General features: G+C 59.7%; 63 protein-coding genes and 1 tRNA gene (2 of these 64 cut by a window edge). 48 read left to right on the forward strand and 16 right to left on the reverse strand.

Features of this window, described 5'->3' with window-relative positions; genetic code table 11:
• The 19 genes from ACMXYJ_RS14155 to ACMXYJ_RS14245 all read left to right on the forward strand — a co-directional run.
• Positions 1-736, forward strand: the 3' portion of a protein-coding gene (locus tag ACMXYJ_RS14155) for a DUF4055 domain-containing protein (RefSeq protein WP_415760316.1). 725 nt of this gene lie to the left of the window's left edge; only the last 736 of its 1461 coding nucleotides appear in the window; its start codon lies beyond the left edge, outside the window; it ends in the stop codon at positions 734-736.
• Complete coding sequence (locus ACMXYJ_RS14160; protein WP_415760317.1) at positions 711-1802, forward strand: minor capsid protein; 1092 nt, start codon at positions 711-713, stop codon at positions 1800-1802. Before ACMXYJ_RS14155 ends, ACMXYJ_RS14160 begins: the two co-directional genes overlap by 26 nt.
• A gap of 137 nt (positions 1803-1939) precedes the next feature.
• Positions 1940-2092, forward strand: coding sequence for a hypothetical protein (locus tag ACMXYJ_RS14165; protein ID WP_415760318.1), 153 nt, complete (start codon positions 1940-1942; stop codon positions 2090-2092).
• Between the two features lie 147 nt (positions 2093-2239).
• Positions 2240-2959 (forward strand): hypothetical protein, encoded by a 720-nt coding sequence (locus tag ACMXYJ_RS14170; protein ID WP_415760319.1) that lies wholly within the window; start codon positions 2240-2242, stop codon positions 2957-2959.
• A gap of 11 nt (positions 2960-2970) precedes the next feature.
• Positions 2971-3918: a major capsid protein gene (locus tag ACMXYJ_RS14175; RefSeq protein ID WP_201187155.1), complete on the forward strand. Its 948-nt coding sequence runs from the start codon at positions 2971-2973 to the stop codon at positions 3916-3918.
• Between the two features lie 49 nt (positions 3919-3967).
• A complete protein-coding gene (locus ACMXYJ_RS14180) occupies positions 3968-4540 on the forward strand; it encodes a hypothetical protein (protein WP_415760320.1) in 573 nt (190 codons plus the stop codon).
• A gap of 61 nt (positions 4541-4601) precedes the next feature.
• Positions 4602-5105, forward strand: a complete 504-nt coding sequence (locus ACMXYJ_RS14185; RefSeq protein ID WP_415760321.1) for a DnaT-like ssDNA-binding protein — start codon at positions 4602-4604, stop codon at positions 5103-5105.
• A gap of 60 nt (positions 5106-5165) precedes the next feature.
• Positions 5166-5522 carry a helix-turn-helix domain-containing protein gene (locus ACMXYJ_RS14190; protein ID WP_415760322.1) on the forward strand — a complete coding sequence of 119 codons (357 nt, stop codon included), beginning with the start codon at positions 5166-5168 and terminating at the stop codon, positions 5520-5522.
• Positions 5523-5573: 51 nt separating this feature from the next.
• The gene (locus ACMXYJ_RS14195) at positions 5574-5936 is read left to right on the forward strand and encodes a hypothetical protein (protein ID WP_415760323.1); all 363 of its coding nucleotides are present in this window, start codon (positions 5574-5576) and stop codon (positions 5934-5936) included.
• Positions 5933-6529, forward strand: a complete 597-nt coding sequence (locus ACMXYJ_RS14200; protein ID WP_415760324.1) for a hypothetical protein — start codon at positions 5933-5935, stop codon at positions 6527-6529. The genes ACMXYJ_RS14195 and ACMXYJ_RS14200 overlap by 4 nt, the downstream gene beginning before the upstream one ends.
• Positions 6530-6719: 190 nt before the next feature.
• A complete protein-coding gene (locus tag ACMXYJ_RS14205; RefSeq protein ID WP_415760325.1) occupies positions 6720-7136 on the forward strand; it encodes a phage tail terminator-like protein in 417 nt (138 codons plus the stop codon).
• 414 nt (positions 7137-7550) lie between these two features.
• Complete coding sequence (locus tag ACMXYJ_RS14210; RefSeq protein WP_415760326.1) at positions 7551-8204, forward strand: phage tail protein; 654 nt, start codon at positions 7551-7553, stop codon at positions 8202-8204.
• Between the two features lie 3 nt (positions 8205-8207).
• Positions 8208-8597, forward strand: a complete 390-nt coding sequence (locus tag ACMXYJ_RS14215) for a phage tail assembly chaperone (RefSeq protein ID WP_415760327.1) — start codon at positions 8208-8210, stop codon at positions 8595-8597.
• A 17-nt stretch (positions 8598-8614) separates the two neighbouring features.
• Positions 8615-8908, forward strand: coding sequence for a DUF1799 domain-containing protein (locus ACMXYJ_RS14220; protein WP_415760328.1), 294 nt, complete (start codon positions 8615-8617; stop codon positions 8906-8908).
• A 10-nt stretch (positions 8909-8918) separates the two neighbouring features.
• On the forward strand, positions 8919-12371 hold the full coding sequence (locus tag ACMXYJ_RS14225; protein ID WP_415760329.1) for a phage tail tape measure protein: 3453 nt from the start codon (positions 8919-8921) through the stop codon (positions 12369-12371).
• Positions 12372-12374: 3 nt separating this feature from the next.
• Complete coding sequence (locus tag ACMXYJ_RS14230; protein ID WP_415760330.1) at positions 12375-12716, forward strand: phage tail protein; 342 nt, start codon at positions 12375-12377, stop codon at positions 12714-12716.
• Between the two features lie 11 nt (positions 12717-12727).
• The gene (locus tag ACMXYJ_RS14235; protein ID WP_415760331.1) at positions 12728-13480 is read left to right on the forward strand and encodes a phage minor tail protein L; all 753 of its coding nucleotides are present in this window, start codon (positions 12728-12730) and stop codon (positions 13478-13480) included.
• Positions 13481-13482: 2 nt separating this feature from the next.
• The gene (locus tag ACMXYJ_RS14240; RefSeq protein ID WP_415760332.1) at positions 13483-14247 is read left to right on the forward strand and encodes a C40 family peptidase; all 765 of its coding nucleotides are present in this window, start codon (positions 13483-13485) and stop codon (positions 14245-14247) included.
• A gap of 25 nt (positions 14248-14272) precedes the next feature.
• On the forward strand, positions 14273-14521 hold the full coding sequence (locus tag ACMXYJ_RS14245; protein WP_415760333.1) for a hypothetical protein: 249 nt from the start codon (positions 14273-14275) through the stop codon (positions 14519-14521).
• Here the strand turns inward: ACMXYJ_RS14245 and ACMXYJ_RS14250 are convergent.
• Both ACMXYJ_RS14250 and ACMXYJ_RS14255 read right to left on the reverse strand, forming a co-directional pair.
• Complete coding sequence (locus ACMXYJ_RS14250; protein ID WP_415760334.1) at positions 14507-14722, reverse strand: hypothetical protein; 216 nt, start codon at positions 14720-14722, stop codon at positions 14507-14509. The two genes, ACMXYJ_RS14245 and ACMXYJ_RS14250, sit on opposite strands and share 15 nt — an antisense overlap.
• A gap of 82 nt (positions 14723-14804) precedes the next feature.
• Positions 14805-15125 carry a hypothetical protein gene (locus tag ACMXYJ_RS14255; RefSeq protein ID WP_415760335.1) on the reverse strand — a complete coding sequence of 107 codons (321 nt, stop codon included), beginning with the start codon at positions 15123-15125 and terminating at the stop codon, positions 14805-14807.
• A 543-nt stretch (positions 15126-15668) separates the two neighbouring features.
• Between ACMXYJ_RS14255 and ACMXYJ_RS14260 the strand changes: the two genes are divergently transcribed.
• Positions 15669-16232: a hypothetical protein gene (locus ACMXYJ_RS14260; RefSeq protein ID WP_415760336.1), complete on the forward strand. Its 564-nt coding sequence runs from the start codon at positions 15669-15671 to the stop codon at positions 16230-16232.
• Between the two features lie 195 nt (positions 16233-16427).
• Here ACMXYJ_RS14260 and ACMXYJ_RS14265 read toward each other — a convergent pair whose 3' ends face one another.
• Positions 16428-16925 carry a hypothetical protein gene (locus ACMXYJ_RS14265; protein ID WP_415760337.1) on the reverse strand — a complete coding sequence of 166 codons (498 nt, stop codon included), beginning with the start codon at positions 16923-16925 and terminating at the stop codon, positions 16428-16430.
• 106 nt (positions 16926-17031) lie between these two features.
• On the opposite strand from ACMXYJ_RS14265, the gene ACMXYJ_RS14270 reads away from it, so the two are divergent.
• The 8 genes from ACMXYJ_RS14270 to ACMXYJ_RS14305 are packed head-to-tail and all read left to right on the forward strand — an operon-like array spanning position 17032 to position 24367.
• Entirely contained in the window at positions 17032-17460 is a 429-nt protein-coding gene (locus ACMXYJ_RS14270; RefSeq protein WP_415760338.1) for a hypothetical protein, read from the forward strand.
• 54 nt (positions 17461-17514) lie between these two features.
• The gene (locus tag ACMXYJ_RS14275) at positions 17515-18108 is read left to right on the forward strand and encodes a tail assembly protein (protein ID WP_415760339.1); all 594 of its coding nucleotides are present in this window, start codon (positions 17515-17517) and stop codon (positions 18106-18108) included.
• 58 nt (positions 18109-18166) lie between these two features.
• A complete protein-coding gene (locus ACMXYJ_RS14280; RefSeq protein ID WP_415760340.1) occupies positions 18167-21730 on the forward strand; it encodes a host specificity protein J in 3564 nt (1187 codons plus the stop codon).
• Between the two features lie 15 nt (positions 21731-21745).
• Entirely contained in the window at positions 21746-22051 is a 306-nt protein-coding gene (locus ACMXYJ_RS14285) for a hypothetical protein (protein ID WP_415760723.1), read from the forward strand.
• Positions 22051-22731: a hypothetical protein gene (locus ACMXYJ_RS14290; RefSeq protein WP_415760341.1), complete on the forward strand. Its 681-nt coding sequence runs from the start codon at positions 22051-22053 to the stop codon at positions 22729-22731. The genes ACMXYJ_RS14285 and ACMXYJ_RS14290 overlap by 1 nt, the downstream gene beginning before the upstream one ends.
• Before the next feature lie 24 nt (positions 22732-22755).
• On the forward strand, positions 22756-23718 hold the full coding sequence (locus tag ACMXYJ_RS14295) for a hypothetical protein (RefSeq protein WP_415760342.1): 963 nt from the start codon (positions 22756-22758) through the stop codon (positions 23716-23718).
• On the forward strand, positions 23718-24089 hold the full coding sequence (locus ACMXYJ_RS14300) for a hypothetical protein (protein ID WP_415760343.1): 372 nt from the start codon (positions 23718-23720) through the stop codon (positions 24087-24089). Before ACMXYJ_RS14295 ends, ACMXYJ_RS14300 begins: the two co-directional genes overlap by 1 nt.
• Positions 24086-24367 carry a tail fiber assembly protein gene (locus tag ACMXYJ_RS14305; RefSeq protein ID WP_415760344.1) on the forward strand — a complete coding sequence of 94 codons (282 nt, stop codon included), beginning with the start codon at positions 24086-24088 and terminating at the stop codon, positions 24365-24367. Before ACMXYJ_RS14300 ends, ACMXYJ_RS14305 begins: the two co-directional genes overlap by 4 nt.
• 122 nt (positions 24368-24489) lie before the next feature.
• Here ACMXYJ_RS14305 and ACMXYJ_RS14310 read toward each other — a convergent pair whose 3' ends face one another.
• Complete coding sequence (locus ACMXYJ_RS14310; protein WP_415760345.1) at positions 24490-24708, reverse strand: hypothetical protein; 219 nt, start codon at positions 24706-24708, stop codon at positions 24490-24492.
• 80 nt (positions 24709-24788) lie between these two features.
• Here ACMXYJ_RS14310 and ACMXYJ_RS14315 point away from each other — a divergent pair, with 80 nt between their 5' ends.
• Entirely contained in the window at positions 24789-25214 is a 426-nt protein-coding gene (locus ACMXYJ_RS14315) for a cell wall hydrolase (RefSeq protein ID WP_415760346.1), read from the forward strand.
• A 117-nt stretch (positions 25215-25331) separates the two neighbouring features.
• On the opposite strand, the gene ACMXYJ_RS14320 is transcribed toward ACMXYJ_RS14315, so the two are convergent.
• The 3 genes from ACMXYJ_RS14320 to ACMXYJ_RS14330 all read right to left on the reverse strand — a co-directional run bounded on the left by ACMXYJ_RS14320 (position 25332) and on the right by ACMXYJ_RS14330 (position 26579).
• Entirely contained in the window at positions 25332-25595 is a 264-nt protein-coding gene (locus tag ACMXYJ_RS14320; RefSeq protein ID WP_415760347.1) for a hypothetical protein, read from the reverse strand.
• A gap of 481 nt (positions 25596-26076) precedes the next feature.
• Positions 26077-26286: a hypothetical protein gene (locus ACMXYJ_RS14325; RefSeq protein WP_056740692.1), complete on the reverse strand. Its 210-nt coding sequence runs from the start codon at positions 26284-26286 to the stop codon at positions 26077-26079.
• Positions 26287-26491: 205 nt separating this feature from the next.
• Positions 26492-26579: transfer RNA gene (locus tag ACMXYJ_RS14330), tRNA-Ser, on the reverse strand.
• Positions 26580-26701: 122 nt separating this feature from the next.
• On the opposite strand from ACMXYJ_RS14330, the gene ACMXYJ_RS14335 reads away from it, so the two are divergent.
• Positions 26702-27373, forward strand: a complete 672-nt coding sequence (locus ACMXYJ_RS14335) for a Bax inhibitor-1/YccA family protein (protein ID WP_017339210.1) — start codon at positions 26702-26704, stop codon at positions 27371-27373.
• A 64-nt stretch (positions 27374-27437) separates the two neighbouring features.
• Here the strand turns inward: ACMXYJ_RS14335 and ACMXYJ_RS14340 are convergent, their stop codons facing one another.
• Positions 27438-27875: an Lrp/AsnC family transcriptional regulator gene (locus tag ACMXYJ_RS14340; protein WP_056740694.1), complete on the reverse strand. Its 438-nt coding sequence runs from the start codon at positions 27873-27875 to the stop codon at positions 27438-27440.
• A gap of 135 nt (positions 27876-28010) precedes the next feature.
• Here ACMXYJ_RS14340 and ACMXYJ_RS14345 point away from each other — a divergent pair, with 135 nt between their 5' ends.
• Positions 28011-28907, forward strand: a complete 897-nt coding sequence (locus ACMXYJ_RS14345; protein ID WP_415760348.1) for a DMT family transporter — start codon at positions 28011-28013, stop codon at positions 28905-28907.
• A gap of 14 nt (positions 28908-28921) precedes the next feature.
• Here ACMXYJ_RS14345 and ACMXYJ_RS14350 read toward each other — a convergent pair whose 3' ends face one another.
• Complete coding sequence (locus tag ACMXYJ_RS14350; protein WP_415760349.1) at positions 28922-29962, reverse strand: FUSC family protein; 1041 nt, start codon at positions 29960-29962, stop codon at positions 28922-28924.
• Between the two features lie 47 nt (positions 29963-30009).
• On the reverse strand, positions 30010-31635 hold the full coding sequence (locus tag ACMXYJ_RS14355; protein ID WP_056740696.1) for an NADP-dependent glyceraldehyde-3-phosphate dehydrogenase: 1626 nt from the start codon (positions 31633-31635) through the stop codon (positions 30010-30012).
• A gap of 244 nt (positions 31636-31879) precedes the next feature.
• On the opposite strand from ACMXYJ_RS14355, the gene ACMXYJ_RS14360 reads away from it, so the two are divergent.
• The 17 genes from ACMXYJ_RS14360 (at position 31880) to ACMXYJ_RS14440 (ending at position 49225) form a co-directional block, all read left to right on the forward strand.
• Positions 31880-32767 carry a Dyp-type peroxidase gene (locus tag ACMXYJ_RS14360; protein WP_415760350.1) on the forward strand — a complete coding sequence of 296 codons (888 nt, stop codon included), beginning with the start codon at positions 31880-31882 and terminating at the stop codon, positions 32765-32767.
• Positions 32768-32783: 16 nt separating this feature from the next.
• Positions 32784-33749, forward strand: a complete 966-nt coding sequence (locus ACMXYJ_RS14365) for a Gfo/Idh/MocA family protein (RefSeq protein ID WP_415760351.1) — start codon at positions 32784-32786, stop codon at positions 33747-33749.
• A gap of 88 nt (positions 33750-33837) precedes the next feature.
• Positions 33838-34590, forward strand: coding sequence for a GntR family transcriptional regulator (locus tag ACMXYJ_RS14370; protein ID WP_415760352.1), 753 nt, complete (start codon positions 33838-33840; stop codon positions 34588-34590).
• A gap of 11 nt (positions 34591-34601) precedes the next feature.
• The gene (locus tag ACMXYJ_RS14375) at positions 34602-36332 is read left to right on the forward strand and encodes a fumarate reductase/succinate dehydrogenase flavoprotein subunit (protein ID WP_415760353.1); all 1731 of its coding nucleotides are present in this window, start codon (positions 34602-34604) and stop codon (positions 36330-36332) included.
• A 25-nt stretch (positions 36333-36357) separates the two neighbouring features.
• Complete coding sequence (locus ACMXYJ_RS14380) at positions 36358-36603, forward strand: 4Fe-4S dicluster domain-containing protein (protein WP_007946457.1); 246 nt, start codon at positions 36358-36360, stop codon at positions 36601-36603.
• 301 nt (positions 36604-36904) lie between these two features.
• Positions 36905-38311 (forward strand): ABC transporter substrate-binding protein, encoded by a 1407-nt coding sequence (locus ACMXYJ_RS14385; RefSeq protein WP_415760355.1) that lies wholly within the window; start codon positions 36905-36907, stop codon positions 38309-38311.
• A gap of 137 nt (positions 38312-38448) precedes the next feature.
• Positions 38449-39231, forward strand: coding sequence for an ABC transporter permease (locus ACMXYJ_RS14390; protein ID WP_415760356.1), 783 nt, complete (start codon positions 38449-38451; stop codon positions 39229-39231).
• Positions 39231-40079, forward strand: coding sequence for an ABC transporter ATP-binding protein (locus ACMXYJ_RS14395; protein WP_415760357.1), 849 nt, complete (start codon positions 39231-39233; stop codon positions 40077-40079). The genes ACMXYJ_RS14390 and ACMXYJ_RS14395 overlap by 1 nt, the downstream gene beginning before the upstream one ends.
• On the forward strand, positions 40076-41038 hold the full coding sequence (locus tag ACMXYJ_RS14400; protein ID WP_415760358.1) for a HEAT repeat domain-containing protein: 963 nt from the start codon (positions 40076-40078) through the stop codon (positions 41036-41038). The genes ACMXYJ_RS14395 and ACMXYJ_RS14400 overlap by 4 nt, the downstream gene beginning before the upstream one ends.
• Positions 41035-41310, forward strand: a complete 276-nt coding sequence (locus ACMXYJ_RS14405) for a DUF971 domain-containing protein (protein ID WP_415760359.1) — start codon at positions 41035-41037, stop codon at positions 41308-41310. Before ACMXYJ_RS14400 ends, ACMXYJ_RS14405 begins: the two co-directional genes overlap by 4 nt.
• 137 nt (positions 41311-41447) lie before the next feature.
• Positions 41448-42065 (forward strand): transcriptional repressor LexA, encoded by a 618-nt coding sequence (lexA, locus tag ACMXYJ_RS14410; protein WP_415760360.1) that lies wholly within the window; start codon positions 41448-41450, stop codon positions 42063-42065.
• A complete protein-coding gene (gene imuA, locus ACMXYJ_RS14415) occupies positions 42065-42682 on the forward strand; it encodes a translesion DNA synthesis-associated protein ImuA (protein WP_033061610.1) in 618 nt (205 codons plus the stop codon). Before lexA ends, imuA begins: the two co-directional genes overlap by 1 nt.
• Before the next feature lie 7 nt (positions 42683-42689).
• Positions 42690-44105, forward strand: coding sequence for a Y-family DNA polymerase (locus tag ACMXYJ_RS14420; protein ID WP_415760361.1), 1416 nt, complete (start codon positions 42690-42692; stop codon positions 44103-44105).
• Positions 44081-47179 (forward strand): error-prone DNA polymerase, encoded by a 3099-nt coding sequence (locus tag ACMXYJ_RS14425; protein ID WP_415760362.1) that lies wholly within the window; start codon positions 44081-44083, stop codon positions 47177-47179. Before ACMXYJ_RS14420 ends, ACMXYJ_RS14425 begins: the two co-directional genes overlap by 25 nt.
• 310 nt (positions 47180-47489) lie before the next feature.
• On the forward strand, positions 47490-48164 hold the full coding sequence (locus ACMXYJ_RS14430; RefSeq protein WP_415760724.1) for a CsgG/HfaB family protein: 675 nt from the start codon (positions 47490-47492) through the stop codon (positions 48162-48164).
• 60 nt (positions 48165-48224) lie between these two features.
• Positions 48225-48569, forward strand: a complete 345-nt coding sequence (locus tag ACMXYJ_RS14435; RefSeq protein WP_371925536.1) for a DUF4810 domain-containing protein — start codon at positions 48225-48227, stop codon at positions 48567-48569.
• Entirely contained in the window at positions 48566-49225 is a 660-nt protein-coding gene (locus tag ACMXYJ_RS14440) for a DUF799 domain-containing protein (protein WP_347806245.1), read from the forward strand. Before ACMXYJ_RS14435 ends, ACMXYJ_RS14440 begins: the two co-directional genes overlap by 4 nt.
• Before the next feature lie 117 nt (positions 49226-49342).
• Here the strand turns inward: ACMXYJ_RS14440 and ACMXYJ_RS14445 are convergent, their stop codons facing one another.
• The 6 genes from ACMXYJ_RS14445 to ACMXYJ_RS14470 all read right to left on the reverse strand — a co-directional run.
• A complete protein-coding gene (locus ACMXYJ_RS14445) occupies positions 49343-50005 on the reverse strand; it encodes a flavin reductase family protein (protein WP_008155003.1) in 663 nt (220 codons plus the stop codon).
• A 12-nt stretch (positions 50006-50017) separates the two neighbouring features.
• Positions 50018-51505: an amidohydrolase family protein gene (locus ACMXYJ_RS14450; RefSeq protein ID WP_415760363.1), complete on the reverse strand. Its 1488-nt coding sequence runs from the start codon at positions 51503-51505 to the stop codon at positions 50018-50020.
• A complete protein-coding gene (locus ACMXYJ_RS14455; RefSeq protein WP_415760364.1) occupies positions 51502-52698 on the reverse strand; it encodes an amidohydrolase family protein in 1197 nt (398 codons plus the stop codon). The genes ACMXYJ_RS14450 and ACMXYJ_RS14455 overlap by 4 nt, the downstream gene beginning before the upstream one ends.
• Before the next feature lie 135 nt (positions 52699-52833).
• Entirely contained in the window at positions 52834-53886 is a 1053-nt protein-coding gene (locus tag ACMXYJ_RS14460; RefSeq protein WP_415760365.1) for an extracellular solute-binding protein, read from the reverse strand.
• Positions 53887-53923: 37 nt separating this feature from the next.
• The gene (locus ACMXYJ_RS14465) at positions 53924-54712 is read right to left on the reverse strand and encodes an ABC transporter permease (protein ID WP_008154998.1); all 789 of its coding nucleotides are present in this window, start codon (positions 54710-54712) and stop codon (positions 53924-53926) included.
• Positions 54709-54751: the 3' end of an ABC transporter permease gene (locus ACMXYJ_RS14470; protein WP_415760366.1), read on the reverse strand. 875 nt of this gene lie beyond the right edge of the window; only the last 43 of its 918 coding nucleotides appear in the window; the start codon falls outside the window, past its right edge; the stop codon is at positions 54709-54711. The genes ACMXYJ_RS14465 and ACMXYJ_RS14470 overlap by 4 nt, the downstream gene beginning before the upstream one ends.

A 54751-nucleotide genomic window follows, 5' to 3' on the forward strand; every position in this document is an offset into this window, starting at 1 on the left:
GTTTCAGTTCCTGGGCAGCGAGAACAACGACACCAGCATCGACGATTCGCCGCTGTACGACATGGCGGAAGTCAACATCGGCCATTACCGGAATAGCGCGGACTATGAGGAGGCGGCCTACCTGGTGGGTCAGCCTCAGCCATGGATGGCCGGCCTTGATGAGCAGTGGCGCGATCACATGGAGAAGGGTGGCATCTTCCTCGGCTCCCGTGCGCCTTGGCTGCTTCCAGTCAGCGGCACATGCGGCGTCTGGCAGGCTCAGCCGAACACCGTTGCCAAAGAGGCAATGGACGGCAAGAAAGAGGACATGGTGTCGCTCGGCGCCCGATTGATCGAGCGAGGCAGTGCGGTGAAGACCGCGACCCAGGCCGACAACGACAGCGCCGCCGAACACAGCGTGCTGTCTTTGGTCGTGAGCAACGTCAGCGAGGCGTACAGCCAGTGCTTGGTCTGGATGGCTGAGTTCGTGAACGCTCCCGGCGAAACCCTCTACAAGCTCAATCAGGACTTCAGCCAGATCACCCTGGACGCAACGATCCTTTCCGCACTGTTCAACGCAGTGCAGGGCGGCAAGCTGCCGGCGGGCGACTTCTGGCAGTACCTGCGTGATCGTGGGGTTATCGATCCCGAGAAGACCGACGACCAGATCCGTGACGAACTGGAAACCGAGAACCCCGGGCCTGATCTGGATGACGACGAGGTAGTCCTGAATGGCCGCAAACCAAGCGATCCTTGATGCCACGATTCGGCACGCGGTCTTCCTCGAACAGTTAAAGTCGGGGGAGGTCGCCAAGTTCGGGCCTTTCCTGAAGGAGATTGACCGCTCGATCCGTGAGCGGCTGACCCGGACCGACCTGACGGTTTACACCATTGTCAGGCTGGAACGGTTGCTGAGTGAGGTCGACAGCCTGCTGCTGGGTATCTTCAACCGGTACAGCGATAAGCTGAATCTCGACCTCATCGACATTGCGAACTACGAGGCTGAGTTCGAGGCGACCAGCCTGACCCGGGCGGCACCGGCGGGCGTCTCGTTTGATGCTGCTGTGCCTGGCGCTACTGCAATCAGGGCTGCCATCCTCGGCAACCCGCTCAGCGTGCGCGGCGCTGACGGCGGGAAGCTGCTCAAGACCTTCATTGATGGCTTCACCGCCGCCGAGCGACAGCGCCTCACTGGCGCGATCCGGCAGGGCTTCTTCGAAGGCCAGACCAACTTCCAGATCATCAAGAACATCCGCGGGACCAAGGCGCTTCAGTACAACGACGGCATCCTGGCCACGACCAACCGCAACGCCGGCGCCGTGGTGCGAACGGCGGTGCAACACGTCGCCACCCAGGCGCGTATGGAGACGCTGAAAGAGAACTCCGACGTCGTGCAGGCGGTGGAATGGGTCAGCACCCTGGATACGAAGACGACCAGCCAGTGCCGGACGCTCGACAAGCAGCGGTTCAAGTTGACCGAGGGGCCGCGGCCACCGATTCACATTAACTGCCGCTCAACGATTGTCGCGGTGACCCGCTTCAGCGCGCTATTCGCCAAGGACGCCACGCGGGCATCCATCGGCGACCGTGGCGCTCAGCAGGTGAGGGCCGACCTCAGCTATTACGACTGGCTCGAGCAGCAGCCGACCGCGTTTCAGGACAGGGCCATTGGGCCGGTCCGCGCCAAGCTTTTCCGAGAGGGAGGGTTGAGCGTTGAGCGCTTCTCCGAGCTCCAGCTTGATCGCAATTTCAAACCGCTGACGCTTGTGCAGATGAAAGCTCTTGAACCTTTGGCGTTCGAGCGGGCAGGAATCAATCAGTAGGAGAAGGACGGCAAGCCTATGACGGGAATGAGACGCTGCTTTGCGTCCGTCCTCGGCTCACGAGTGAACGCGTTAAGCTTTGAGTAGATGAGCAGCCCTTCCTTGAGTTAGTCTCTCCACTTAACTCAGGAGGGCGTATGGACGACCAAGATTTAGATATGGATGACGAAATGGAAGTTGATCGGCCCTGCGCTAATGACGATGGGGCAGTTGGCTCGGTAGAGCGCCTCACGGATGGTGGCAGGAAGTGGTACTGCACGGATTGCGACTTAGAAGGGCGCTACAACTGACATCGATTTAGATCAGAAAAGTACAAGCATAGAGCCCTGGCATCCGCCGGGGTTTTTTATGCGCGCGATTTACACCGGCCTCGTCAATGACGGGGCTTTTTTATGTCTGCGGGCAGGGCCTGCAAATCGTCTCTGGGAGACAAACAAATGGGCTTGAAGTATCTGCTGGACACTTTGGATGGTGTCGACGACGCCGTTAAATCGCTCTACACCGAGAAGGACGGCAAGTTCGTGCTCGGCATTGAAGGTCTGCCACAACCCGAAGACGTAAGTGGCTTGAAATCCAAGGTTCAGGAACTGCTGGACGAGAAGAAGGCCGCCGACAAGGCGCGCAGGGACGCCGAAGACCAGGCGCGCCTGGAGCGCGAAGAGAATGCCCGGAAGTCCGGCAACGTCGAAGAGCTCGAAAAGTCCTGGTCCGAAAAGTACACCCGTCGTGAAGCTGAGTTGAACGGCATGCTGGAACAGGAACGTGGAACGCTGGGCACACAGATCCGGGATCTGACTGTCGGCCGTACCGCTACTGATATCGCGTCTGCCCTGGCAATCCCGGGCAGTGCAGAAGCCCTATTGCCTCACATCGAGCGCCGTCTGAGTGTCGAACAGCGCGACGGGAAGCCTGTGGTTGTCGTGCTCGATAAGCAGGGAAAGCTCTCCGCATCCACGCTGGACGAGCTGAAAGCAGAATTTGCAAACAACACGGCGTTCGCGCCGTTGATTGCGGGTAGCAAAGCATCTGGCGGCGGGGCCGGGGGTGCTGGAAATGGCGGTGGGGCCGCTCTGAAACGCTCTGAAATGACGTCTGTGGCCAAGCGTGAGCTCATCACCGCCAACGGCCAGGACGCGTACCTGAAATTGCCTAAATAATGGAGTAACCCATGGCGACTACCGTCAACTCGGACATGATTGTTTACAACGATCTTGCCCAAACCGCTTACCTGGAGCGCATCCAGGACGTAATGGACATCTTCAACGGCTCGTCCAATGGCGCCATCATCCTCGACAACGAGCTGATCGAGGGCGACCTGCGCAAGCGCGCTTTCTACAAGCTCGGCGGCTCGATCGCTCACCGTGATGTGAACTCGGTTGCCACCATTGCCGGCCAGAAGATCGGTTCCGGCGAGATGGTCGGCGTGAAGGTTCCGTTCAAATACGGTCCTTATGAAACCACCGAAGAGGCGTTCAAGCGCCGTGCGCGCTCGCCGGAAGAGTTTTCCGAGTTGGTCGGCCAGGATTATGCCGACGCGGTACTCGAGGGCTACATCCAATACGCCATGGCCGCCCTGAAGGCTTCCATCGGCGCGAACGCCAACATGGTTGCCACAGCCAGCTTCGCCACCGACGGCAAGAAGGCGCTGACCAAAGGCATGCGCAAGTTCGGTGACCGCTTCGGCCGCATCGCGCTGTGGACCATGGACTCGGCGACTTACTTCGACATGGTCGACCAGGCGATCACAGAGAAGGTCTACGAAGAAGCAGGTGTGGTCATCTACGGCGGTCAGCCGGGTACGATGGGCAAACCGGTTTTGGTGTCCGACACCATCCCGGCCGAGACCATTTTCGGGTTGCAGGCCGGTGCAGTGAAGATCACTGAGTCTCAGGCCCCGGGCTTCCGCTCCTACAACATCGACAACCAGGAAAACTTGGCGATGGGGTTCCGCGCCGAAGGCACCTTCAACATGGACCTGCTCGGCTACAGCTGGAAAGACTCGACTGGTGGGATCAACCCCAACCTGGCCGCTATTGGTGCCGGTGCCAACTGGTCCAAGTACGCGACCAGCGACAAGGTCACGGCCGGCGTCCTGATCGATCTGTCCGCGCCTTAATCGGCTCACTCATCGCGGGCGGCCTGGAATGGTCGCCTTGGAGATGTTCATGGAACTCATCTATTCCACCCAAAGCTCCGGCTTTGATCCGGAAAAGCGCTATCGCAACCCAGAGCACTTCGAGCGACCAGAAGCGGGCGTGACTGGTGTTGTTGTGGTTGGCGACTGGCCGAACGTGGTTGATGCCTACGAGAATGTCGGCGTCGAAGTGGCGCTGAAGGAAGTCGAGCAACGCCTTGTGCTGGTTGCGGGTGCTGGTAATAACCAGGCTGAACTGGAAGAGCTGATCGGCAAGCTTCGCATCGAAAGCAATACGGTCCGGACTGTGATCGACGGTCTGGAATCCGGCGAGATTGAAAAGCCGGAAGCCGGCGAGCTCGCAATCCGCCTGTTTCATTCGCTCGACGCTATCCGTCTTCAGATGGTTGAGCTGGCTGGTGCACGCGATGATCTCGCAGTGGAAAACGAGGCGCTGCGCAATGAACTCGCCGAGTTGAATGCGGGCGAAGGCGTAGAGGTCGAAGCCCTGAAGGCTAAGCTTGATGTGGCAGGCGTTTCGTACCGTGCGAACGCCTCGAAAGAATCCTTGGAAAAGCTCGTCTCCGAACTGCCCAAGGCGTGATACTGCTGGCTACCGGTAAAGCGGTGGCCAATATCTGAAACTCATTCCAGCGAGTTGATCCATGACACTCATCATCGAGGACGGCACCGGCAAGCCAGACGCCGAAAGCTACGCGAGCGCCGCGGACCTGGTCATGTACGCCGGCAAGTTCGGCGTGACTATCCCAGCGGACGTTGCTGCGCAAGAAGCACTGCTTCGCCGGTCCGCCTTGGCGATGGATGGCAAGACCTGGAAGGGTCGCAAGACAGACAGCGATCAGGCTCTGGCCTGGCCGCGCCGAGGGGTTGAGTTGGATTGTCAGATCAAACCTGACAACTACCTGCCGGCTCGCATCCAGTACGGCCAGATGGCCTTGGCTGCCGAGATTCACACCGATGACATCGACCCCGTCGACAAGCGCAAAGGCGCTGTGACGCTGGAGCGTGTCGAAGGTGCGGTGACTCGCGAGTACGCCACTATTTCCAACACCAGCGGACGACTGTTGCCGGCGGCGCCGGATAGGCCGAGTGCTACACAATTCGCAGATTACTTGCTGAGGCGTGGGTTGTTCGCTATTCGTGCATGATCTTAAAAGATCATCTGGCGACATAAATAATACTTGAGCGCTACTTATTGGTGATGCATTATGCTCGCACAAACCAACGAGAGATCTCCCATGCTACCTAATCCTAAACACAAAAATTTTCCTGAAGCTCTTCGTAATGCTCGCAAAGCAGCTGGCATGACCCAAGCGGAGTTATCCATTGCCGCTGACATCTCAAACGTAATGGCTGGTCGTTACGAGCGTGGTATGCACAGCCCAGAAATGAGCACTTGGGCGAAATTGAATAAAGCCCTTTTTCCTCAAGTAAATGAAAGCGAATTAGAGGCAATTATTCAGGATGATTTCACCGAGATTGCTCTTGGCGAGGCATCTGTCGAGGAAATTATCGAAGAGCTGAAAAAGCGCGGTTTCGCCAAGGTGACACTCGCCAGCGAATGAAGTTTTCGATCAATCGAGCCCGCCTAGTGCGGGCTTTTTAATGAGGTGTTCATGGCCTTTTATGAAGATATGGCTGTGATGGCTCTTGAACTGATTGCCGAGTTCGGCCAACCGGTCACCCTTCGCGAGATCACCACACCAGAGTACGACCCGGACAACCCGGGCGGCGGTGACGTGATGATCGAGCAAACCGCCCAAGGCATCCTGCTCGACTTCACCGGCCTCGAATTCCAGAACGACACGCTGATCGTGCGCGGCGACAAGAAGCTAAAGGTCGCGGCGCTGGGCATGGCCTGGAAGCCGAAGCCGCTGGTTCAGGTTGATGTGCAAGGTAGGACCTGGACGGTGATCAATTTCAAAGAGATCAATCCCGCCGGCACTCCGCTGCTGTACGAGCTGCAGGTGCGCTCATGAGTCGCGCCGGCGCCGGTCAGTCCGGCAGTTTCGCGCTTAGCCTCGCCGAGTTCTCGGCTCAGGCGACGGAAGCGATCGACGCCAGTCTGCGCGAGATCATCATCGAAGTCGGCAACAGCGTTATCCGCATGTCGCCGGTGGGCAACCCCGAGATCTGGGCGCAGAACGCCGTCGCGAGCCAGTACAACAAGGCTGTAGACGATCACAACAGCGGCCTGCGCAGCGATCCTGCCAACCTGACGAAAGCGGGACGGCTCAAGCCTGGCCGTAAGCTGCACGACGGCATGGATATCGCCGCGCCGAGTGGCTACGTCGGCGGCCGGTTCCGCGGCAACTGGATGTTCAGCATTGGCGCCCCGGACAGCACGACGACCGAAGAGGTGGATCCGAGCGGAGCCAAATCAACGGCGCGAATCGTTGCCGGCGCACTTGAATTCAAAGCGGGCGACACCTGCTACATCACCAATAGCCTTGGGTACGCGATACCGCTGGAGTTCGGGCATTCGACCCAGGCGCCGGGTGGCATGGTCCGCATCACCGTGGCTCGCTTCCAGCAGATCGTCCAGGAGGCTATCAGGAACAACCAGATATGAAATTCGAAGACGTTCCGGTCCGGCCGGTGATGCGTTACGCGCTGTGCGAGTGCGGAAGAAGGCTGACGCAAGAAGAGGGTGCAGTGATTTGGCTGTTGAGCCCGCCTCTGTACCCGCACGAGTGCAAAGCATGCGGAGAACGACAAAGCCTGTGCGTGGTTTCCCTTGCGCTGACTTATGAGGAGGCCTGATGTCCCACAACATCATCGCCTCGATCTATGAGGTCAAGCTGATCAACTGGGCGAAAGCCTTGCCGGTGCCATTGAAGGTCGTCGTTGAGAACGAGGCCTATACACCTGTGAGCGGCGCGACCTACCTGAAAGCATTCACGTTGCCAGCGGACACCGCGAGCAACACGCTTGGCGGTGACCACAAGCTGTACACCGGCGTGTTTCAGGTCAGCATTGTGACGCCGTCGGGTAAGTACCGCAGTGCTGCAGGAACGCTGGCCGACCAGATCGCCGCGCTGTTCCCTCTGTACGAGCGGAACACCAAGGGAGCGCTAACAGTCGTGACGATGAGCCCGGTCGATCCTGGCCCCGGCATTCCGGACGACACCACCTTCATCGTGCCTGTGTCATTTCTATACCGAGCCGACACTCAGTGAGCAAAAGCTAAACGGTTCGGCGCCGATTGCGGAGCCACTTGATTGAGTACCAAGGAATTGCGACTACCAAAACTATCAGGGATGTGACGGGCAAGGCTCCTATCCAAAGGCCTACAAACACCGCGATATCCGCTGCCCAGCTTCCAAATTTCAATTGGGTGCCAGCGCCATAAGCTGACAGAGCTGCAAGCACTATTGTGATTATTGTTAACCTTTTGGCGATGCGGATCACTTCCTGCTTCATTGTTGCTCCGGGTCCATTCTTGGACATAGCTGAAGTAGCGATGCTAGCAACATGCCACTCCTCGGTCTATGTGGCCAAGGAAGTGATTCCACGCTCGAAACCGCCCGTTGGGCAAACCCAGAACCCGCCATTGAGCGGGTTTTGTCATTTCTGCACAGAGGAAAAACACCATGGGCTTCAGACTCCCCAACGGCGCCACTCTTGAAATCGCTGCTACGTATGGCCCAGCCATCCCGGTGACGGCGCTGAGCAACGCAAACCCAGCCGTGGCCACCGCTGTCGCGCACGGCTTGGCCGATGGCGACATCATCGCTGTAGCCTCGGGCTGGACTCGCCTGAATGATCGAGCCGCTCGCGTCGCTGCAAGCCTTTCCGGCACTTTCACCCTGGAAAACATCAACACCACCAACGTCCAGCCTTACCCGGCCGGCTCCGGCGTCGGCTCCGTGCGCGAGGTGACCGGTTTCGTCGAAATCTCGCAGATCACCGACCTGACTTCCAGCGGCGGTGACCAGCAGTTCCTGACCTTCGGCTTCCTGGCTGACGATGACGACCGCCAGATCCCGACCACCAAGAACCCGATCAGCATGGCGGTCTCCGTGGCCGACGATCCTTCCCTGGCGTATGTGGCGGTGTGTGAAGGGGCTGACGAGGACAAGGTGACTCGCGTCCTGCGTCTCAACCTGCCGAATGGCGACAGCATCCTCTACAACGCCTATGTGTCGATCACTTCGACCCCGGCGCTATCCCGCAACAACCTGATGACCCGCGTTATCAGCTTGTCCCTGGCTGGCCGCCCAACCCGTTATTCGGCGGTGGTTTAACCCATGGCCAAGTTCAAGATCGCCCAGAACCCAACCTTTAAGGCTGATGTAGACATTCCGCGCGTGGGCGGTACCACGATCAAGGTGCCGTTCGAGTTCAAGTATCGGGACCGCAAGGAGCTCGCAGCACTGTTCGCGGGCTGGCAGGAAAAGACCAAGGAGGATCAGGAGGCGTTCGTCGCCAAGGGCGACGAGCTTTCTCTGGTCGACATCACTGCCTCCCACATCGACCGCCAGATCGAACAGGTACGCGAATTGGTCACCGGTTGGGGCTTCGACGACAAGTTGAGTGTCGAGACGATCCGAGCTCTGGTGGAAACCTCCGCCGGCGCCGGTGAGGCAATCGTCGAGACTTACCAAAAGGCCTTCTCCTCGGTCCGCCTGGGAAACTAAGCAAGGTCGCTCGCCTTATGTATGAGCGGGGGCCGTCAGAAGAGGAACTGGCGGCTTTCGGCATGTCGCTGGCGGACATTCCTGAAGAAGAGTGCGAGGTTCTGGCCGAAAACTGGCCGGCCTTCGTCCTCTTCAACGCCATGTCCACACAGTGGCGCACCGGCATGGGCGGGGCATCCGGCCTTGACTACACGGCACTTCGAGACGTCTCGGAATTCGTCGGCACAAGCAGAAAACAACTCAGAGAGATTTTCCCCGACCTTCAGGTAATGGAGGTCGAGGCCTTGCTCGTCATGAGCGAATCGAAGTAACGGAGCACTCATGTCGGGCACAATCGCGCAATTAGGCATCGAGGTAAATTCGGGCGATGCCGTCCAGGCTGCCACGGATCTGGAGCGCCTGGCCCAGGCTGGCGTCAAGGCTGAGAAAGCGGCTGATGGCGTTGCTGCTGGCTTCGACAAGGCCGCCACTGCTACTGCCGGTCTGGCAGCGGCAGAGGGCAAACTGTCCGAGTCGACTGAGGACGCGATGAAGCGCCTGACGGCCATGGCCAAGGCGTCGCTCGATTCGAGCGATTACTACCAAACCCTCACCACCAGCGTAAATACCAACTCTGCGGCACTGGAGAATTCAAGTTCCTCGGTCAACAGTCTGGCCGCTCTTCAGCGACGTTTGCAGGCTGAGTCTGACGCGCTGGTCGGCTCGACAGATCGTCAGGCTGAGGCCGCGAAGAAAGCCGCAGCCGCCACCGGTGTTCAAGCTGAGGGCCTGCAAGCACTGCTCGGCAAGATCAATCCGGCCGTGGCCGCGCTCGACAAGCTCGACCAGCAGCAAGAGCAGTTGCAGAAGTACAAGGCAGCCGGCCTGATCGATGCCGACACCTTTCGCGAGTACTCGACCCGCATTGACGCCTCCCGGCAGAAGCTGGGCGACTTCGATGAAGGCCTTCGCAAAACCGGAGCCACCTCGAAGCAGACCGAGCAGGCACTGCGTCAGCTCCCGTCGCAGTTCACTGACATCTTCACCAGCCTGGCCGGTGGTCAGAACCCTTTGCTCGTACTGCTCCAGCAGGGTGGGCAGATCAAAGACTCGTTCGGCGGAGTAGGCGCCACCTTTGATGTCCTGAAAGACAAGTTCCGCTCGCTGTTCAGCGGCGGCGCTGGCGCGGCGGTGCTGGGTGAGTCGCTCGCGGGCATCGCCAGCAATGCCAAGGACGTAGCAGAGAACACCGGGAAAGCGGGCGAAAGCTTGTCTGACCTGGCCGAAAGTTCGAACACTGCGGCGGAAGCGGCCGAGAACGCACAGAAGGCGTACGGCGCACTACCTCCGAGTGTGACCGGCGCATCCATGAGCATCATGGGCATGGTCGCAGCAGTGGCGGCTGCCGCAGCCGCAATTGGTGTCCTGATCTACGGATATAGCCAGGGCAGCAAAGAAACAGACGAGTACAGCAAGGCCCTCATTCTGACCGGCAATGCCGCCGGAACATCGGCTGACCAACTGGCCAATCTGGCTCAGCAGGTCAGCGCTACGAATGGCACGACCGGAGAGGCTGCGGCCTCGCTAACCAAGCTGGCCGCGAGCGGCGTCATTGCCGGCGGCAGCTTCAAGGAAATCGCCGACGCCGCCGCAGCGATGGAGGACGCTACCGGTAAGTCGGTGGACGCGACCATCGCCGAGTTCATCAAGATCGCCAAGGACCCGGTAGCGGCAGCGAAAGAGCTCAACGGCCAGTACCAGTTCCTGACGGCGTCTGTGTACTCGCAGATCGTTGCGCTCAAGGAGCAGGGCGATACGGTTGGTGCTGCCGATCTCTTCACTAAAACGTATGCGGACACCATTCAGGAGCGGTCCGGCCAAGTCACGCAGAATCTCGGCTTGTGGGAAAAAGCTTGGAAAGGCGTAAAGGACTCTGCGAGCGGTGCGCTTGATTCAATTCTGGATGTAGGAAGGGTGCAGTCTATTGACGCCCAGATCGCCAACCTTGAGAAGATCGTTGGTAACCGCAAAGACAGTTTCCTGACTTCACTGTTTCCCGACGATTTGGGAGCGTCGAGCAGCTCGACCAAGTTTATCGAGCAGCAGTTGCTGGATCTCAAAAAACAAAAGGTCGCACTTGCTGATAATGCAGCGATCGAAGCAGACAGGGCAAAAGTACAGAAGGAAGGCATCGAGGCCGAGCAGCGCCTTAAGAAACTCAGCGACTCGAACCTCACGAACGCCGAGAAGCGCGACAAGCTGACCAAGGCCTATTTGCGCGATGTCGAGGTTCTTAAGAAAGCAAACCCTGATGATCCGAAGGTTCAGGCCGACTATGTCGCCAAGACGCTTCAGAACATCAAGGACAAGAACAAGGACCCTAAAGCTGCATCGGCTGGAGCTGTCGATCTCACTGGCTACAACGCTGCTCAAAATGCACTCAAGGAAATCCAGGCCGACTACTCGAACACCCAGAAACAACTGGATGCCGCGCAGAAGGCTGGGCTGATCTCGCAACAGGAATACCTCCTTAAGCGCGAAGCCTTGATCGGCAACGAGCGGGACGAGGTTACTGCTGCTTACGAAGCGGAAATTGTCGCTCTTGAGGCCGCAAAGGGTAAGGCGACCACCACGGGCGAGCAGCGAATTCAGCTCGACCAGAAGATCGCCGATGCGCGCACCGACATGCTCAAGGCGCAGAAAACTGCGGACAGTGAGCTGGAAGTGCTGGCCACGAACGAACTGGGACGACTGAAGAAGCAGGAACTGGCCGTTCAGACCTACACCAGCGCACTACAGCAGCAAGTCGACACGCTGCGCCAGCAAGGACAGCGCGCCGCAGCAGGGTTGGGTCAAGGTGATCGGCAACGCGGCATGACCGATCAGCAAAATGCCATCGACGACCGCTTCAACTCGCAGAAACTCGACCTGGCCAGCCAGTACGGTGATGGATCGCGGGGCATGAGCCTCGACGAGTACAGCCAAAAACTGACCGCGCTGAAAACCACCCAACAGGAGCTGCACGACACTGTGCAATCCAACTATGACGAGATGACCGCCGCCCAGGGCAACTGGAGCGCGGGCGCATCGTCGGCGTGGCAGAACTACCTGGAGTCGGCGCGGGATGTCGCCGGGCAGACGAAAAGCTTGTTCAGCAACGCCTTCAGCTCGATGGAAGACGCAATCGTCAACTTCGCCATGACTGGGAAGGCCTCGTTCGGTGATTTCGCGAAATCGATCCTGGCAGACATGGCGCGGATTGCTACTCGGCAAGCCAGTTCGGCGCTGCTGGGCAGCTTAGTCGGTGCCGCCACGAGTTACTTCACCGGCAGCGGTAGCGGTAACGGGCTGGCTTCCGGCTCTGCCGGTGCCGCTTCGTCAGCCGCAGGGGCATCGCAGGCCGGATACACCAGCGTCGACTTCTCTGGTTACCGAGCAGCCGGCGGGCCTGTCTCCCCCAACTCTCTGTACGAAGTCAATGAGCTGGGGCCGGAGCTGTACAACGAGGGTGGCCGGTCCTTCCTCATGACTGGCGCGAATGGTGGCAGCGTAACGCCGCTGACGTCTGGCGGTGGCCCTGGTGCAGCTGCACTTGGCGGCAGCTCGGGTGGCGGAACGGTCATCAGCGTTCAGGTCAACGTCGCCAGTGACGGCTCGACCAGCTCCACGACTGACGATCCTGCTTACCAGCAGTTCGGCAAGGACTTGTCCGACTTCGTTGATCAGCGTTACCAGAAGCTGGTGAGCGTCGACCTGCGTCGTGGTGGAAAAATCAACCGGGCCATCACGGGGTGATCCATGGCAATTGAGAGATTCACCTGGCAAATCGAAAAGGGTGCAACTGGCGATATCAAGCAGCGCACCCGGTCCAAGCAGTTTGGCGATGGCTACGAACAGTCGGTTTCTGATGGGATAAACAACAAAGTGCAATCTTGGCCCATCAGCCACACCGGCAGTGCAGAGCGGATCAAGGAAATTATTGCCTTCCTTGATCGCCATAAGGGCGCGAAAGCATTCCTGTGGACGCCGCCTCTCGGTGAGCTCGGCCTCTACAAGTGCCCCAACGGCTACCAGCCTTCACACAAAGGCGGCTCGGTTTACTCCATCGCCGCCACTTTCGAACAAACCTTTCACCCCTAAGGGAAACCCTGATGGCATTGATTGCGGACATCCAGAAGCTGGAGCCCGGCGGGGAAGTGCGGCTGTTTGAAATCGACGGCACGGAATACGGTGCGGATGTGCTGCGCTTCCATGCTCATGCGATTCCGCACACGCCGGCTGAGTTGCTGGCGTACGAGGGGTCGCCTGATGAACTGCCGGCGAAATCGATCATTTGGCAGGGCAACGAATACGCGGCCTGGCCAGTGCAGATTGAAGGTATCGGCGCAGATATCAGCGGCAGCGCTACACGACCGACGTTTATGGCTGGCAACGTCAATGGGCGAATCACCGCACTGTGCCTTGCCTTCGATGACCTGCTGAAGTTTCAGCTGACCGTGCGCGAGACGTTGGTCCAGTACCTTGATGCCGTGAACTTCCCCGACGGCAACCCGACCGCCGATCCGACGCAAGAAGCGCTGGAAATCTGGTTCATCGACCAGAAGACCGGTGAGGACGGCGAGGTTGTGCAGTGGGAGTTGTCCTCTCCTGGTGAGATCGACAACCACGGACTGCCGGGTAGGCAGATGACGACCTTCTGCCATTGGGCAATGACCGGCGGCTACCGCGGGCCGAACTGCGGTTACACCGGCGGTTCCATGTTCGATGATGACGACAACCCCACGGACGACCCGAGCAAGGACGAGTGCAAGGGCGGGCTCATGTCCTGCAAGTTGCGCTTCGGACAGAACAACCAACTTCCTCACGGCGGATTCCCTGCTGTGTCACTGATCGCACGGAGTTGACCATGCGCAAGCACATATTGAGCGCCATGGCAGCGCACGCGGCAGCTCAGTATCCGAAAGAGGCGTGCGGGCTGGTGTTGGCGATCGGGCGTAAGCAGAAGTACTTCCCGTGCCGGAACATCGCGAGCGAGCCGACCGAAGAGTTTCGGATCGAACCGGAGGATTACGCTGCTGCGGAAGACATGGGCGAGGTGATTGGGATCTTTCATTCACACCCAGACGCCACCAGCAGGCCTTCGCCGCGCGACCTCGCGATGTGTGAAGCGACAGCGATGCCGTGGCACATTCTGAGCTGGCCCGAAGGCGACCTGCGCACCGTGATGCCGACCGGCGATGTCCCTTTGCTGAGGCGACCATTCGTGCACGGCGCCTGGGACTGTTGGCAAGTCTGCGCCGATTGGTATAAGCGCGAGTGGGGTCTGGAGTTTGAAGCCTTCGAGCGCGCTGATGGCTGGTGGGAGAGCAAGGACAACGCCAGCCTTTACGAAGCCAACTATGAGACCGCCGGGTTCTACCGGGTCGATCAGCCGCAGCGTGGCGATATGGTCGTGATGGAAGTAGGGCGGACGGTTTACCCGAACCACGCCGGGATATTCCTCGGCACAGATCCGGCGCTGCCCAGTGAGGATGCAGCCACCTTTGGACCTGGGCCTTTCCTGCTACACCACCTGTACGGGCGCCCAAGCGAGATCATCGTCTTCGGCGGCCCATGGCTCGACCGAACACGCCTGATCCTCAGGCACAAAGATGCACAGCCAACCACATGATGCGGCAGGGCCGCGGGAGAAGGGAATGAAATCCAGCCAAAGCTACACGCTGACCATCAAGGATCTGTGCGCCATGTCGGGTGGTTCGATCTGCGGCGGCAACGTAGAGATCGCGATCATGGATAGCGAGAATGAGATCGATCGTTTTACGGTTTCCGGGAAGGTCGGGCCGGATGGGGAAGGGTATCGTCGCAGTTATATTGGGAAGCCAGGGCTGAGCGCCAAAGTCGCGTCCGGCCCCGGATCAATCACGATGACATCAGTTTTGGATTGAGTTAGTCCAGACGAAATCATCTGTCCCTGGCTTGTGGGATCCATAGTGCGCAACGTAGCCGTCGCCAGCTTTCTTCACCTCAGACTCCGCTTCATCTTTGCTCGGGTAAATGCCGTGAAAGCTCCAAGGCGCATTTCGAGTTACGCCCCAACCGAGAACCCAGCCTGAGTTTTCTGGATCCTTTGGTAGTAAATTGCTCATCTTGACCTCCAGGTCATAAACGCGCCGAAATTGGCGCAATCCCAGTCCTTGGGCTTGCAGGCAAAGGACTGGGGAATCCTCTCTAGATAAACGTTGCACTTTGAACGATGGATATTCTCCTTAGCGTTTCCTCGTCGCTGTTTTTTATCTCTTCGGCCAGGTTCTTGATGTAGTCCACATCTTCTTGGGTAACCGCTCGATCTCTGTTAAGGGGAAGATGTGCCGCAATGATTTTTGAGACTGGCATCTCGGTAGAACCCAGCTCTTCAATCAGAGCTGCGCGAGCAACGCAGACTCCGAAGTCATCGGCGCCAGGGGCGCATATCTTCCTATTAATTGATGCCGCTCGATCCGTGTTAATCCCCATCTCGCCGCTGTCCTTGTCATTGTCTTTGAAGGGCAAGAGGCTACTATCGGAGATCGGCGGGGCGTTACTGGGGATTCGTACAGGCGGGGAAGAGCCCGGCGGAGCGGGCTATTCTGGGAGTGCTGCGGTCTCCGGATCAAGAATTTCGAGCAGCATCTGGTCATGCTCCGCGCGCGATGCCCTATAGAACATGCACCGATCTAGAAGAATCCGTTTCATGCTCCGGGCAGACGCAAGGTGCCTGGGCTCAACAGAGATCGTCGCGGTCTTACCGCTGCTACTGTCGGTCACTTCCAGGTGGTATCGCCCAATCAAGCCGTCGTCTCGTTTGGTGTGGCCGAGGCATTTGAAGTTGAAAGGGGTGTCTGTCATACCGTGCTCCCAATTCAGAGTGTGAATGGTTCCTGCCTTCGGCTCGTAAGGACTGGGAAATCCGTTGTGTGGCGGCAGGAGGCTACTACGGAGGGTGACGGGGCGTTACTGGGGATTCGTACAGATGTATCCCGGCTGGTTACTTTGTGGGCCGCTGCTAGGCTTGTCAGTGGCTTTATGCCACTTACCCCACAAGGAGCGTTGGCAATGCGAAACCTCATTTGGATGTTGTTTTTGATTCCGCTATCGGGATGTCTGCAGCAGGTTGCAAAGCCAAGCGAAATAACCCTCGTCGAAGCGATGAAAGAGGTTGGTGAAGGATTAGCTGCTATGCGCGAAGCCCAAGGAGACATTAGAACTGGGCTAATTGCTGAGTCTGCGGAAGTCACCTTTAAAATTTCGGCGGATGCTACGAATGGAGGAAAGTTGAAAGTAGATTTAGCTCCACCAGCGGTTAGTGATGGCGTCGGGATTGGTGGGGAGCTTTCTGCTGAAAGGACTTCTGGCAGATCAAATACCGTGACAGTGAAGTTCAAAAACTTGCTAACACTTCCGAAAGATTCCGTTGGATACGCAGTAGTAGGTGCTCAAATTGGTCTACAGCCTGAGGTAGCAGCACCGAAACCAGAGGTCCCTAAACCTGGTAGCGCTCCAAAAGCACCGGAGTCCCCGTCGAACGCTGGCACTCGACCATCAATCCCAGTGAGAATACTTCCTGACGACATTACTAAGTGGATACAGTCAAAACAGCCTACTTTGCCATCGAAATAGGCCAATTGATCCGGATAGGGCTTAGCCTCACGCGGGACTTTTTCGTTTCAATACACCCAGTGCTACAGTCACCCCCTTTCAGGACGAGGAAGAATCATGCGGATTTTGATTGGGACGGTGACCTGAGATTCCGCACGTCCTGACATGAGGAAGCCCAGGCTAGTGCTGGGCTTTTTTCATCTGGCTGAAATGGAATCAACGCCGATTAGGTTGCAGCAGCATTGCAACCCGTGCACCAGACTGGGTGGTGCTCTCGTAGCGCTGGCCAGCCTTTACCGTCGCGCTGATATGCTCGGACTTATTTATACCTCTGCCGGGGTCGCGCACGGTGTAGACAATGTCCACCTTTGCGGTCCCGTCAGCCTTTAGATCTCTGACGACGCAGCCGATCATATGGCCAGAAACAAGATTCACTCCAGAGCGCTCCCCGCTTGATTCGCCGGTGACGTGGCCGGCCAGCGTGAGGCAGTTCCAAGAAAACTCATCAATATCGATTTTTAGTGCGACCTGCTTAGGGTGTGGATCGGCCAAGTCCACATTGGCCTCATAAATGACCTTGCCGTTATAGGTCATTGTTTGATGGCTCATCACTGGAATATGTGGAAAAGAATCGTTAGAACTTGGCTGCGCAGCGGATGCGGTTGTCGCCATCAAGACCAAGGTGAAGAGTGTGTTTGCAATGCGAGAGGGCATAACTGAAAATTCCTTGTAAGGGTGTTTTTGTATCGTCCCAGGCAAAGGATTCTTTAGATTAAGGCCTCGATGCTACAGTGCGGCCCTTTCCACAGGAGTGACCTGCATGAAACTATTCGTAGGGGCGTTGGCGGTGATGCTGTTGGCGGGGTGTTCGACTTCGCCAATGTCTGCGCGAGACGCGGACCCAGTGCCAAGTGACGAGTTGTATGCGTTTCAAAGCAAATCGGCTAGCACCTCATCTCGAATTACAGTAGTCCGGGATGGTGGCTTTGTCGGCTCGGGGTGCGATTTGGTTTTTTACATTGAGGGGCGGCGAGCCGCCAAGATCGGACCGGGACAGCGTGCCAGTTTTTACGTTGAGCCGGGAGCGGTAAACCTAGGTACAGGTCTTGCCGAGTCTGGGCTTTGTGCTGGTGCGGCAATAAGGACAATCAGCGCGAATCTCAAGCCGGGCGTTGAGAGCCAGTTCCGTATTAGCGGAGATATGAGTGGCTTCTTCTTGGCTCCTTATGTGGATTACGGCGGCCGTTGAGTCCGCGATTTTCGAAAGCCGCCTACGGGCGGTTTTTTATTTGGAGCAAATGTAATGTCTGCATCAGCTATCGATTACCAGCCGCTCACAACCATTAAGTTGTATGGGGCGTTGCGTCAGTTCGGGCGGGAGTTCAGGTTGTCCGTCCGCTCACCATCAGAGGCAATCAAAGCACTTTGTATTCAGGTGCCGGGGTTCGAGCGGTTCCTGTCGAACGCGAAATCTCGCGGGCTAGAGTTCGCAGTTTTTCGAGGCTCAAAAAACATTGGAGAAGCTGAGCTGGGTTATCACGGTGCTGGTGATATTCGCATCGCACCAATTATTGTCGGTAGCAAGCGTGGTGGAATACTCCAAACCATCGTTGGCGCGGTGATGATCGTTGCGGGCATCTTCCTACTTGCCACTCCGTTTGGCGCTCCACTTATTGCCGCAGGCATCGGGCTCGTCGCCGGCGGCGTAATCCAGATGCTCAGTCCTCAACCCAAAGGCCTGAAAACGAGTGCCGCTCCTGAGAACACTCCGGGTTATGCCTTCGGCAGCGCGAAGAACACCACAGCATCCGGCAACCCAGTGCCGCTCTGCTACGGAAAGCGCCGGGTGGGCGGGGCGATCATCAGCGCCGCGATCTACGCCGAAGACCAGATGTAGCCAAACACTGAACACCACAGCCGCCCATGAGGCGGTTTTTTATTGCCTGGAGAAACGCATGGGCGCAGCACAGAAACTCGACGTCTTCGGCGCCAAGGGTGGATCGGACAAGCCAAAGACCCCGACCGAAGCACCGGACAGCCTGCGCTCGGTGGCAGTGGCCAAGATCCTTATTGCGATGGGTGAGGGAGAGTTCGCCGGCAATCCTACAGCACAGGACATCTACCTCGACAACACCCCGCTGCAAGACCCTCAGGGCAACATGAACTTCCCTAACGTGAAGTTCGAGTATCGCAACGGTTCTGTTGAGCAGGACTATATCCAAGGTATCCCTTCGGTTGAGAACGAAACCACTCTGGGCATCGAGTTGCGCAGCGGCACGCCCTGGGTACGGGCGATCAGCAACACAGAACTGTCGGCTGTTCGGTTGCGGTTCACCTGGCCAGCCCTGCAATCGGTCGATGCCAGCGGCAACGTGAATGGCTACCGGATTGAATACAAGGTTGAGCTGGCAACCGATGGCGGGGCCTATCAGCAAGTGCTGAGCGAAGCCGTCGACGGTAAAACCACCAGCACCTATGAGCGCACTCGTCGCATTGATTTGCCTGTGGCGACCAGTGGCTGGCTGATCCGCGTCACCCGCATTACGCCGAACCAGAACAACAACAAAATCGCCGACACCATGCAGATCGCCGGCTTCACTGAAGTCATCGACGCCAAGCTGCGTTACCCGAATACCGCGCTGCTCTACATCGAATTCTCGGCCGAGCAGTTCCGCAGTATTCCCGCGGTGACTGTCGATACCAAACTGAAAATTATGCCGGTGCCGAGCAATTATGATCCGGAAACTCGGAGCTATACCGGGATCTGGGACGGCACCTTCAAGCCGGCTTGGACGGACAACCCTGCGTGGATGACCCATGACATCACCGTCAGCGATCGATTCGGTCTTGGCCGGCGGATCAAGCCATGGCAGGTCGACAAGTGGGAGCTGTACCGGATCGCTCAGTACTGCGATCAGTTGGTGCCGGATGGTAAAGGCGGCCAAGAGCCGCGCTTCATCTGCAATCTAAACCTTCAGGGCAAGGCCGACGCCTGGTCACTGCTGCGCGATATCTCGGCGATTTATCGCGGGATGACCTACTGGGCTCAGGGCCAAGTCTTCACGCTGTCCGACATGCCGCGCGCCACCGACTTCGACTTCGCCTACACCCGGGCGAATGTCATCGACGGTAAGTTCACTTACTCGAGCGCATCGGAACGCACTCGCTACAGTCGAGCCCTGATCAGCTACGACAACCCAGCCAACAACTACGACACTGATGTCACTGCGGTGACGGATGCCAAGCTTCAGCGGCGCTACGGCGACAATCCGCTGGAGATCAGCGCGATCGGCTGCACCCGCGAGTCTGAAGCGCAGCGCCGTGGCAAGTGGGCGCTACTGACCAACTCCAAGGATCGCGGGATCAGCTTCAAGGTTGGCCTGGACGGGCGCATTCCTTTACCGGGATACGTCATCCCTGTTGCGGATGAGCTGCTCGCTGGGCGCGCAATCGGCGGGCGAATCTCGGCGGCTGCCGGCCGAGTCATCACGCTGGACCGTGACACCCAGGCCAAGGCAGGCGACAGGCTAATCTTGAACCTGCCTAACGGTAACTGCGAAGGTCGCACCGTGCAGTCAGTGTCCGGCCGTGCGGTGACGGTAACCACGTCCTATTCGGTTGCGCCAGAGGCCGAGCTTGTCTGGGCGCTCGATGCCGACGACCTGGCCGTGCCGTTGTATCGCGTGACCTCCGTATCTCGACCAGAGGCTGGCGTGTTCGAGATTTCGGCCGTCCAGTACGACCCGAGCAAGTTCGCTCATATCGACACCGGCGCACGACTGGAAGAACGCCCTATTAGCGTGATTCCGATCACCGTCGTTCCGGCGCCGGCCAGCGTTACCGTCACGTCGAACTCGGTGGTGTCCCAGGGCATTGCCGTCGCCACCATGACCATCACTTGGCCCGCGGTGAACGGCGCAGTTGCGTATGACGTCGAGTGGCGTAAGGACAGCGGGAACTGGATAAAGCTGCAGCGCACTGGGATGACCGGTGTCGACGTGGTGGGCATCTACGCTGGCGCTTACGTGGCCCGCGTCCGCGCGGTGAGCGCCTTCGACATTTCGTCGATCTGGCGCAACTCGATCCTGACCAATCTGAAGGGCAAAGAGGGTCTGCCGCCGGCGCTCAGCTACCTGACGGCCACGCCGCTGCTGTTCGGCATCTACTTGAAGTGGGGCTTCCCGGCTGGCGCCGAAGACACCCAGCGGACTGAAGTCTGGTACGGGCCGACGACCAGCTTGGAAGCTGCAACCAAGCTGACCGACCTGTCGTACCCGCAAAGCGATTTCTCGATGCTGGGCTTGCGCGCAGGGGTGACGCTCTACTTCTGGGGTCGCCTGGTGGATCGGATCGGCAATATCGGCCCGTGGTACCCAATTGGTATGGGGGTGCAGGGTCAATCGAGTGCCGACGCCGCTGCTATCTTGGAGATGATCGCCGGGCAGATCGGCGAAACCGAACTCGGTCAGGACCTGCTGGACGAGATCAACAAAATCCCGGGCCTTCAGGATCAGATCGATGCGCTGGACGGACTGAAGGGCTACGACCCCGAGCTGCCTTACACCAAAGGGCAGTTGATCGTCGAAAGTGGCCACATCTATCAAGCCGTGCTGCCTGTTCCGGTCAATACGCCTCCGCCAAACCTGACGTACTGGGCAGACGTGGGCGACCTTCTCGAGACAGCCAATGGTCTGGCCGAACAAGTGGCCACCCACACTACGCAGATAACGGAGCTGGACGGTGAGGTGACGGCCACCGCGACAGCCTTCCAAGCACTGCGCGCTTCTTTCCGTGATGACGACGGGGAGGGCGAACTGGCGGATGCGCTGAAGGGATGGAGTAGTACTGCGGCTATCGCCACGGAAGAGAAGGTGAGGGCGTCGGAGAATCTTGCCAGCGCGCAGAAGATCACCACTCTGACCGCCGCAGTCGGCGAGAACGAAGCCAATGTCATCGACCTGCGCCAGACCGTGGCCACGGATAAGGAAGCCACCGCTACGGCGATCACTCAGGTCAATGTGAAGGTCGGCGAGAACACCTCCGCCATTCAGGAGACAGCGATCGCCTACGCAGACACCAGCGGAAAACTGTCGACCATGTGGTCGGTGAAGATGCAGATCACTGCTGGCGGGCAGTACGTCGCCGCCGGCATCGGTTTGGGCATCGAGAACACTGGTGCGGGATTGCAAAGCCAGTTCCTGGTCAGCGCCGATCGGTTCGCCATCGTCAACACCATTGCCGGCGGCGCCATCTCGGTTCCGTTTGCGGTGCAGGGTGGCCAGGTGTTTATGAACTCGGCGTTCATCGCGGACGGCACTATCACCAACGCCAAGATCGGCAGCTACATCAGCTCGACCAACTACATCGCCGGCCAGCAAGGCTGGATTCTCAATAAAGACGGAACGCTTGAAATCAACGGCATCGTCCCCGGCCAAGGGCGGCTGGTGATCAACTCGCTGAACGTCTCGGTCTACGACGCGAACAACGTGTTGCGTGTCCGGCTCGGCTATCTGGGGTGAACCATGGCACATGGAATGCGGATCTGGGGCCCCGACGGCGTGCTCCAGGTCGACGAGAACTCGTTCACCATTCGGGTGGTGCTTTCAACTTTAGTGACGTTCACTGGTGGGAAGTCCAATCAGGACTTCTCCATACCGGGAGTTGGCCCCGCGAACGGCTCAGCGATTGTCGTCCCTGTTGGTACCTACACGGACCAGCAACAGCAGTTTGAAACCGAACTCGTCGACAACGTCGCCCGGGTTTACAACCACACCAGAGGCTATGCCGCGAGCTATGTCGCGACGGGGACGATGCGACTGATCGTCATGAGGTTCAATTAATGGCGTACGGACTTCAATTCACGAACAGCAGCAATGTGGTTACCATCGACTCGGAATTTGCCAGGCTGATGGTTATTGCCAGCGGCAGATACGCCCCAACAGAAGAAGGAGGCATGGCGTCAACGACATACTTTGCCAGGCCGGTGACATCACAGGAGCCGCCGCTGGTATTCGTACGACCCGACACCGTCGCCGGGATCGCCGGCCTGAGCGGCATGAGGTTGATCGGCTCGGCGGGAAACTGGATTGGCTTCTATGTTCGGACTTATAGCGCTGCCACTGCTCAGCCTAACGGCCGATATTTTGTTGCAGCCTTTGCAGCACAGGCCGTGGCTCAGTACGGCATGCGCCTTTGGGACGGCACCGGAAAAATGCTTTTCGACTCAGGAACACCCAGCGCCAGTTTTACGCGAGCCTTCCAAAACTGGGCATACGTGAAGTCGGATCAGACCGATCAGGGGCTGTACCGAAACTACTACTCGGTGCCTTTCAACTTCCCCCAAAACGAATTCATGCTGATCAACAACTTCGGAATGACCATGGTATCCGGCGGGAACATCCCTCGGCAGCTTTACAGTACTTGGGATTTCACCACCGGCACTCTCTACGCTGTAACTGTCGCGGCCAATAACCCATTCAATTTTTTTCTCCCTGCGGTTTTCGCAAAACAAGCCGTCTAACTCTTCTTTTTATAGGATGCCGCCATGCCCTGGCACAGATTGGGAACGGTTTCTGTCACCCAAAATTCGAGCACCGTGACCGGTGTAAATACCGCTTTTGCAGCAAACACTCGGATCGGTGATGCCTTCATCGGACCAGATGGGCGCCAATACGAGCTTGGGAACGTCGCAAGCGATACGGTGATCTCGATCATCCCCCCGTATCTGGGGCCAACAGTCGCTGGTGCGGCTTACGCAGTAACACCGGTTCAGGGTTACCAAAAAGGCTTGGCTGATCAGGTGCGGGACTGGGTGAATACCTACGGTCCAAAAATGGCAGCACTCGGCACCACCGGCAACTACGATATTTTGCCAGTGAACAAGGGGGGGACGGGTGGCACTGATCAGGCGGCGGGTCGCGCCGGGCTAGGGTTAGGCGCTGCCGCAACTGAAAATGTAATCCCCGTGACGAAGGGAGGCACTGGCGGGGCGGATCAGGCAGGCGGGCGCGCCGGCCTTGGGCTGGGTTCCGTAGCGACTGAAAACATCGTGCCGGTGACGAAGGGGGGTACCGGTGGAAATAGCCAGGCTTCGGCCAGGACGGGGCTCGGCCTTGGAGCAGCTGCCGTCGCGGCTATTCTTGGAACTGTATCGCAGTCGGGAGGCGTACCTACCGGCGACATCATGCAGGTGGTGACAAACGCCAACGGCACGGCTTTTAAGTTTGCTTCTGGATTCATGGTTTGTTTGTCACCTCCGTTGACTGTGGCCGGAACCACCGCATCATTTGGCGCGCTGTTTATCTCCCCAACTTCCACCGGGTGGTTCTATCCAGTTGTGTTTGTCGGCACAGCCCCGTACGTGGATGGCACGAACGGCAACTCGGTGCAGTTCTCAATTAATCCTCGATCGATCAGTAACACAACAGCAGAATTTGTTGGGATCTATCCAGCGTCCTCCAGTGGCGCTCTAACAGTCTTCGCTTTCGCAGTCGGGAGGTGGTTCTAATGATTATCAAGCTTTTGCCTCAGTGTCGCGATGACACCCTAGAGGTGATAAAAGTCGGTAATGTCCTGACTATCAATGGAGGGACCTTCGATTTCTCACCGATGGCCGAAGGCGCGACCTTGCCACGAACGGCTATTGCCTCAGAGTGGTTTGCCGATGATGTGACCATGCAAGACGGGGCACTCATACTGACTCTGCTGCTGCCACTGCCAGCGAATTACAGCCCGCAGCAGGCTTTCCCGGTACCGCTGGTGATTACGGCCGACGGCCCGGTGGTATTTCCACAGCCTTTACCTGTCGCGGTCGCCGCGGCGGTGGCGCCAGATGAACAGCTGGCCATCGCGCCGGACACCCAGGAGGCCGAAGCATGAGCGGAAACATCGATTGGACCCAACTGATCACCAAGGCAATGAAAGACCAGGCGGCCACAGATAGAGTCCTTGCCGCTGTCGTAGCGGACAGTGCCAAGCGCCGCGCCGTTGCCGACACCGCCATTGCGCCACTGCAAGATGCTGTGGATGTTGACGACGCCACAGCCGCTGAAGTTTCTCTACTGAAGGCCTGGAAAAAATATCGAGTAGCACTGAATCGGCTTCCCGAGCAGCCCGGCTATCCAGCTACGATCGATTGGCCAGTCGTCCCGGCCTGATATTCGACGAACACCAGCACCCGCCATTGAGCGGGTTTATTTTTGCCTGGAGAAAACCATGCGTGATCGCTGTAATGCTCTCGCTCAGCGAGAAGTCCAGACGAGTAGGGTGCGGAGCTGATTCAGTTCGCGCCCAATTTAAACTTTATGTTGTTTGACGGCCACCAAGACCACGACGGCGGTGGGGTATAGCAGCCGGGTTGATTGGCTGGGGTCGCATCACAGCGGACGGTATAGCCCTTGTTGTTGATTTCCCTTCCGCCTTCACCGGTGCCGCGCTCACTGTATGAGGAGCAGCCGCCGAGCAAAGCGGCAATCAAAAGAATCGTTTGGTACTTCATAAATGCCTCCATGCGTGGAGCGCACAGCTTAACAATTGAGTCCCGTCGAGTGCGGGCTTTTTTTCGTCTGGAGAAAAGTGATGACCACAACAGAAAGAGACCGCGATGTCCTTGCCCGTACGCTATGGGGTGAGGCGCGCGGTGAAAGCCTGGCCGGCCAGATCGCCGTGGCCTGGACGATCCGCAATCGCGTGAACGATGGCAAAGCCAAGTCGTGGTGGGGGGAGGGCTATGCTGGCGTGTGCCAGAAGCCGTACCAGTTCAGCTGCTGGAATAAGAACGACCCGAACTTCATTTACCTGAGTGGCACGAAGCCCATCCCGTTCCGCGAGTTCGCTCAAGCGCAGATTGCCGCTGACCAGGTGCTGGCCGGTAAAGTGGCAGATCCCACCAGCGGAGCTACGCACTATTACGCGACCGCTATGACGAAGGCCCCAGACTGGGCAGCGAAGGCCAAGAAGACGCTGAAGCTCGGGCGCCACGTCTTCTTCAAGGATGTGCCGTGATGATGCCGGTGACCAAGGGCTGATACTGCTGGCAGCTTGCCAAGCGTACGTCCGGGAGGTCACCGCTGGAAGGTAAATTAACAGTCTTGCTGTTGAGTACCAGAAGTCGGATGGAGGTCAATGAACTGCCGAGGACCTCGGAACTGGTACGTGATCAAATTTGGAAATTTCTTTGATCCAGAAGCGGCGATATTTAGTTTGGTTTGGCGACAGCGGTTTGTGATTTGACCAGGGATGCTCAGTTTTCAAGCTGGCGCGATACACCTCCCACTCCTTCTCCTCGGCCACTTCCTGGGCTCTTTTTTTATCATCGAACCAGCCAAGTACGTAAACTTCGCCCTGATCCATACCATGTTCGATCAGTAGATAGATATCTTTCATAAGCTTGAACCCGCTACTACACGTTCTAAAATCCCCTGATTTTGGGGCATTGCTTTGACTATCGGCAGGCACTTTCAGTAATTGAGTTTTATCGATGAATGGCGCGAAGTCGATGTTCTGGACGGAATCCTGTTATCTGGAATTTCTGTAGAAAAATCCCGTACAAATGCAAAGCCCCTAAGGTTCGCGACTTCGGGGCTTCTATTTTCGCCTCCATCCCTTAATTGGTGGCGAACGTGGGAGGGATATTGTGGCGCAAGGCCGGCTCACTACTGCTATGTGGGGATTGTGTTCGGTCGGCAGGACACCGGAGGAGGGGTGTATTAGGGGGCGTGACTTTTGCGTGACTCTCTCACGCACGTGTAAGCACTTGTGGGCATTCGATTGCAGCGAGCGCCAGTAAAAACAGCCATTTCACAAGGTCTTACAGGGGTACTGCGTGCATGGGGTGCTAGGGGTTTAGCGTGGCGATCGATTGCTGTCACTCGGGTGTCATCAGCACCGCGAGCGTCAGCTTGATGAACTCCTCATTCTTATCGATCGTGTCCAAGGCGCCGCGCACGTTGTCTGCGACGTCAGCCGAGCCGCGGGCCTCGACCCAATTGGAAAGCTCCAGGATGGCGGCCTCCAAGGCGAGTTGGTTTTCGTTGATCTTAAACAGTAGGGAAGGGAGCAGGTCTGAATGTGGCATCGTAAATCCTCAGTTTTGAGGACAGCGTAGCATCGCGTTACATGAAGGATGTTTAACGATCGGCAGGACGCCGGAGGAGGGTAAAAGCGGGTTAGTTCTGGAACGCTTCCATACTAGTTATGGAACACATGCCGATCGGCGGATATTTCGCCAAATCCCAGAAACGACAAAGCCCTGAATAATCAGGGCTTTGTCGGTACAAATATGGCGGAGGCGATGGGATTCGAACTCATGGACCTGTTACAGTCGACGGTTTTCAAGACCGTTGCCTTAAACCACTCGGCCACACCTCCGTTGCGTTGCGGGCGCCATAATACCTGAATGAAACACACTGTCAAACTCTCTGCATAGCTTGTTACAGAGCGTCTGTTATGATCTTTGCGACTGAACGTTTCAAACCAACAGGAGTGTCGCCATGCGCGAACAGGATTACGCAGTTAATAACAGCGTGCAGGCTGAGCAGCTAGAGGTTAGCCGCGTCCTGCGCAACACTTACGGCTTACTCGCTCTCACCCTCGCATTCAGCGGCGTGATGGCGTTTGTCGCTCAGCAGATGCGTGTCGGCTACCCGAATATCTTCGTGGTGCTGATCGGTTTCTACGGCCTTTTCTTCCTCACCAACAAACTCCGTGATTCGGCTTGGGGCCTGGTATCGGCGTTTGCCCTGACCGGTTTCATGGGTTTCCTGCTCGGCCCGATCCTCAACCGTTACCTGGGTATGCAGGGCGGCGCCGAGGTGGTCAGTTCGGCCTTCGCGATGACTGCGCTGGTGTTCGGCGGTCTGTCGGCTTATGTGCTGATTACCCGCAAGGACATGAGTTTCCTGGGTGGTTTCATCACCGCAGGCTTCTTCGTGCTGCTGGGTGCGACGCTGGCGAGCCTGTTCTTCCAGATCAGCGGTCTGCAACTGGCGATCAGCGCAGGTTTCGTACTGTTCTCCTCGGTCTGCATTCTGTTCCAGACCAGCGCCATCATTCACGGCGGCGAGCGCAACTACATCATGGCGACCATTAGCCTGTATGTATCGATCTACAACCTGTTCATCAGCTTGTTGCAGATCTTCGGCATCATGAGCCGCGATGATTAATCGCCAGGCTTGAAATAAAAAACCCGCGAAAGCGGGTTTTTTTTGCCTGCGATTTGGAAAAAATTCACGCCATCGGTGGCAACCGGCGTTTGACCGGGGTTTTCTTGACGATTGCAGTGTTGGTTTCGGCATGGGTATTCAGGCGGTCGAGCAGGGTGTCCAGTTGCTCCATCGAACGCACATGCAGGCGGGCGATGAAACAGTCGTCGCCGGTGACCTTGTCGCACTCCGTGAACTCCGGGATGGCCTGGATCTGCCGCTCCACTTCCTGCAACTGGCCCGGCAGTGGGCGAATGCGCACGATGGCCTGGAGTTGATAACCGAAGCTCTTGGGATCAATCTCGACGGTATAGCCCTTGAGCACGCCGCGTTCCTCAAGGCGCCGCAAGCGTTCGGCAACGCTGGGCGAGGACAGGCCGCTGATCTGCGCCAAGGCCTTGAGCGAGCGCCGTGAGTCTTCCATCAACGCCGTGATCAGTACTTGGTCGATATCGTCAGTCATGGCGAAACCTCGATTAGGCAATTATTCAAAACCGCCTTGATAAAAAAGGCAGATTTCGAGTTTAGCCTGCTTTTTGCGCTGGAGAAGCCCCTCGGCGGATTGGCATACTTTGGGCTCAAACACAGGAGTCTGATGATGGACAAAACAATACGTCACGGGTCATTCGAAATGACCGCCGCCATGCTGATTTCCGGGACCATCGGCTGGTTCGTGCTGGTGTCCGGGCAACCGGTGCTGGACGTAGTGTTCTGGCGTTGCGTGTTCGGCGCCGGCACGTTGTTGCTGATCTGCGCGGCATTCGGCTTCCTGCGCCCCGGCATTCTGACCCGCACCACGTTCTTGCTGGCCGTGCTCAGTGGCGTGGCGATTGTCGGCAACTGGGTGCTGTTGTTTGCTTCTTACTCCCGCGCCTCGATTGCCATTGGCACCGCGGTTTACAACGTTCAGCCGTTCATGCTGGTGGGGTTGGCCGCGTTGTTCCTCAACGAGAAAATCACCCTGCAGAAACTGTTCTGGCTGGGCATTTCGTTTCTCGGGATGCTGGCGATTGTCAGCGCACATGGCGGGCAGGGCGAGAGCGGCAATGATTACCTGATGGGCATCGCTCTGGCGCTGGGGGCGGCATTTCTTTACGCGATTGCCGCGTTGATCATCAAGCGCCTGACGGGCACACCGCCGCATCTGATCGCGTTGGTCCAGGTCACCACCGGCGTGCTGTTACTCGCGCCATTCGCGCACTTTTCGGCATTGCCGCAAGCGCCGAGCGCGTGGGCCAGTCTGGTAACGCTGGGCATTGTCCACACCGGCGTGATGTACGTGCTGCTCTACGGCGCGATCCAAAAACTGCCGACGGCACTGACCGGTGCGCTGTCGTTTATCTACCCGATTGCGGCAATCTTCGTTGACTGGTTTGCCTTCGGCCATCGCCTGGAGCCGCTGCAATGGATCGGTGTTGCCGCGATTCTGTTGGCCGCTGCGGGCATGCAACAAGGCTGGGGTCTGAAGTTTCGTCGGACGGTGACAACGCAGTAAGCCGTCAAGAAACGTCAGATGTTCCAGCGCGGTGCCGTCTTGGCCAGGCGCTGGCGCATCTCGCCGATGTTGGCGGCTAATTGCCGGACCAATAACCGATAGCCGTCCAGCGGATTGTAAACCGGCGCGGTCAGGCTTGAATCCGACGGCAATTCGACTGGCCGACTCAGCCGTTGGGACGCACCGGATTTCAGCGCTCGGGCCATACCAATCAGTTGCACCCGAATCAGCCGATGCTCGGCTTTCAAGGACGATTGCAGATGGGCCATGGCGTCCGGGTCGCTGGCATCCGGTCGGGTGTTGCCAAGGATTTCCAGAGTGCTGACACACATCCGCAAGTGGCGCTGGATGGCATCGAGTTCGGTCATGGAGATCCGCACTTCTTTGGACACCGACGGCATCAAGGAGCGCAATTGCACCATCACGGTGTTCAGGCGACCCACGAGTTTATGGTGTTCGTCATCGGTGACCGATTGGCCATTGATGATTCGCCCGTAGATTGTCGCGCAGTCGCGCAAGGCATCGGCCAGGTTGTAGCGCCAGGAATACACCGCGTAGAGCGGCAGGGCGAAGGAAAACGCCAGGGCCAGGGCGATGCCGATCAGGATGTCCACCCCACGCCACAACCCGTCGGTGATCGGATTGTCGCCATGCCCCGCGACGATAAAAACGGTAATCGCCGAGAGCAACGCGGTGTAACCACCCTTGCCGATGGCGTGGTACGAGAAAAATCCGCAAACCACCGCCATCGCGAAATAGGTCAGCCACGGCATCCCGAGCCACGCCTGTTGCGCCACCAGCAGCAAGCCGACGCCGGCGCCGATCAAGGTGCCGATGGCGCGTTCCGCGGCTTTTTTGCCGATGTTGCCGTGGTGCTGCAAACCGCCAATCACCACCAGCATCGTCACCGACGCCCACTCGCCGTGGGGCAGATTGATGCCGGTGGTCAGCAGGATCGTCGCCAGCAACCCCAGCGACACACGCACCGCGTGAATCACTCTGGCGTGGCGATAGCGCCGGTACGGGTCCAGCAACGGACGCAGCACTCGGCGCATTAGCGGTGGCAGTCGACTGTCTCTGAATGTACTCAGGCTCGGTCTCCTTAGAAGATGTAATCGGTGGTCAGGAAGCTCGAACTGCGTCCACTGATGATCTCGCTGATGAGTTCTTTGTTGGTTTCCTGGAACTTGGTCGCCACAAGCGTGCGAATCGAAAACACCCGCAACGCATCATGCACCGACAGTGTGCCTTCGGCGGAGTTCTTGCGGCCGTTGAACGGGAAGGTGTCCGGGCCGCGCTGGCACTGAGCGTTAAGGTTGATCCGTCCGACCTGGTTGGCGAAGGTGTCCACCAGCCGGCCGACCGCCACCGGGTTGGTGCCGAAGATACTCAACTGCTGGCCGAAGTCCGATTCCAGGACGTAATCAATCACCGTGTCCAGATGCCGGTAAGGCACGATCGGCACGACCGGGCCGAACTGTTCTTCCTGGTAGACGCGCATCTGCGGCGTCACCGGGTACAGCACGGCGGGGTAGAAGAACGAAGCGCGGGCTTCACCGCCGTTGGGGTTGACCACGGTGGCGCCTTTGCTCACGGCATCCGCCACCAGCGAGTGCAGGTAATCGACCTTGCTCGCTTCCGGCAACGGCGTCAGCGCCACGCCGCTGTCCCACGGCATGCCGGGTTTGAGGTTGGCGAGTTTGGCGTTGAATTTCTCGATGAAAGCCTCGACCACGTCTTCATGGACGAAGAGAATTTTCAACGCGGTGCAGCGCTGACCATTGAACGACAGCGAACCGGTGAGTGCTTCGCTGACCGCGTTATCCAGATCCACCTCGGGCAGCACGATGCCGGGGTTTTTCGCATCCAGACCTAACGCTGCGCGCAAGCGGTGTGGTTTTGGATGCAGTTTTTTCAGGTCGCTGGCGGCTTTGTTGGTGCCGATAAACGCGAAGATGTCGATCTTGCCGCTGGCCATCAGCGCGCTGACGGTCTCGCGACCGCTGCCGTAGATCACGTTGATCACCCCGGCGGGGAAGCTGTCGCGGAACGCTTCCAGCAACGGACGAATCAGCAGCACACCCAGCTTGGCCGGTTTGAACACCACGGTGTTGCCCATGATCAGCGCCGGGATCAGCGTGGTGAAGGTTTCGTTCAACGGGTAGTTGTAAGGTCCCATGCACAACGCCACACCCAGCGGTACGCGGCGGATCTGGCCGAGGGTGTCCTGTTCCAGTTCGAAGCGGCTGGAGCGGCGGTCGAGTTCCTTGAGCGCGTTGATGGTGTCGACGATGTAGTCGCAGGTGCGGTCGAACTCTTTCTCCGAGTCCTTGAGGTTCTTGCCGATTTCCCACATCAGCAACTTGACCACGGCTTCGCGCTGTTCACGCATGCGTCCGAGGAAGGCTTCGACGTGCTGGATTCGCTCGGCCACGCGCATTGTCGGCCACAGACCCTGGCCCCGGTCATAGGCACGGACGGCGGCGTCGAGGGCAGTCAATGCGGTGTCGGCATCGAGCAGAGGCGTGCTGCCAAGGATCACTTGTTCGTCGCCATTTTCACCCGTCAGGTACACCGGGCTGCGGACTTGGGCGAGGGGCCCGGACCAGGTTTTCAGCTCGCCGTCGACCAGGTATTCACGCTGCTCGGTCTGGCCGTCGAGGCGGTATTTTTCCGGGATGTCGGTGGCGTCGGGAAACAGGTTGCCAAGGATGTGTGCTGTGGTCATGTCGCTACCCCGTCTGGATTGGGTGATGCGGATAAGGTCTGTTATCGCTACGCACTGCTATCAGGTCAAGGCCTGATCACAACGCGGCTGTCGAAAGTGGTGGCGAGAGGCTGCCTGTTACAGGCAGCGCGCTCGATCAGCATAGCTGAATCGTTTTATCAGATGGCAACACGGCTTGTCATGACCTACAGCACACTGTCTGTCTTGATCGGTTAAACTTCGGGCTCTTTCTGAAGGAGTTCATATGAGTTACTACCAGCCGGGCATTCTCGCCACCCCAGTTCCGCCTCAAGCCCGTCATATGTTCTTCGCACTCGAATCCGCCGCTGCCTTGCCGGCTGCGCTGGAGAATCTGAAGGGGCTGATCGACGGTAAGTCGGCAGTGGTCGGTTTCGGTGAATCCCTGGTCAAGGCCCTCATGGGGCAAATCGAAGGCCTGCGCACCTTTCCAGCGTTGACCGGTGTCGGCGTTGACAACCCGTCGACCCAGCACGCTCTCTGGTGCTGGTTGCACGGCGTCGACCGCGGTGAATTGCTCAATCGCAGCAACGCCATCGAAGCCGCACTGGCCCCGGCCCTGCGTCTGGTGCAGATGAACGAAACTTTCCGCCACCTCACCGGCCACGACCTGACCGGATACGAAGACGGCACCGAAAACCCTCACGACGAAGCCGCCGTTGCCGCTGCGCTGGTGAGTGAAGGCGCTGACGGAATGGTCGGCGGCAGCTTCGCCGCGATCCAGCAGTGGCAGCATGACCTGAAGGGTTTCCACGGGATGCCGCCCCATGAGAAGGACAACATCATGGGTCGTCGTTTGAGCGACAACGAAGAGATCGACGACGCGCCGATCTCCGCTCACGTCAAACGCACCGCCCAGGAAAGCTTCGCCCCCGAGGCCTTCGTGGTGCGCCGTTCCATGCCCTGGATCGAAGGCGATCGCGCCGGCCTGATGTTCCTGGCCTTCGGTTTCTCCCTCGACGCCTTCGAAGCCCAACTGCGCCGCATGAGTGGTCTGGAAGACGGCATCACCGACGGTTTGTACCGCATCAGCCGGCCGATCACTGGCGGCTACTACTGGTGCCCGCCGCTCAAGGACGGTCATCTGGACCTGCGCGCTCTGCACATAGGCTAAACATCAGGGAGTGAGTATGAACGTGGTGCGCTGGGGCATGATCGGGTGTGGCAGCGTCGCTGAACGCAAGAGCGGGCCGGCCTTCTACAAGGCGCCCGGCTCGGCGCTGGTGGCGGTGATGGGCCGGCGTCTGGAAGCCGTGACGGATTACGCGGCGCGCCACGGCATCGCTCGGGTCTACACCGACGTCGAAGCATTGATCAATGATCCCGAGGTCGACGCGGTGTACATCGCCACGCCGCCTGACAGTCATCACGCTTACGCCTTGAGGGTGGCCGCCGCCGGCAAACATTGCTGCGTCGAAAAACCGATGTCGTTGAATGCCGGGCAAAGCCGTGAGATGCAAAAGGTCTTTGCCGAGGCCGGGCTGCACCTGTTTGTTTCCTACTACCGACGCTCATTACCGCGTTTCCAGCAAGTGCGGCAATGGCTGGAAGAGGGGCGAATCGGCGAGGTCCGGCACCTGACCTGGACCCTGACCAAAGCGCCATCGCCGACCGATCTTGGCGGTACAGATAACTGGCGCACCGACCCGGCCATTGCGGGCGGTGGGTATTTCGCCGACCTGGCCAGTCATGGCTTCGACCTGTTCCAGTACCTGCTTGGCGACATCGTCGAAGTCGCCGGGTTTACCGCGCACCAGGCCGGTTTGTATGCCGCCGAGGATGCCGTCAGCGCCAGTTGGCGGTTTGCGTCGGGCGCCCTGGGTATGGGCTGCTGGAATTTCGTCGCGGACCGCCGCGAAGATCGGGTCGAGCTGATCGGTAGCAAAGGCCGGATCAGCTTTTCCGTATTCGATGAGCATCCGGTTCAGCTTGAAGCCGATGAAACCCTCAGCCTGCACATCGACAATCACGAGCACATCCAGTGGCATCACGTACTGGGCATGAACGCGCACATTCGGGGAGAAGCGCAGCATCCGGCCGTGGCCGAGCAGGCATTCAAAACCGATTGGGTGATGGACCAGATCCTCAAGCGCTGATTCTAACCTTATGCTCAAACAGTATTTCTCAAGCCTGTCATTAGAACTTTAAGATCACGTCATAACTCGTTATGACAAGTGATCTTCCATGACCGATAACGTTCTCTCCCTCAGTAGCGTTCCGCTGCACACCCAACTGCGGGATGTGCTGCGCGCCCGCATCCTCGACGGCGAATACCCGCAAGACAGCCAGATGCCTTCCGAAAGTGAACTCGGTGCGCTGTTCAAAGTCAGCCGCATCACCGTGCGCCAAGCCCTGGGGGATCTGCAGAAAGAAGGGCTGATCTTCAAAATCCACGGCAAAGGCACCTTCGTCGCCAAGCCCAAAACCTTCCAGAACGTCAGCACCCTGCAAGGCCTCGCCGAGTCGATGACCGGGCGCGGCTATGAGGTGATCAACCGCCTGCGCAGCTTCAAATTCATTCCCGCTGACAAACTTGTTGCCGAGCGCTTGCACGTCGCCGAAGGCGAGACGGTGGCGCAGATCAAACGCGTGCGGCTGATCAACCGTGAGCCGATTTCCCTGGAGATCACTTACCTGCCCAAGGCCATCGGCGAGCGCCTGGAGAAGGCCGATCTGGTCACCCGCGACATTTTCCTGATCCTGGAAAACGACTGCGGCCTGGCCCTCGGTCACGCGGATCTGGCCATCGACGCGGTACTGGCCGACAGCGATTTGACCCAGGCGCTGAATGTCGAAGCCGGCTCGCCGATCATGCGCATCGAGCGTTTGACCCACGACGCCAGCGGCCAACCCGTGGACTTCGAACACCTTTACTACCGTGGCGATGCCTTCCAGTACCGCCTGCGGATCGACCGGCAAAAAGGGGCGCAGGCATGACTCACGGCTCAATGACTAGAAAAACGCTCGAACAGGAATACGACATTGTCGTGATCGGCGGCGGCACCGCTGGACCGATGGCGGCGATCAAGGCCAAGGAACGCAACCGCGATTTGCGCGTGCTGCTGATCGACAAGGCCAACGTCAAACGCAGCGGCGCAATCAGCATGGGCATGGACGGCCTGAACAACGCGATCATTCCCGGTCACTCGACGCCCGAGCAGTACACCAAGGAAATCACCATTGCTAACGACGGCATCGTCAATCAGGCGGCGGTGTATGCCTACGCGACCCACAGCTTCGAAACCATCGAGCAACTGGACCGCTGGGGCGTGAAGTTCGAGAAGGACGAGACCGGCGACTACGCGGTGAAAAAGGTCCACCACATGGGCGCCTACGTGCTGCCGATGCCGGAAGGGCATGACATCAAAAAAGTCCTGTATCGCCAGTTGAAACGGGCGCGGGTGAGCATCACCAATCGGCTGGTCTGCACGCGCTTGCTGACGGACGAAGAGGGCGCGGTCAACGGCGTGATGGGCTTCGATTGCCGCACCGCCGACTTCCACGTGATCAAGGCCAAAGCCGTGATCCTCTGCTGCGGCGCCGCCGGGCGCTTGGGTTTGCCGTCTTCGGGTTACCTGATGGGCACCTATGAAAACCCGACCAACGCCGGCGACGGTTACGCCATGGCCTATCACGCCGGGGCTGAACTGGCGAACCTCGAATGCTTCCAGATCAACCCGCTGATCAAGGATTACAACGGCCCGGCTTGCGCCTACGTCACCGGTCCGTTGGGCGGCTACACCGCGAACAACAAGGGCGAACGCTTCATCGAGTGCGATTACTGGAGCGGCCAGATGATGTGGGAGTTCCACCAGGAACTCGAAAGCGGCAACGGCCCGGTGTTCCTCAAGCTCGATCACCTGGCCGAGGAAACCATCCAGAACATCGAAGAGATCCTGCACAGCAACGAACGCCCGAGTCGCGGCCAGTTTCACGCCAATCGCGGCACCGACTACCGCACGCAAATGGTCGAGATGCACATCTCGGAGATCGGTTTTTGCAGTGGTCACTCGGCCTCAGGCGTGTGGGTCAACGAGAAGGCCGAGACCTCGGTCAAGGGTTTGTACTCGGCGGGCGACATGGCGGCAGTGCCGCACAACTACATGCTCGGCGCCTTCACCTACGGTTGGTTTGCCGGCAACAACGCGGCGGATTTTGTCGCCGGACGCGAGTTTTCGACGATCGATGCCCAGCAGATCGAAACAGAAAAAGCCCGGGTCTACGCACCGCTGGACCGCGAACACGGCCTGCCGTCGGCGCAGGTCGAGTACAAGCTGCGACGTTTTGTGAACGACTACCTGCAACCGCCGAAAGTAACCAAAAAAATGCAAATCGGCCTGCAACGCTTTAGCGATATCCAGCGCGATCTAGATCAGATCAAGGCCCACAACGCCCACGAACTGATGCGCGCCATGGAAGTCAGCATGATCCGCGACTGCGCCGAAATGGCCGCCCGCGCTTCGCTGTTCCGCGCCGAAAGTCGTTGGGGGCTTTACCACTATCGGGTCGACCACCCACAACGCAACGACAGCGACTGGTTCTGCCATTGCCACCTGAAAAAGGGCGACGACGGCCAGATGACCAGTTTCAAGAAAGCCGTCGAGCCTTACATCATCCCGCTGGACGCCGATGAAATGCAGGCCTACGACCGGCTGCGTGTCGGTGCCTTTGCTGCTTGAGCCTCACAAAAAGAGAGACCGCAAAATGGCCTATCAACCCCAGGAAATCTTCTTCCGCTCCAACGCGCCCGTCACGGTCGACGAGGACCTTTGCATTGCCCACAAAGGCTGCACCGTGTGCGTCGACGTGTGCCCGATGGACCTGCTGGCGATCAACCCGGCCACGCAAAAGGCCTACATGGCCTTCGACGAATGCTGGTACTGCATGCCATGCGAAAAGGACTGCCCGACGGGCGCAGTGAAAGTCGAAATACCATACTTGCTCCGTTGAAACGCAATCCAAATGTGGGAGTGAGCCTGCTCGCGAAGAGGCCAGTACAGCTTGCATCTCCATCGACTGACAGGACGCCATCGCGAGCAAGCTCGCTCCCACAGTGGATCGAAGCCAGCCGAAAGTCCTGAATACACCGATAAACCTGTGGGAGTGAGCCTGCTCGCGATGAGGCCAACCCTGACAACAAAAAAAGCTACCCGGCAACACCGGACGCCTGATTGAAACACCCCTCGTTTCCCACCGCGCCCTGATCGTGGCGGAGACGAATATCCTAAAAATGATTCGAGGGGATCTACCTATGTTATTGCGTGCAGCATTAGCCGGTCTGGTACTGGCCTCATTCACCCTGTCGGCGTCGGCCGAAACCATCCGCATTGCCATCGGCACCCAGGACACCACGATCAACTGCGCCGCCGGCGGTCTGTTGATTCGCGAACTGGGCCTGCTGGACAAATACCTGCCCCACGACGGCCCCTACAAAGACGCCAAGTACGAGGTGGAGTGGAAGAACTTCACCAGCGGCGCGCCCCTGACCAACGAGATGGTCGCCGGCAAACTCGACTTCGGCGCCATGGCCGACTTCCCCGGTTCGTTCAACGGTGTGGCGTTCGAAACTGCGGGCAAGCACAGCCTGTTCATCAGCGTGCTGTCAGGCAGCATCAAGGGCAGCGGCAACGGCATCGTGGTGCCGAGCGCATCGAGCGTGCAGTCGCTGGCCGAACTCAAGGGCAAAACCATTTCGGTGCCGTTTGCCTCGACGGCGCACGGCATGTTGCTGCGGGCGGTCGCGGCCCAGGGCTGGGATCCGCTGAAAGACGTGAACATCATCGCCCAGCCACCGGAAGTCGCCGGCTCGGCCTTGCAGGCCGGGAAGATCGATGCCCACGCCGACTTCGTGCCGTTCGCCGAACTGTTCCCCAGCCGTGGTTTCGCTCGCAAGATCTATGACGGTGCCCAGGCCAATGCGCCGACCTTCCACGGTGCGCTGGTAGATCAGGCCTACGCGAAGAAGTACCCGGAAATCGTCGTGGCTTACCTGCGGGCGAGCATCGAAGCCAACCAGTTGCTGGCGGCTGAGCCGGAGAAATACAGCGAGTTGATCGCCAAGGTCACTGGCGTCGATGCCGAGGTCAATTACCTGTTCCACGGTCCGCTGGGCGTGCAAACCCGCGACCTGAGCTGGAAGCCGGAATACCGTCAGGCCGTCGGCACTGCCATCGATACGCTCAAGCTGTTGAAGAAGGCTGATCGCGGTCTCGATCTGAATACCTTCATCGACGACCAATACATCCGCGCTGCGTTCAAGGCCTCGAACCTGGATTACACCGCGCAACTGGCCAACTACGGGCAGACGCCGCTCAAGGCGGTGGATGCGTCGAGCGGCAAAGCCATCACCGATTTCAGCCATGTGGCGGAGATCTGGGTGCGTGGCGAGCCGAAGGTTCGTCAGTACGCCTCGGCAGAGTCGGCGTTCACCGCGTTGGCCAGCCTGAAGCAGGAAGGCAAAAACATCCGCGCGGTGTATGCCCAGGCGAGTGACAGCGGGATCAAGTTGCTGGCGGATCAGGCGTGGTTTGCCAGTGATGCGAAGGGGCGCCTCAGCGCGTTTCTGCTCAAAGGCCAGGCCCAACAATTCGCCACGGCCCAGGGCGGAAAAGTCTTCGACTTCACCGACGCCACCACCCAGGCCGTCGCCGTTCGCTAACCGTCAAAGCACCGCAATTCCCTGTGGGAGCGAGCTTGCTCGCGATGGGGCCAGACCAGTCGGCATCAAAGTTGACTGACCCACCCCAATCGCGAGCAAGCTCGCTCCCACAGGGGGCAGGGTTGAGAGGTAGTATTGTGTCCCGATCATTTTCACGCTGGATCCCAAGAGCAGCCTCCTTACTGCTCTGCCTTGTATTCTGGCAACTCGCCGCCAGCCACCACTGGAACCTCGGCCTGGTCACCTTCGCCAACGTCCCGACGCCACTGGCGGTGATCGAAGCCGCCCTCGGCCTCAGTGACTCCGGCAAGCTCGCGCAACACCTCGGCAGCAGCCTCAGCCGAGTCTTCGCCGGTTACCTCGCAGCGCTGATCATCGGCATCGCGTTGGGCCTGGCCATCGGTCGCTCGAAATGGGCCGAAGACCTGCTGCTACCACCGCTGGAAGTCCTGCGTCCGATCCCCGCCGTCGCCTGGATTCCGCTGGCGATCCTGATGTTCCCATCCTCTGAACTGTCGATGGTTTTCATCACCTTTACCGGCGCGCTGTTCCCGATTCTGCTCAACACCGTGCATGGCGTCGAAGGCGTCGACCCACGGCTGATCGCCTCGGCCAAAAGCCTCGGGGCAGGGCGTCGGGCGATTCTGCTGGAGGTGATCCTGCCGGGTGCTGCGCCGAGCATCATCACTGGCCTTGCGATCGGCATGGGCACCTCATGGTTCTGCCTGGTGACCGCCGAAATGATCTCCGGCCAATACGGCATCGGCTATTACACCTGGGAGTCCTACACCATCCAGAACTACGCCGACATCGTGGTCGGCATGTTGCTGATCGGCGTACTGGGGATGGGCAGCAGCCTGCTGATCAAACGTCTGGGCGGGCTGTTCACGCCTTGGCACCGACCACGAGGAAAAGCCTGATGAGCGTGATGCAAACCCCTGAAGGACGGATCGACATCCGCCAACTGTCCATCGTCCTCGGCGAACACAAGCAAGCCTTCGAAGCCGTGCAAGGTCTGGATTGCCAGATCGAGCCGGGGCAATTCGTGTGCATTCTCGGGCCGTCCGGTTGCGGCAAATCGACTTTGCTCGGTGCGCTGGCCGGTCACTTGCAACCGCGAACCGGCACCCTGAAAGTCGACGGTGCGCCAGTCTCGGGCCCGTCGCCGCAGCGGGGCATGGTGTTCCAGCACCACACGCTGTTCCCTTGGCGCACCGTGCGCGACAACGTCGCTTTCGGTCTGAAAATGCGCGGCATCGGCAAAGTCGAGCGCCACAAAGCCGCCGACGAAATCCTTGCCCTGGTGGGCCTCGAAGGGTTTGCCGAGCGCTGGCCTGATCAACTCTCTGGTGGCATGCAGCAACGGGTAGAAATCGCCCGGGTGCTGATCAACCGCCCACGCCTGTTGCTGATGGACGAACCCTTCGGCGCCCTCGACGCGCTGACCCGGTTGAACATGCAGGAGCTGCTGCTGGACATCTGGACGCGAATTCGCACCACCGTGGTGTTCGTCACCCATGACATTGATGAAGCACTGTTCCTCGCCGATCGGCTGCTGGTCATGAGTTCGCGCCCGGGGCGGATCATCGAAGACCTGCGCCTCGATTTCCCACGGCCACGCACCACCGAACTGGTCACCAGCCACGAGTTTTCCCGCTTGAAGCGTCATTGCCTCGAGTTGCTGCGTCACGAAGACGGTCGGCAGTTACCGCGCCTGAACCCTCTCGGACTTCCCCTTGAAAACAAACTGCCGCGATTTGCCCTATGACCTCTCTATTCGATGTAACCGATAACGACGACATTCTCGCCCTGCAACCGCGCCTGACGGATGAAGATCCCGGCGTGCGCAGAATTGCCCTGATCGAATTGGCCGACCTTGAAGAACCGGACGGTTTGCTGTGGCTGGTCAATCGTCTTGCGCAAGACCCGACCGAAGAAGTCCGCGCCGAAGCTGCACGCTTGCTCGAAGCCTGGGAGGACGAACCGGTGGTCGAAGCGCTGTGTCAGGCACTGACCGATCCTTCCCTCGCTGTGCAAGCCGCCGCCGCGCAAAGCCTTAGCCTGCTCAAGACCGAGGCGGCGGGCCGGGTGATTCTGCCGTGGACCGGGCATGCCGACATCAACGTGCGCATCGCTGCTTTCAGAGCCTTGCGTGAGTTGCGCTTTCCCGATGCCGCCGCTGCCGCTTTAGGGGCCTTGACCGATGAAGACGCCAGCGTCCGCCGCGAAGCCGTTGGTGTACTCGGCTGGCTCAAGCAGCTCGATGCCTTGCCGGCGCTTGCTCGATTAGCCAGTGACGACCCGGACACCGAAGTCCGCCGCGCCGCCACCGGTGCCCTGGGCCTGGCCTCCAACGCCGACGTGCTGCCCGCGCTGCGCCACGCCCTGCAGGACGAGGCCTGGCAAGTCCGCGAAGAAGCCGCCACCACGCTGGGCAAGGTCGGTCACGTCGACGCCGGCCCGGCATTGGTTGAAGCCTTGAGCGATGCGTACTGGCAAGTCCGCCTGCGCGCCACCCGCAGCCTCGGCCGGTTGCGTTACGTCCCGGCCCTTGAAGCGCTGATCGAAACCCTCGGCCACCGCATCAGCAACCTGCGCAAAGAAGCCGCCCTGGCGCTCGGAGAGTTGAACGATCGAGGCGCCATCGCACCCTTGCAAGCCGCGCAGGACGACGGCGACCCGGAAGTGCGCAAAGCCGTGCGCATCGCCTTGAGTCAGCTGCAATGAACCCGGTGGCGATTGGCAATTCCCAAGGTAAACAGCAACTGCGGTTGAACTGGCCGGATGGTCGCGAGCAGTTGCTGGACCATGCTGAGTTGCGCCGCCAATGCCCGTGTTCGCAATGCCGGGTGTTTCGGTTGCAGGGGTTGAGGGTGAAAGTCGATGAGCGCATTCGAGTGACCGAACTCAATTCCCAGGGCTACGGCCTGCAACTGATATTCAGCGACGGCCATGAGCGCGGGATCTTTCCATGGCCCTACCTCTCAGGACTCACCTGAAACTGTAGGAGCTGACGAGTGAAACGAGGCTGCGATCTTTTGATGTTGTTTTTAAAGAGCAAGATCAAAAGATCGCAGCCTCGTTTCACTCGACAGCTCCTACAAGTTCTTGCCAGAAAAAAGCCAAAAGAGTACAAATGTACTCCATGACGACTTTAACTCCCCGCCGTACCGCCATCCTGACCTTTATCCGCGATCGAATTGCGGAACACGGTCAGTCCCCGAGCCTCGCTGAAATCAGCGAGGCGTTCGGTTTCGCCTCCCGTAGCGTGGCGCGCAAGCATGTGCTGGCGCTGACCGAGGCCGGTTTCATCGAGGTCAATGCGCATCAGGCCCGGGGCATTCGTTTGCTCGGGCAGCCGGCGCGGCCCGAATTGCTGGACATTCCGGTACTCGGCCGGGTGGCGGCGGGTGCGCCGATTGGTGCCGATGCGGAGGTTCACAGCCGCTTGCTGCTTGACCCGTTGATCTTTTCGCGTGTGCCGGATTACATGCTGCGGGTTCAGGGTGACTCGATGATCGAGGACGGTATTCTCGACGGCGACCTGGTGGGCGTGCACCGCAATCCCGAGGCGTTCAACGGCCAGATCGTCGTCGCGCGACTCGACGGCGAAGTCACCATCAAACGTTTCGAACGGGTCGGCGAGGTTGTCCGATTGCTGCCACGCAATCCGGCCTATAAGCCGATCATCGTCGAAGCCAGTCAGGACCTGGCCATCGAAGGGGTGTTCTGCGGTCTGGTGAGGCAAGGGTGATGGGCGCCGTCGTTGCGCTGGATACGCTGTTCAATGGCGGCCAGGTCTGGAAGGGCCGGCCTGCGCCACCGGCCGTCAGCCCGCAACCCACCGGGCATGCCGCGCTGGATGCGGCGTTGCCTACGGGTGGCTGGCCGGAAGCGGCGCTGACCGAAATCCTTTTGGCCGGGCAGGGTGTTGGCGAGTTGCAACTGGTGTGGCCGGCGCTGGCGCGGTTGTCCGCCGCGGGCGAGCGCATCGTGCTGGTGGCACCGCCTTACGTGCCCTATCCCCAGGCGTGGCAGAACGCCGGGGTCGATCTGCGTCAGTTGTCGATCATCCAGGCCAGCGAGCGCGATGCCTTGTGGGCTGCGGAACAATGCCTGCGTTCGGGCAGTTGCGGCGCAGTGCTGTGCTGGCCGCACAAGGCCGATGACCGGGCGTTGCGGCGCTTGCAGGTGGCGGCGGAAACCGGCTCGACCCTGGCGTTTGCCTACCGCTCGATCAATGAGGCGATCAACCCTTCGCCCGCCGCCCTGCGCATCGCCATCGATGCCAGGCCTGCGCAATTGCGCGTGCTCAAGTGCCGGGGTGGGTTGGCGCGTTCGGCGCCGATTGCCTTCCCTGTGGGACATTGAGGTTGCCATGCGCTGGGTCTGCATTCTCTTCCCGCAATTGGCGCTGGACGCGGTACTGCGTCAGCGCGCCGATCCCGATGAACCGCTGGCGCTGCTGACCGGCCCGGCCCAGCGACGGGTGTTGCAAGCGGTCAACGCTTCGGCGCGGGCGCTCGGCTTGCGTCCGGGCCAGTCGATGACCGCCGCCCAGGCCTTGAGCAAAGGGTTTGTCACGGCGGAATACGACGCTGCCGAGATCGAGCACTGGCAGCAGTTTCTGGCTGCCTGGGCTTATCGATTCAGTTCACAAGTCAGCGTGCATTACCCGCGTGCGGTGGTGTTTGAAATCGAGTCCAGCCTGGGATTGTTCGGCGCCTGGCCGCAATTCGAGGCGCGGTTGCGGGCCGAGCTCGGCGAGTTGGGGTTTCGTCATCGGATTGTTGCTGCCCCCAACCCGGTGGCAGCGCGGGTGCTGGCCAACGCTTATGACGGTCTGGTGGTGCCCGACGACCAAGCCTTGCAACATCATCTTGGGCAGTTGCCCATCGACCGGATCGGGTTGGAAACCAGCGTTGCCACCGCGTTGTCGCGCATGGGGTTGCGCACCTTGAGTCAGGTTCAGGCGTTGCCTCGCCATAGCCTGGCCCGGCGTTTCGAGGCCCAGGTGCTCAAGCATCTGGACGCCTTGCTCGGGTTACGGCGGCTGGCGCTGGCGTTCTACCTGCCGCCAGACCGCTTCGATGTGCGCATCGAGCTCAACTTCGACGTGCAGTCCCATCAGGCGCTGCTGTTTCCGTTACGCCGGCTGACCGGTGACCTGTCGGCGTTTCTGTGCGGTCGGGACAGCGGCGTGCAGCGTTTCGACCTGCACCTGGAACACGCCGGGTTGCCGGACACCGTCATCAAGGTCGGCCTGCTCAGCGCCGAACGTGATCCGGCGATGCTCTTCGAACTGGCCCGGGGCCGGTTGGAGCACGTCCAGGTCGAGGCCCCGGTGCGCGGTTTTCGCCTGCGCGCCGAAGACTTGCCGGCCTTCGTTCCCCAGCGCCAGGAACTGTTCGACGACCGCCCGCAGCAGTCCTTGCCCTGGGAGCAACTGCGCGAACGCTTGCGCGCGCGGCTGGGGGATGACGCGGTGCAGGGCTTGCGGTTCCAGGCCGATCACCGGCCGGAATGCGCGTGGCAGGCCAGTGTCGACAGTCAGCGCTGTGCAGGGCTGCCTGCGGTGCAACGTCCGGGCTGGCTGCTGACTGAACCGTTGGCGGTACACGAAGGTTCGACGCGCATCCTGATGGGGCCGGAACGCATCGAGTCCGGTTGGTGGGACGGCGCCGATGTGCGCCGCGATTACTTCCTGATCGAAACCCGTTCCGGCCAGCAGGGCTGGGCCTATCGTGCGGTCGGTGAGGACGGTCCGTTGTGGCTGCAAGGCTGGTTCGCATGAGCATCGACTATGCCGAGCTGCACTGCCTGTCGAACTTCAGTTTTCAGCGCGGTGCTTCCAGTGCCCTCGAACTCTTTCAGCGGGCGAAAAAGCAGGGCTATCAGGCCTTGGCGATCACCGATGAATGCACCCTGGCCGGTATCGTTCGCGCCTGGCAAGCGGCCAAATCCGTGGAGCTGCCACTGATCATCGGCAGCGAAGTGCGCATCGAGAACGGTCCGAAACTGGTGTTGCTGGTGGAAAACCTCGAGGGTTACCAGACCCTGTGCCGACTGATTACCCGAGCGCGGCGCCGCACCCAGAAAGGCCAGTATCAAGTGCTGCGGGAAGACTTCAGTGAACCCTTGCCGGGGTTGTTGGCGTTGTGGGTGCCGGACGCAGTCGATGACGTCGAACAGGGCCACTGGCTGAAACAGACCTTCGCCGAACGCCTGTGGCTGGCCGTCCAGCTGCACCGTGGCCAGGACGATACCCGGCGACTGGCTGCGCTGCTGACCCTGGCGGGCGAACTGCGAATCCCGGCGGTGGCCAGCGGCGATGTGCACATGCACGCTCGTGGGCGGCGCGCCTTGCAGGACACCATGACCGCGATCCGTCATCACCTGCCGGTGGCGGAGGCGGGGCTGCGTCTTCATCCCAATGGCGAGCGGCATGTACGCAGTATCGAGGCGTTGCAATCGGTCTACCCGCAAACACTGCTCGACGAAACGCTGAACATCGCCCGGCGCTGCACCTTCGACCTCGGTCAGTTGCGTTATCAATATCCCCGGGAGTTGGTCCCTGAAGGCCAGACAGCCACGTCCTGGCTGCGGCATCTGACCGAAGAGGGCATCGCGTGGCGCTGGCCAAAAGGTCCGCAGGCCCAGGTGCTGACGCAGATCGACAAGGAACTGGAGCTGATTGCCGAGCTGGGCTACGAAAGCTATTTCCTGACGGTTCACGACATTGTGCGATTCGCCCGTGAGCAAAAAATCCTGTGTCAGGGCCGTGGTTCGGCGGCCAACTCGGCGGTGTGCTTTGCCTTGGGCATCACGGAAATCGATCCGGATCGCACCACGCTGTTGTTCGAGCGCTTTCTCTCCAAGGAACGCAACGAACCGCCGGACATCGACGTCGATTTCGAACACGAACGCCGCGAAGAAGTCCTGCAGTACGTGTTCCAGCGTTATGGCCGGACCCGCGCGGCGTTGACGGCGGTGGTCAGCACGTATCACGCGGCCGGCGCGGTGCGTGATGTGGCCAAGGCCCTGGGTTTGCCGCCGGATCAAATCAACGCCCTGGCCGATTGCTGTGGCCACTGGAGTGATGAAACACCGCCCGTGGAACGGCTGCTTGAAGGCGGGTTCGATCCCGAGAGCCCGGTGCTGCGCCGGGTGCTCAGCCTGACGGGGCAGTTGATCGGTTTCCCCCGGCACCTGTCCCAGCACCCCGGCGGTTTCGTGATTTCCGAGCAGCCTCTGGACAGCCTGGTCCCGGTGGAAAACGCCGCCATGGCCGAGCGCACCATCATCCAGTGGGACAAGGACGACCTCGACGCGGTCGGGCTGCTCAAGGTGGATATTCTGGCGTTGGGCATGCTCAGTGCGATCCGCCGCTGTTTCGATCTGTTGCGCCGTCATCGCCATCGGGACCTGAGCCTGGCGACGATCCCGTCCGAAGACTCGCCCACCTACGACATGATCGGCCGTGCCGACACTATCGGCGTGTTTCAGATCGAGTCTCGGGCGCAGATGTCGATGCTGCCGAGACTCAAACCCCGGACCTTCTATGATCTGGTGATCGAGGTGGCCATCGTCCGTCCGGGGCCGATTCAGGGCGGGATGGTGCATCCGTACTTGCGACGCCGAAACAAGGAAGAACCAGAGATCTATCCGTCCCCGGCACTGGAAACCGTACTCAAGCGCACGTTGGGCGTGCCGCTGTTTCAGGAACAGGTGATGCAGATTGCGATTGTCGCCGCCGACTACAGCCCCGGCGAGGCCGATCAGTTGCGCCGCTCCATGGCTGCCTGGAAACGTCACGGCGGGCTGGAGCCGCACAAGGACCGCCTGGCCGCCGGGATGAAGAAAAACGGCTACACGGCCGAGTTTGCCGCGCAGATCTTCGAGCAGATCAAAGGCTTCGGCAGTTATGGTTTTCCCGAGTCCCACGCCGCCAGTTTCGCCTTGCTGACCTACGCCAGTTGCTGGTTGAAATGCCACGAGCCGGCGGCCTTCGCCTGTGCGCTGATCAACAGCTGGCCCATGGGTTTCTACAGCCCGGACCAGATTCTGCAGGATGCGCGCCGACATCATTTGCAGATTCGCCCGGTGGACGTGCGCGCCAGTGACTGGGATTGCAGCCTCGAGCCGATCACCGGAGCCCAGCCGGCAATTCGCATGGGGTTGCGGATGATCAAGGGCTTTCGCGAGGACGATGCCCGGCGCATAGAAACGGCGAGGTCGAAGGGGGCGTTTATCGACATTGCCGACCTCGGCGAACGGGCGCGGCTCGATGCCCGTGCCCAGGAGCAACTGGCCGATGCCGGTGCGCTGCGCGGCCTGGCAGGTGACCGTCATCGGGCGCGCTGGGAAGTGGCGGGTGTGCAGAAACAGCTCGGCTTGTTTGCCGGTCTGCCGAGTCAGGAGGAGGGCCCGGTGTCGTTGCCCGAACCCACCGTCGGCGAGGACCTGCTGGCCGATTACAACAGTGTCGGCACCACGCTCGGTCCGCATCCGCTGGCGTTGTTGCGGGGTGAATTGAAAGCCCGGCGCTGCCGCAGTTCGAAGGAACTGCTGGAGGTCGAGCATGGACGACCGGTCAGCGTCGCCGGGCTCGTGACCGGTCGACAACGCCCGGGCACCGCCAGTGGTGTGACCTTCGTCACCCTTGAAGATGAGTTCGGCAACGTCAACGTCATTGTCTGGCGCGACCTGGCCGACCGGCAGCGCCAGGTGTTGGTCGGCTCGCAATTGCTCAAGGTCGATGGGCGCTGGGAGAAGGAAGGCGAAGTGCGGCATTTGATTGCCGGACGGTTGAGCGATTTGAGTCCATTGCTCGACGGCATCAGCGTACGCAGCCGGGATTTCCGCTGAGCCCGACCTGATCGTTCCCACGCTCTGCGTGGGAATGCCGCCCGGGACGCTCCGCGTCCCTTCGCAAGCGTGACGCAGAGCGTCACAGGATGCATTCCCACGCGGAGCGTGGGAACGATCAAATCACTGGCGGCAATAAAAAATTAAACACTGTCTTCGATAGTGGCACTTTGGCATAATGCCGGCCGCCGACGTCCCGCACGTCGATTGTCGATTTGATTCCCCCTCGCTTTTTCGCCGCTGCAACCTGCAGTGGCTGGCTATTGCCATGCCGGGATAAACCGTTTTTCAAAAGGAATGCACAGTGAGAATGATCTCTCGGATGTTGGTATCGGCGGCAGCGGTTGCCGTCTTGGGCGCGATGGCTGGGTGTGCGACCGAAAGCTCGCGCGCCTTGCCGGTAGAAAAGGTCGAAAGCGCCAGCCTCGCTTATGCCGGCGTGCGCGTACCCATGGCGGTCGGCAAGTTCGACAACCGCTCGAGCTACATGCGCGGGATCTTCTCCGACGGAGTGGATCGCCTCGGCGGTCAGGCCAAGACCATCCTGATCACTCACTTGCAGCAAACCAATCGCTTCAGCGTGCTGGACCGCGACAACATGGGCGAGATCCAGCAGGAGGCCGCGATCAAGGGCCAGTCCCAGCGCCTAAAGGGTGCTGACTTCGTGGTCACCGGTGATGTCACCGAGTTCGGCCGCAAAGAGACTGGGGATCACCAGTTGTTCGGCATTCTCGGCCGCGCCAAGACCCAGGTGGCCTACGCCAAGGTCAACCTGAACATCGTCAACATCAGCACCTCGGAAGTCGTTTATTCGACTCAGGGCGCGGGCGAATACGCCTTGTCCAACCGTGAAATCATCGGCTTTGGCGGCACCGCTGCCTACGATTCGACCCTCAACGGCAAAGTGCTCGACCTGGCCATGCGCGAGGCGATCAATCGTCTGGTGGACGGCATGAATGCCGGTGCATGGAAACCGGGCAACTGATCAAGGTCGATGACAAGGAGCAGTACAAGCATGTTCAGGATTTATGCGAAATGGGCGCTGATGGCGTCGACCGTACTGGTCAGTGGCCTGTTGGCCGGCTGCAACAGCGGCCCGAAAACCCTTTACCAGTGGGAAAGCTACCAGCCGGAAGTCTACGAGTACTTCAAGGGTGAAGAACCCAAGGAAGCTCAGGCCGAAGCGCTGGAGCGCGACCTGCAGAAGATCAGGTCCACCGGCAAGACGCCGCCGCCTGGCTACCACGCTCATTTGGGGCTGTTGTACCTGAGCATGGGCAAGGACGATCAGATGGTGCAGCAATTCAGAACCGAGAAGACGTTGTTCCCCGAGTCGACGCCGTACATGGACTTTCTGCTTAAAAACGCCAAGACCGGAGACACCCAATGATCGCGCGCTCATTGAAACTGATGGCCGGGCTGCTGGCTCTGGCGGTACTCGGCGGTTGCGTCAGCCCCAAGACCGTGGACTATTCGGCGTACAAGCAAAGTCGTCCGAAAACCATTCTGGTGCTGCCGCCGCTGAACAACTCGCCGGACGTCAAGGCGTCCTACAGCCTGTTGTCGCAGGTCACGTACCCGTTGGCTGAAGCCGGTTACTACGTGCTGCCGATCGCCCTGGTCGATGAGACGTTCCGCCAGAATGGCTTGACCACACCGGCGGATATCCATCAGGCACCGGCCAACAAACTGCAAGAAATCTTCGGTGCCGATGCTGCGCTGTACATCACCGTGACAGACTACGGCACTCGCTACATGATCATCAGCAGTGAAACCGTGGTGACGGCCAGCGCGAAACTGGTGGACCTCAAGAGCGGCACCACCCTGTGGACCGGCTCGGCTCGGGCTTCGAGCGAGGAAGGCGGTAACAATGGTGGCGGTGGTTTGATTGGCATGCTGATTACGGCGGCGGTGAAGCAGATCATCAACAGTTCCACCGACGCCGGTCACCCGATTGCCGGTGTGACCAGCGCTCGGCTGCTGTCGGCAGGACAACCGGCGGGGTTGCTGTACGGGCCGCGCTCGCCGAAATACGGTACTGACTGATTTTGCAGGATCGTTCCCACGCTCTGCGTGGGAATGCCGCCCGGGACGCTCCGCGTCCCTTCGCAAGCGTGACGCAGAGCGTCACAGGATGCATTCCCACGCGGAGCGTGGGAACGATCATTTGGTGACAGGCCAAAACCGCTCCCCACCCCCCGGCGCATCCGTCCACGCCTGCAACGACCGTGTCGGCAAATCGAAATAATCCCGCGTACGCGCATACCCATGCCCACCCATCCGGCCAATCGCATCGAGCCCGAGCTGATCGATATACAAGGTTTTCGGGTCGATCAATTCATCCCGTACATGCGCCATCAACACTTCGCCAAAGATGATCTCCCGGGACTGCCCGATGGACAGCGCCATCATCCGCCGACATTCCAGCGCCACCGGGGCTTCGCCGATTCGTGGGCATTTGACCGTGGTGCCGGGAATGGCAGTGAGGCCGGCGGCCGTCAGCTCGTCGAAACCCGGGGCGAACGGCACGGCGCAGACGTTCATGGCTTCCACCAGGGCATCGCTGACGATGTTCACGGTGAATTCCTGGTTGAGCTGGATATTGCGCGTGGTGTCCTTGGGGCTTTGGTCGCCGTAGTTTTCCACGCCCAGCGCGAGGATCGGCGGGTCGGCCGAGAGGGCGTTGAAGAAGCTGAAGGGTGCGGCGTTGATCCGGCCTTCGCCGTCGATGGTGGTGACCAGGGCAATTGGCCGTGGCACCACGCTGCCGATCAGAATCTTGTATTTGTCTCGCGGGCTCAATTGGCTGAAGTCGAAGCTTTGCATGGGCAGGACTCTCTAAAGAAGGGGATCAATCGCGCTCAGCGGCGCGTGTGCGCTGTAGTCGTCAGCGAACGGGATGGCCGGTTTGAACAGGCCTTTCCAGTCCGGTTGGCCGAAGGCCCGGTCGCTGTGGCTGCGCATCAGTTTTTCGAATTGTTGTTGAGCCTGGCGTTGCAGGGCGAGGTAGTCGACGCCTTGAACCTGACCGTCCTGCATCACGCAGCGGCCGTTGATGTAGCTGGCGATGCAGTCGTCACCGCGCCCGGCCAATACCAGGTTTTTCAGTGGGTCGAACAGCGGCCCCAAATGCTGGCCGCGAAGGCTGAACACTATAATGTCGGCCTTGGCGCCCGGTGCCAAACGGCCCAGATCATCGCGGCCCAAGGCTTTGGCGCCGCCGAGGGTGGCGGCGTTGTACAAATCCAGGGTGCTGGTGAGCAAGTTCCCGCCCTCCATCAATCGCGCGATGTTCAGACCCTGGCGCATGTTTTCCAGCAAATCCGCCGGCCAGGTGTCAGTGCCCAAGGCGAAGTTGATGCCCTTGGCCCGATAGCGACCGAAGGAGTTCAACGCCTCGCCGTCACGGGCAAACACCACCGGGCAATGCACCAGACTCGCGCCGCCATCCACCACGCGTTGCAGATCGTCATCGCCGGAGGTGTAGATGCCGTGGGGCAGCAGGCTGCGCGGGGTCAGCAGGTCCAGTTGCTGCAACCAGGTCAGGGGTGACACGCCGCGCAGTTGCTCGACCATCGCCACCTCATCGAGCCCTTGGCAGCAATGCAACCGCATCGGCGCATTCAGTTCCAGGCTGAGCGCGGCAGTGCGTTGCAGCAGGGCCGGGGTGCAGGTCTGGATGCGGTCCGGCAGTAGCGCGCCGCGAATCAATCCCTCGTGCGCGCCGTCGAAATCATGGAAAAACCGCACCGCCGCATCGAGCCCGGCCAGGCCTCGCGCTTCATCCCAGTGATGCCCGAGGCTTCCATCGGCGCGCCAGTAACTCATGCCGCTCATGTAGCAGGGGCCGAGGTAAGTCCGCAGCCCCAACTCGGCCGCCACACCCGCCACCGCAGAAAACTCGTCGTAGGTTTCGGCCCACTCGCGGTAATACATCGAAGTGATCGGCATGGCGGTGGTGATGCCGTTGCGGATCAGCTGAGTGAAGGCGTAGCGGTATTTGAAGACTTCTTCATCCGGGCTGTAACTCTCCCGCGGACCGCTCGCCAGGTAATCCTCGGACCACATCCGGCCCATGTCGCGTTCATCGCCGTTGTCCAGCGTCAGCACTGTCGAATCAAGATCCCCGAGTGCATCCAGATCGATGAAGCCCGGACCGATCAACGCGTTGCCATAATCAATCCACTGATCCACCGGCCCCGGATAATCACGCCCGACAAACACGATGCGCGAACCTTCGAACACCACTTCGCCGTCGCGCCACAGCACATGCCGGGTGCCGTCGAAACCAACGACGCAGCTGCTCTTGAGGCCAATGCGCTTCACAAGCGACTGTCCAAGAGTTTGCCAGCTGCAGCGATCAACTCACCGCCGCGATAAACCTGCCGCACCGGCCGCGACACCACCGCCTCACCCAAGGTCTGCACCGGCATCAGCAAAAAGTCCGCTTGCGCACCGATCTCCACTCCATAACCTTCACAGCCCAACGCCCGTGCGCCATTCACCGTGGCGGCTTCGAACGCCGCCGTCAGTTCATCGTCCTTGTTCAAGTCGAAACGAAAGGCCAGCAGCATCGCCCGTTCCAGCATGTCGCCGTTGCCCATGGGCGACCAGGCATCACGAATGCCGTCCGAACCCAGGCAGACATTCACCCCGGCCTCGCGCAGGGCGAGGAACGGCGGCACCGCGCAATCGGCCGGTGCCGAACTCATCAGCGAAATGCCCAGCGCCGCCAGGCGTTCGGCCACCGGTTTGACCTGGCTCCAGGGCAACATACCCAAGCAGTAGGCGTGGCTGATCATCACCCGACCTTGGCGCCCGAAGCGTTCGGTATAGTCGGCGATCAGCGCGATCTGCCACAGGCCCAGTTCTCCTTTGTCGTGCAGGTGAATGTCGACGCCACGCTCGAATTCGCTGGCCAGCTTAAACACGAAGTCGAGCTGCGCGATGGGGTCGTTGTCGATGCCGCACGGGTCGAGGCCGCCGACGTTTTCCACGCCCAGGGCCATGGCTTCGCGCATCAGTTCGGCGGTGCCGGGGCGGCTGATCAGGCCGGTTTGCGGGAAGACCACCAGTTGCAGGTCGATCAGGTCGCGGTAGCCTTCGCGCAGCTGTTGCATGGCCTCGACATGGCCCAGGCCGAATTCCGGGTCGATGTCGACGTGACAACGCATCGTCAGCGAGCCACGGGCGATGCAGTTTTCCAGCAGGGCGCCAGCGCGCTGGGCAATCGGTGCCTGGACTTCACGCAGCACGCGGCGCTCGTTGGCGATGTAGTCCTTGAGCGTCGGGCCGGCGCTGTTCGGGCGCCAGGGTTGGCCCCAGAGGGTTTTGTCGAGGTGAACGTGGCTTTCAACCAGGGCCGGGGTGAGGAGCTGGTTTTGGCCGTCGATGTCGGTGGTGGTCAGGGCGGCGGTCGATGCCGGGCGGCGTTGCTTGAACAGGCCGTTTTCGATCAGCAGGTCTTCGGCGGTTGAGCCATAGGGGCGCACGTTGCGTAGCCAGCGGGGTTGGGTCATTGCAAACCTCATTGATTTCTATGGTGTCTGGCCGGGCCTCTTCGCGAGCAAGCCCGCTCCCACATTGTCCGCGTGAACACTGGAGATCAAATGTGGGAGCGGGCTTGCTCGCGAAGGCCGCGACTCGGTTCCGGATCAACCCTTGAGCTTCGACCAGATCCGGTCCTGCAGCTCCCGCGCCTTGTTGCTGCACTCTTTCTCCGGGCGCAAGCGCGAGGCGAACTCGTCGGGCATGTTGATCGCGTCCATCACCCGCCATTTGGCGTCGATCAGTTTGTCGCTTTGAATGCCGTTGTCGTAAGCGATGGCGTTGGACACGGCGGCGGCGTTTTCCGGTTTCATCATCCAGTCGATGAAGACCTTCGCGTTGCCAGGGTGCGGGGCGCTTTTCGGTACGGCGAAGTTGTCCTGGAACATCGCCAGGCCTTCGCGCGGGTACACGTACTTGATGGTGCTTTTTTGCAACGTGGCCCGGGCGGTGGAGCCGTTCCAGTTCTGCATCATGATCACTTCACCGGAGGCCATGCGGTCGACGGTGTTGTCCGAGCTGTACATCTTCAAGTGCGGTTTCTGTTTTTTCAGCAGCTCCAGAATGCGCTTGGCGTCCTGCGGGTTTTCGCTGCATTCGTCGACGTTCAGGTAATGGCTGGCGGCGTTGATCACACTGCTGGAGGTGTCGAGCGCGGCGAGTTGGCCTTCGAGTTCCTTGCGCGGTTCGAAGAACTCTTTCCACGAATCGTCCAGTTTGCCGCCGGGCACCCGGGCGCTGTCATAGGAAAACCCGGTGGTGCCCCACAGGTATGGGGCGGAGAACTTGCGACCGGGGTCGAAACCCGGGTCGCGGAAGGCCGGTTTGACGTACTGGAAGTTGGGCAAGGTCGACGCGTCGATTTGCAGTAGCAGGTTCTGGTTGATCAACGTGCGCATGATCGACTGCGACGGCACGATCACGTCATACGCCGCGCCACCGGCCTGCAATTTGGCCAGCAGGGTTTCGTTGCTGTCGTAGCCGTCCATGGTGACCTTGATCCCGGTCTCCTTTTCGAACTTGGCCAGCAGGTCGACCGGGTAGTAGTCGGTCCAGTTGTAGAAGAACAATTCCTTGGGTTCGGCGGCCTGCGCGCTGAACGCTGTGAAGCAACTCAGGGCCAGACCGGCGACAGCGAAACGCATGCTTTTGATGCTCATAGATGTACGCTCCAGAAGTACCACGATGGACAAAGGTTCATTGGTTTTTGCCGCGCTGTCCCAGCCAGAAGGCCAGCACCACCAGCACGATGGAAATCACCAGCATCAGGGTCGAGATCGCGTTGATTTCTGGCGTTACTCCGGACTTGATCGCCGAGAAGATGTACACCGGCAACGTCGTCGAACCGGGACCAGCCACAAAGAAGGTCATGATGAAATCGTCGAGGCTGACCACGAACGCCAGCACCGAACCGGACAACACCGCCGGCCACAACAACGGCAAGGTGACCCGGCGAAAAACCTGCCACGGGTTGGCGTACAAATCGTTAGCCGCCTCCAGCAAACTCTTGTCGAGGTCATTGAGCCGCGCACGGATCGGCAGGTACGCGAAAGGAATGCAGAAGCCGATGTGCGCGACGATCACTGTCAGCAAACCGAGCTTGATCCCCAGTGCCATGAACAGCAGCAGCGTGGCGACGGCGGTGACGATCTCCGGGAGGATCAGCGGCAGGTTGATCCCGCCCTCGACCATCTTCTGTCCATAGAACGGCCGATAGGTCGCCAGCGCCGCGAGCAACGCAATCGCCGTGGCACAAACCGTGGCGATGCTGGCGACGATGATCGAGTTCAACGCGGCAGTCTGGATCGACGGGTTGGCCAGAATCCTTCCGTACCAGGCAAAGGAGAACTCGGTCCACACCGTGGCCGAACGGTTGGCGTTGAAGCTGTAGGCGATTAGCACAAAGATCGGCACGTACAGATAGGCCAGGATCAACAGGCTGACTTCCCGGGTCAGAGGCAGTTTTTTCAGGTGCAGGGCGATCATGCGGTGGCTCCCCGGCGTAGAGTTTTGGCGGCGCTGCGG

The organism is Pseudomonas arabinosi, assembly GCF_047758675.1.
In the GTDB taxonomy this organism is placed as follows: Bacteria; Pseudomonadota; Gammaproteobacteria; order Pseudomonadales; family Pseudomonadaceae; genus Aquipseudomonas; species Aquipseudomonas arabinosi.

Coding starts and splice junctions, on each gene's coding strand:
- ACMXYJ_RS14185 (WP_415760321.1), top strand. CDS start 4,602: ATGACACTCATCATCGAGGACGGCACCGGCAAGCCAGACGCCGAAAGC.
- ACMXYJ_RS14180 (WP_415760320.1), top strand. CDS start 3,968: ATGGAACTCATCTATTCCACCCAAAGCTCCGGCTTTGATCCGGAAAAG.
- ACMXYJ_RS14265 (WP_415760337.1), bottom strand. CDS start 16,925: ATGCCCTCTCGCATTGCAAACACACTCTTCACCTTGGTCTTGATGGCG.
- ACMXYJ_RS14315 (WP_415760346.1), top strand. CDS start 24,789: ATGACCACAACAGAAAGAGACCGCGATGTCCTTGCCCGTACGCTATGG.
- ACMXYJ_RS14310 (WP_415760345.1), bottom strand. CDS start 24,708: ATGAAGTACCAAACGATTCTTTTGATTGCCGCTTTGCTCGGCGGCTGC.
- ACMXYJ_RS14250 (WP_415760334.1), bottom strand. CDS start 14,722: ATGAGCAATTTACTACCAAAGGATCCAGAAAACTCAGGCTGGGTTCTC.
- ACMXYJ_RS14385 (WP_415760355.1), top strand. CDS start 36,905: ATGTTATTGCGTGCAGCATTAGCCGGTCTGGTACTGGCCTCATTCACC.
- ACMXYJ_RS14245 (WP_415760333.1), top strand. CDS start 14,273: ATGAAATCCAGCCAAAGCTACACGCTGACCATCAAGGATCTGTGCGCC.
- ACMXYJ_RS14460 (WP_415760365.1), bottom strand. CDS start 53,886: ATGAGCATCAAAAGCATGCGTTTCGCTGTCGCCGGTCTGGCCCTGAGT.
- ACMXYJ_RS14430 (WP_415760724.1), top strand. CDS start 47,490: ATGATCTCTCGGATGTTGGTATCGGCGGCAGCGGTTGCCGTCTTGGGC.
- ACMXYJ_RS14170 (WP_415760319.1), top strand. CDS start 2,240: ATGGGCTTGAAGTATCTGCTGGACACTTTGGATGGTGTCGACGACGCC.
- ACMXYJ_RS14320 (WP_415760347.1), bottom strand. CDS start 25,595: ATGAAAGATATCTATCTACTGATCGAACATGGTATGGATCAGGGCGAA.
- ACMXYJ_RS14325 (WP_056740692.1), bottom strand. CDS start 26,286: ATGCCACATTCAGACCTGCTCCCTTCCCTACTGTTTAAGATCAACGAA.
- ACMXYJ_RS14280 (WP_415760340.1), top strand. CDS start 18,167: ATGGGCGCAGCACAGAAACTCGACGTCTTCGGCGCCAAGGGTGGATCG.
- ACMXYJ_RS14160 (WP_415760317.1), top strand. CDS start 711: ATGGCCGCAAACCAAGCGATCCTTGATGCCACGATTCGGCACGCGGTC.
- ACMXYJ_RS14175 (WP_201187155.1), top strand. CDS start 2,971: ATGGCGACTACCGTCAACTCGGACATGATTGTTTACAACGATCTTGCC.
- ACMXYJ_RS14300 (WP_415760343.1), top strand. CDS start 23,718: ATGATTATCAAGCTTTTGCCTCAGTGTCGCGATGACACCCTAGAGGTG.
- ACMXYJ_RS14215 (WP_415760327.1), top strand. CDS start 8,208: ATGGCCAAGTTCAAGATCGCCCAGAACCCAACCTTTAAGGCTGATGTA.
- ACMXYJ_RS14305 (WP_415760344.1), top strand. CDS start 24,086: ATGAGCGGAAACATCGATTGGACCCAACTGATCACCAAGGCAATGAAA.
- ACMXYJ_RS14210 (WP_415760326.1), top strand. CDS start 7,551: ATGGGCTTCAGACTCCCCAACGGCGCCACTCTTGAAATCGCTGCTACG.
- ACMXYJ_RS14445 (WP_008155003.1), bottom strand. CDS start 50,005: ATGCAAAGCTTCGACTTCAGCCAATTGAGCCCGCGAGACAAATACAAG.
- ACMXYJ_RS14275 (WP_415760339.1), top strand. CDS start 17,515: ATGTCTGCATCAGCTATCGATTACCAGCCGCTCACAACCATTAAGTTG.
- ACMXYJ_RS14395 (WP_415760357.1), top strand. CDS start 39,231: ATGAGCGTGATGCAAACCCCTGAAGGACGGATCGACATCCGCCAACTG.
- imuA (WP_033061610.1), top strand. CDS start 42,065: ATGGGCGCCGTCGTTGCGCTGGATACGCTGTTCAATGGCGGCCAGGTC.
- ACMXYJ_RS14380 (WP_007946457.1), top strand. CDS start 36,358: ATGGCCTATCAACCCCAGGAAATCTTCTTCCGCTCCAACGCGCCCGTC.
- ACMXYJ_RS14295 (WP_415760342.1), top strand. CDS start 22,756: ATGCCCTGGCACAGATTGGGAACGGTTTCTGTCACCCAAAATTCGAGC.
- ACMXYJ_RS14240 (WP_415760332.1), top strand. CDS start 13,483: ATGCGCAAGCACATATTGAGCGCCATGGCAGCGCACGCGGCAGCTCAG.
- ACMXYJ_RS14435 (WP_371925536.1), top strand. CDS start 48,225: ATGGCGTCGACCGTACTGGTCAGTGGCCTGTTGGCCGGCTGCAACAGC.
- ACMXYJ_RS14230 (WP_415760330.1), top strand. CDS start 12,375: ATGGCAATTGAGAGATTCACCTGGCAAATCGAAAAGGGTGCAACTGGC.
- ACMXYJ_RS14165 (WP_415760318.1), top strand. CDS start 1,940: ATGGACGACCAAGATTTAGATATGGATGACGAAATGGAAGTTGATCGG.
- ACMXYJ_RS14340 (WP_056740694.1), bottom strand. CDS start 27,875: ATGACTGACGATATCGACCAAGTACTGATCACGGCGTTGATGGAAGAC.
- ACMXYJ_RS14190 (WP_415760322.1), top strand. CDS start 5,166: ATGCTCGCACAAACCAACGAGAGATCTCCCATGCTACCTAATCCTAAA.
- ACMXYJ_RS14350 (WP_415760349.1), bottom strand. CDS start 29,962: ATGCGCCGAGTGCTGCGTCCGTTGCTGGACCCGTACCGGCGCTATCGC.
- ACMXYJ_RS14375 (WP_415760353.1), top strand. CDS start 34,602: ATGACTAGAAAAACGCTCGAACAGGAATACGACATTGTCGTGATCGGC.
- ACMXYJ_RS14345 (WP_415760348.1), top strand. CDS start 28,011: ATGGACAAAACAATACGTCACGGGTCATTCGAAATGACCGCCGCCATG.
- ACMXYJ_RS14270 (WP_415760338.1), top strand. CDS start 17,032: ATGAAACTATTCGTAGGGGCGTTGGCGGTGATGCTGTTGGCGGGGTGT.
- ACMXYJ_RS14370 (WP_415760352.1), top strand. CDS start 33,838: ATGACCGATAACGTTCTCTCCCTCAGTAGCGTTCCGCTGCACACCCAA.
- ACMXYJ_RS14365 (WP_415760351.1), top strand. CDS start 32,784: ATGAACGTGGTGCGCTGGGGCATGATCGGGTGTGGCAGCGTCGCTGAA.
- ACMXYJ_RS14360 (WP_415760350.1), top strand. CDS start 31,880: ATGAGTTACTACCAGCCGGGCATTCTCGCCACCCCAGTTCCGCCTCAA.
- ACMXYJ_RS14290 (WP_415760341.1), top strand. CDS start 22,051: ATGGCGTACGGACTTCAATTCACGAACAGCAGCAATGTGGTTACCATC.
- ACMXYJ_RS14220 (WP_415760328.1), top strand. CDS start 8,615: ATGTATGAGCGGGGGCCGTCAGAAGAGGAACTGGCGGCTTTCGGCATG.
- ACMXYJ_RS14200 (WP_415760324.1), top strand. CDS start 5,933: ATGAGTCGCGCCGGCGCCGGTCAGTCCGGCAGTTTCGCGCTTAGCCTC.
- ACMXYJ_RS14465 (WP_008154998.1), bottom strand. CDS start 54,712: ATGATCGCCCTGCACCTGAAAAAACTGCCTCTGACCCGGGAAGTCAGC.
- ACMXYJ_RS14225 (WP_415760329.1), top strand. CDS start 8,919: ATGTCGGGCACAATCGCGCAATTAGGCATCGAGGTAAATTCGGGCGAT.
- ACMXYJ_RS14420 (WP_415760361.1), top strand. CDS start 42,690: ATGCGCTGGGTCTGCATTCTCTTCCCGCAATTGGCGCTGGACGCGGTA.
- ACMXYJ_RS14195 (WP_415760323.1), top strand. CDS start 5,574: ATGGCCTTTTATGAAGATATGGCTGTGATGGCTCTTGAACTGATTGCC.
- ACMXYJ_RS14205 (WP_415760325.1), top strand. CDS start 6,720: ATGTCCCACAACATCATCGCCTCGATCTATGAGGTCAAGCTGATCAAC.
- ACMXYJ_RS14455 (WP_415760364.1), bottom strand. CDS start 52,698: ATGACCCAACCCCGCTGGCTACGCAACGTGCGCCCCTATGGCTCAACC.
- ACMXYJ_RS14440 (WP_347806245.1), top strand. CDS start 48,566: ATGATCGCGCGCTCATTGAAACTGATGGCCGGGCTGCTGGCTCTGGCG.
- ACMXYJ_RS14260 (WP_415760336.1), top strand. CDS start 15,669: ATGCGAAACCTCATTTGGATGTTGTTTTTGATTCCGCTATCGGGATGT.
- lexA (WP_415760360.1), top strand. CDS start 41,448: ATGTACTCCATGACGACTTTAACTCCCCGCCGTACCGCCATCCTGACC.
- ACMXYJ_RS14335 (WP_017339210.1), top strand. CDS start 26,702: ATGCGCGAACAGGATTACGCAGTTAATAACAGCGTGCAGGCTGAGCAG.
- ACMXYJ_RS14405 (WP_415760359.1), top strand. CDS start 41,035: ATGAACCCGGTGGCGATTGGCAATTCCCAAGGTAAACAGCAACTGCGG.
- ACMXYJ_RS14355 (WP_056740696.1), bottom strand. CDS start 31,635: ATGACCACAGCACACATCCTTGGCAACCTGTTTCCCGACGCCACCGAC.
- ACMXYJ_RS14400 (WP_415760358.1), top strand. CDS start 40,076: ATGACCTCTCTATTCGATGTAACCGATAACGACGACATTCTCGCCCTG.
- ACMXYJ_RS14285 (WP_415760723.1), top strand. CDS start 21,746: ATGCGGATCTGGGGCCCCGACGGCGTGCTCCAGGTCGACGAGAACTCG.
- ACMXYJ_RS14235 (WP_415760331.1), top strand. CDS start 12,728: ATGGCATTGATTGCGGACATCCAGAAGCTGGAGCCCGGCGGGGAAGTG.